51 protein-coding genes, 1 other RNA gene and 4 pseudogenes (1 of these 56 running past the window's edge) are annotated in these 57,671 nt (G+C 37.7%); 9 read left to right on the forward strand and 47 right to left on the reverse strand.

Annotated elements, in window-relative coordinates:
* Nucleotides 1-324 precede the first annotated feature (324 nt).
* The 3 genes from hpf to HBN42_RS09220 all read right to left on the reverse strand — a co-directional run bounded on the left by hpf (nt 325) and on the right by HBN42_RS09220 (nt 2,910).
* The gene (hpf, locus tag HBN42_RS09210; RefSeq protein ID WP_165994734.1) at nt 325-873 is read right to left on the reverse strand and encodes a ribosome hibernation-promoting factor, HPF/YfiA family; all 549 of its coding nucleotides are present in this window, start codon (nt 871-873) and stop codon (nt 325-327) included.
* 74 nt (nt 874-947) lie between these two features.
* Nucleotides 948-1,613: a ComF family protein gene (locus HBN42_RS09215; protein ID WP_165994735.1), complete on the reverse strand. Its 666-nt coding sequence runs from the start codon at nt 1,611-1,613 to the stop codon at nt 948-950.
* Nucleotides 1,594-2,910: an ATP-dependent helicase ComFA gene (locus tag HBN42_RS09220; RefSeq protein ID WP_165994736.1), complete on the reverse strand. Its 1,317-nt coding sequence runs from the start codon at nt 2,908-2,910 to the stop codon at nt 1,594-1,596. The genes HBN42_RS09215 and HBN42_RS09220 overlap by 20 nt, the downstream gene beginning before the upstream one ends.
* 55 nt (nt 2,911-2,965) lie before the next feature.
* On the opposite strand from HBN42_RS09220, the gene HBN42_RS09225 reads away from it, so the two are divergent.
* The 3 genes from HBN42_RS09225 (at nt 2,966) to HBN42_RS09235 (ending at nt 5,801) form a co-directional block, all read left to right on the forward strand.
* The gene (locus HBN42_RS09225; protein WP_165994737.1) at nt 2,966-3,598 is read left to right on the forward strand and encodes a YigZ family protein; all 633 of its coding nucleotides are present in this window, start codon (nt 2,966-2,968) and stop codon (nt 3,596-3,598) included.
* A 125-nt stretch (nt 3,599-3,723) separates the two neighbouring features.
* The gene (gene cysK, locus HBN42_RS09230) at nt 3,724-4,647 is read left to right on the forward strand and encodes a cysteine synthase A (RefSeq protein WP_165994738.1); all 924 of its coding nucleotides are present in this window, start codon (nt 3,724-3,726) and stop codon (nt 4,645-4,647) included.
* A gap of 482 nt (nt 4,648-5,129) precedes the next feature.
* Nucleotides 5,130-5,801, forward strand: coding sequence for a helix-turn-helix transcriptional regulator (locus HBN42_RS09235; RefSeq protein ID WP_165994739.1), 672 nt, complete (start codon nt 5,130-5,132; stop codon nt 5,799-5,801).
* Nucleotides 5,802-5,907: 106 nt separating this feature from the next.
* Here the strand turns inward: HBN42_RS09235 and HBN42_RS09240 are convergent.
* From HBN42_RS09240 to HBN42_RS09310, 15 genes and pseudogenes are all read right to left on the reverse strand, one after another.
* Nucleotides 5,908-6,144 (reverse strand): annotated as a pseudogene (locus tag HBN42_RS09240) (IS3 family transposase); the annotation flags it as partial.
* 386 nt (nt 6,145-6,530) lie between these two features.
* Nucleotides 6,531-6,884, reverse strand: a complete 354-nt coding sequence (locus HBN42_RS09245) for a S1 RNA-binding domain-containing protein (RefSeq protein WP_165994740.1) — start codon at nt 6,882-6,884, stop codon at nt 6,531-6,533.
* A complete protein-coding gene (locus HBN42_RS09250; RefSeq protein WP_165994741.1) occupies nt 6,884-8,284 on the reverse strand; it encodes a bifunctional Cof-type HAD-IIB family hydrolase/peptidylprolyl isomerase in 1,401 nt (466 codons plus the stop codon). Before HBN42_RS09250 ends, HBN42_RS09245 begins: the two co-directional genes overlap by 1 nt.
* A gap of 32 nt (nt 8,285-8,316) precedes the next feature.
* Nucleotides 8,317-8,958 (reverse strand): response regulator transcription factor, encoded by a 642-nt coding sequence (locus tag HBN42_RS09255; RefSeq protein WP_165994742.1) that lies wholly within the window; start codon nt 8,956-8,958, stop codon nt 8,317-8,319.
* On the reverse strand, nt 8,951-9,955 hold the full coding sequence (locus HBN42_RS09260; protein WP_165994743.1) for an envelope stress sensor histidine kinase LiaS: 1,005 nt from the start codon (nt 9,953-9,955) through the stop codon (nt 8,951-8,953). Before HBN42_RS09260 ends, HBN42_RS09255 begins: the two co-directional genes overlap by 8 nt.
* A complete protein-coding gene (gene liaF / locus HBN42_RS09265) occupies nt 9,952-10,647 on the reverse strand; it encodes a cell wall-active antibiotics response protein LiaF (RefSeq protein ID WP_165994744.1) in 696 nt (231 codons plus the stop codon). Before liaF ends, HBN42_RS09260 begins: the two co-directional genes overlap by 4 nt.
* 93 nt (nt 10,648-10,740) lie before the next feature.
* Nucleotides 10,741-12,627 (reverse strand): Stk1 family PASTA domain-containing Ser/Thr kinase, encoded by a 1,887-nt coding sequence (gene pknB, locus HBN42_RS09270; RefSeq protein WP_165994745.1) that lies wholly within the window; start codon nt 12,625-12,627, stop codon nt 10,741-10,743.
* The gene (locus HBN42_RS09275) at nt 12,624-13,364 is read right to left on the reverse strand and encodes a Stp1/IreP family PP2C-type Ser/Thr phosphatase (protein ID WP_165994746.1); all 741 of its coding nucleotides are present in this window, start codon (nt 13,362-13,364) and stop codon (nt 12,624-12,626) included. The genes pknB and HBN42_RS09275 overlap by 4 nt, the downstream gene beginning before the upstream one ends.
* A 36-nt stretch (nt 13,365-13,400) precedes the next feature.
* On the reverse strand, nt 13,401-14,723 hold the full coding sequence (gene rsmB, locus HBN42_RS09280) for a 16S rRNA (cytosine(967)-C(5))-methyltransferase RsmB (protein ID WP_165994747.1): 1,323 nt from the start codon (nt 14,721-14,723) through the stop codon (nt 13,401-13,403).
* Nucleotides 14,713-15,648 carry a methionyl-tRNA formyltransferase gene (fmt, locus tag HBN42_RS09285; RefSeq protein WP_165994748.1) on the reverse strand — a complete coding sequence of 312 codons (936 nt, stop codon included), beginning with the start codon at nt 15,646-15,648 and terminating at the stop codon, nt 14,713-14,715. Before fmt ends, rsmB begins: the two co-directional genes overlap by 11 nt.
* Before the next feature lie 67 nt (nt 15,649-15,715).
* Nucleotides 15,716-18,106, reverse strand: coding sequence for a primosomal protein N' (locus HBN42_RS09290; RefSeq protein ID WP_165994749.1), 2,391 nt, complete (start codon nt 18,104-18,106; stop codon nt 15,716-15,718).
* Nucleotides 18,107-18,157: 51 nt separating this feature from the next.
* Nucleotides 18,158-18,475: a DNA-directed RNA polymerase subunit omega gene (gene rpoZ / locus HBN42_RS09295; protein ID WP_165994750.1), complete on the reverse strand. Its 318-nt coding sequence runs from the start codon at nt 18,473-18,475 to the stop codon at nt 18,158-18,160.
* A gap of 22 nt (nt 18,476-18,497) precedes the next feature.
* Complete coding sequence (gene gmk, locus HBN42_RS09300) at nt 18,498-19,124, reverse strand: guanylate kinase (RefSeq protein WP_165994751.1); 627 nt, start codon at nt 19,122-19,124, stop codon at nt 18,498-18,500.
* 112 nt (nt 19,125-19,236) lie between these two features.
* Complete coding sequence (locus tag HBN42_RS09305; protein WP_165994752.1) at nt 19,237-20,844, reverse strand: ribonuclease Y; 1,608 nt, start codon at nt 20,842-20,844, stop codon at nt 19,237-19,239.
* A gap of 133 nt (nt 20,845-20,977) precedes the next feature.
* Nucleotides 20,978-21,872: pseudogene (locus tag HBN42_RS09310) on the reverse strand (LysR family transcriptional regulator).
* A gap of 205 nt (nt 21,873-22,077) precedes the next feature.
* Here HBN42_RS09310 and HBN42_RS09315 point away from each other — a divergent pair.
* The 4 genes and pseudogenes from HBN42_RS09315 to HBN42_RS09330 all read left to right on the forward strand — a co-directional run bounded on the left by HBN42_RS09315 (nt 22,078) and on the right by HBN42_RS09330 (nt 24,768).
* Nucleotides 22,078-23,265, forward strand: a complete 1,188-nt coding sequence (locus HBN42_RS09315) for an acetyl-CoA C-acetyltransferase (protein ID WP_165994753.1) — start codon at nt 22,078-22,080, stop codon at nt 23,263-23,265.
* A 27-nt stretch (nt 23,266-23,292) separates the two neighbouring features.
* Nucleotides 23,293-23,579, forward strand: a pseudogene (locus HBN42_RS09320) (CoA-transferase); the annotation flags it as partial.
* A pseudogene (locus HBN42_RS09325) lies at nt 23,573-24,166 on the forward strand (GntP family permease); the annotation flags it as partial. The pseudogenes HBN42_RS09320 and HBN42_RS09325, both read left to right, overlap by 7 nt.
* A 119-nt stretch (nt 24,167-24,285) precedes the next feature.
* Nucleotides 24,286-24,768 (forward strand): S-ribosylhomocysteine lyase, encoded by a 483-nt coding sequence (locus tag HBN42_RS09330; protein WP_165994754.1) that lies wholly within the window; start codon nt 24,286-24,288, stop codon nt 24,766-24,768.
* A gap of 147 nt (nt 24,769-24,915) precedes the next feature.
* On the opposite strand, the gene HBN42_RS09335 is transcribed toward HBN42_RS09330, so the two are convergent.
* The 6 genes from HBN42_RS09335 to HBN42_RS09360 all read right to left on the reverse strand — a co-directional run bounded on the left by HBN42_RS09335 (nt 24,916) and on the right by HBN42_RS09360 (nt 29,475).
* Complete coding sequence (locus HBN42_RS09335) at nt 24,916-25,128, reverse strand: cysteine peptidase family C39 domain-containing protein (RefSeq protein ID WP_165994755.1); 213 nt, start codon at nt 25,126-25,128, stop codon at nt 24,916-24,918.
* Between the two features lie 274 nt (nt 25,129-25,402).
* A complete protein-coding gene (locus HBN42_RS09340; RefSeq protein WP_328804296.1) occupies nt 25,403-26,896 on the reverse strand; it encodes a cell division site-positioning protein MapZ family protein in 1,494 nt (497 codons plus the stop codon).
* A 6-nt stretch (nt 26,897-26,902) separates the two neighbouring features.
* Nucleotides 26,903-28,063: a THUMP domain-containing class I SAM-dependent RNA methyltransferase gene (locus HBN42_RS09345; protein WP_165994756.1), complete on the reverse strand. Its 1,161-nt coding sequence runs from the start codon at nt 28,061-28,063 to the stop codon at nt 26,903-26,905.
* Nucleotides 28,064-28,127: 64 nt separating this feature from the next.
* An RNA gene (gene rnpB / locus HBN42_RS09350) (RNase P RNA component class B) lies at nt 28,128-28,501 on the reverse strand.
* Between the two features lie 13 nt (nt 28,502-28,514).
* Complete coding sequence (gpsB, locus tag HBN42_RS09355) at nt 28,515-28,838, reverse strand: cell division regulator GpsB (protein WP_165994757.1); 324 nt, start codon at nt 28,836-28,838, stop codon at nt 28,515-28,517.
* 118 nt (nt 28,839-28,956) lie between these two features.
* Entirely contained in the window at nt 28,957-29,475 is a 519-nt protein-coding gene (locus tag HBN42_RS09360) for an SLOG family protein (protein ID WP_165994758.1), read from the reverse strand.
* A 79-nt stretch (nt 29,476-29,554) separates the two neighbouring features.
* Between HBN42_RS09360 and recU the strand changes: the two genes are divergently transcribed.
* A complete protein-coding gene (recU, locus tag HBN42_RS09365; protein ID WP_165994759.1) occupies nt 29,555-30,148 on the forward strand; it encodes a Holliday junction resolvase RecU in 594 nt (197 codons plus the stop codon).
* Between the two features lie 3 nt (nt 30,149-30,151).
* On the forward strand, nt 30,152-32,368 hold the full coding sequence (pbp1a, locus tag HBN42_RS09370) for a penicillin-binding protein PBP1A (RefSeq protein ID WP_165994760.1): 2,217 nt from the start codon (nt 30,152-30,154) through the stop codon (nt 32,366-32,368).
* Between the two features lie 29 nt (nt 32,369-32,397).
* On the opposite strand, the gene pepC is transcribed toward pbp1a, so the two are convergent.
* The 23 genes from pepC to glpO form a co-directional block, all read right to left on the reverse strand.
* Nucleotides 32,398-33,732 (reverse strand): aminopeptidase C, encoded by a 1,335-nt coding sequence (gene pepC / locus HBN42_RS09375; protein WP_165994761.1) that lies wholly within the window; start codon nt 33,730-33,732, stop codon nt 32,398-32,400.
* Between the two features lie 86 nt (nt 33,733-33,818).
* The gene (gene nadE, locus HBN42_RS09380) at nt 33,819-34,643 is read right to left on the reverse strand and encodes an ammonia-dependent NAD(+) synthetase (protein WP_165994762.1); all 825 of its coding nucleotides are present in this window, start codon (nt 34,641-34,643) and stop codon (nt 33,819-33,821) included.
* A complete protein-coding gene (locus tag HBN42_RS09385) occupies nt 34,640-36,100 on the reverse strand; it encodes a nicotinate phosphoribosyltransferase (RefSeq protein WP_165994763.1) in 1,461 nt (486 codons plus the stop codon). Before HBN42_RS09385 ends, nadE begins: the two co-directional genes overlap by 4 nt.
* Nucleotides 36,101-36,216: 116 nt before the next feature.
* Entirely contained in the window at nt 36,217-37,599 is a 1,383-nt protein-coding gene (locus HBN42_RS09390) for an amino acid permease (RefSeq protein ID WP_165994764.1), read from the reverse strand.
* A 122-nt stretch (nt 37,600-37,721) separates the two neighbouring features.
* Nucleotides 37,722-38,636: a thioredoxin-disulfide reductase gene (gene trxB, locus HBN42_RS09395; RefSeq protein WP_165994765.1), complete on the reverse strand. Its 915-nt coding sequence runs from the start codon at nt 38,634-38,636 to the stop codon at nt 37,722-37,724.
* A gap of 61 nt (nt 38,637-38,697) precedes the next feature.
* Nucleotides 38,698-38,922 (reverse strand): DUF4059 family protein, encoded by a 225-nt coding sequence (locus HBN42_RS09400; protein WP_165994766.1) that lies wholly within the window; start codon nt 38,920-38,922, stop codon nt 38,698-38,700.
* A 110-nt stretch (nt 38,923-39,032) separates the two neighbouring features.
* Nucleotides 39,033-39,776 (reverse strand): amino acid ABC transporter ATP-binding protein, encoded by a 744-nt coding sequence (locus HBN42_RS09405; RefSeq protein WP_165994767.1) that lies wholly within the window; start codon nt 39,774-39,776, stop codon nt 39,033-39,035.
* Complete coding sequence (locus tag HBN42_RS09410; protein ID WP_165994768.1) at nt 39,776-40,579, reverse strand: amino acid ABC transporter permease; 804 nt, start codon at nt 40,577-40,579, stop codon at nt 39,776-39,778. The genes HBN42_RS09405 and HBN42_RS09410 overlap by 1 nt, the downstream gene beginning before the upstream one ends.
* 166 nt (nt 40,580-40,745) lie before the next feature.
* Complete coding sequence (locus tag HBN42_RS09415) at nt 40,746-41,573, reverse strand: transporter substrate-binding domain-containing protein (protein WP_165994769.1); 828 nt, start codon at nt 41,571-41,573, stop codon at nt 40,746-40,748.
* A 189-nt stretch (nt 41,574-41,762) separates the two neighbouring features.
* The gene (locus HBN42_RS09420) at nt 41,763-43,106 is read right to left on the reverse strand and encodes a DEAD/DEAH box helicase (RefSeq protein ID WP_165994770.1); all 1,344 of its coding nucleotides are present in this window, start codon (nt 43,104-43,106) and stop codon (nt 41,763-41,765) included.
* An 82-nt stretch (nt 43,107-43,188) separates the two neighbouring features.
* Nucleotides 43,189-44,196: a phospho-N-acetylmuramoyl-pentapeptide-transferase gene (gene mraY / locus HBN42_RS09425; RefSeq protein WP_165994771.1), complete on the reverse strand. Its 1,008-nt coding sequence runs from the start codon at nt 44,194-44,196 to the stop codon at nt 43,189-43,191.
* A gap of 1 nt (nt 44,197) precedes the next feature.
* Complete coding sequence (gene pbp2x, locus HBN42_RS09430) at nt 44,198-46,447, reverse strand: penicillin-binding protein PBP2X (protein ID WP_165994772.1); 2,250 nt, start codon at nt 46,445-46,447, stop codon at nt 44,198-44,200.
* A 3-nt stretch (nt 46,448-46,450) separates the two neighbouring features.
* Entirely contained in the window at nt 46,451-46,774 is a 324-nt protein-coding gene (ftsL, locus tag HBN42_RS09435; protein WP_165994773.1) for a cell division protein FtsL, read from the reverse strand.
* Nucleotides 46,775-46,779: 5 nt separating this feature from the next.
* Nucleotides 46,780-47,730 (reverse strand): 16S rRNA (cytosine(1402)-N(4))-methyltransferase RsmH, encoded by a 951-nt coding sequence (rsmH, locus tag HBN42_RS09440; RefSeq protein WP_165994774.1) that lies wholly within the window; start codon nt 47,728-47,730, stop codon nt 46,780-46,782.
* A 203-nt stretch (nt 47,731-47,933) separates the two neighbouring features.
* Nucleotides 47,934-49,580, reverse strand: a complete 1,647-nt coding sequence (locus HBN42_RS09445) for an ABC transporter permease (RefSeq protein ID WP_165994775.1) — start codon at nt 49,578-49,580, stop codon at nt 47,934-47,936.
* Nucleotides 49,581-49,582: 2 nt separating this feature from the next.
* On the reverse strand, nt 49,583-50,317 hold the full coding sequence (locus HBN42_RS09450) for an ABC transporter ATP-binding protein (protein ID WP_165994776.1): 735 nt from the start codon (nt 50,315-50,317) through the stop codon (nt 49,583-49,585).
* Nucleotides 50,318-50,340: 23 nt separating this feature from the next.
* A complete protein-coding gene (locus HBN42_RS09455; RefSeq protein WP_165994777.1) occupies nt 50,341-50,607 on the reverse strand; it encodes a bacteriocin immunity protein in 267 nt (88 codons plus the stop codon).
* A 264-nt stretch (nt 50,608-50,871) separates the two neighbouring features.
* A complete protein-coding gene (gene tkt / locus HBN42_RS09460; protein WP_165994778.1) occupies nt 50,872-52,857 on the reverse strand; it encodes a transketolase in 1,986 nt (661 codons plus the stop codon).
* Nucleotides 52,858-53,032: 175 nt separating this feature from the next.
* Complete coding sequence (gene fsa, locus HBN42_RS09465; RefSeq protein WP_165994779.1) at nt 53,033-53,677, reverse strand: fructose-6-phosphate aldolase; 645 nt, start codon at nt 53,675-53,677, stop codon at nt 53,033-53,035.
* A 140-nt stretch (nt 53,678-53,817) separates the two neighbouring features.
* Nucleotides 53,818-55,281, reverse strand: coding sequence for an AcpB/EbpR/MafR family transcriptional regulator (locus HBN42_RS09470; protein WP_235925371.1), 1,464 nt, complete (start codon nt 55,279-55,281; stop codon nt 53,818-53,820).
* Entirely contained in the window at nt 55,278-56,621 is a 1,344-nt protein-coding gene (locus tag HBN42_RS09475) for an NAD(P)/FAD-dependent oxidoreductase (RefSeq protein ID WP_165994780.1), read from the reverse strand. The genes HBN42_RS09470 and HBN42_RS09475 overlap by 4 nt, the downstream gene beginning before the upstream one ends.
* A gap of 95 nt (nt 56,622-56,716) precedes the next feature.
* Nucleotides 56,717-57,418: an MIP/aquaporin family protein gene (locus HBN42_RS09480; RefSeq protein ID WP_165994781.1), complete on the reverse strand. Its 702-nt coding sequence runs from the start codon at nt 57,416-57,418 to the stop codon at nt 56,717-56,719.
* On the reverse strand, nt 57,418-57,671 hold the 3' portion of the coding sequence (gene glpO, locus HBN42_RS09485; RefSeq protein ID WP_165994782.1) for a type 1 glycerol-3-phosphate oxidase. 1,588 nt of this gene lie beyond the right edge of the window; 254 of the gene's 1,842 nt are visible here — the last part of the coding sequence; its start codon lies off the right edge, out of view; it ends in the stop codon at nt 57,418-57,420. Before glpO ends, HBN42_RS09480 begins: the two co-directional genes overlap by 1 nt.

Genomic DNA, 57,671 nt, shown 5'->3' on the forward strand with positions numbered 1-57,671 from the left:
AGATTTTTTTCGTTTTTTTATTGACAGGTAATATGCATAATCATATCACCCTACACGTTTGGTTCGTCTTATTCAGTTCTCAAAGGTCTTGTTTCTCTTACGAGACAACTATTTTATTCTATCAGGTAGGATAATCACTGTCAACAACTTTTTGAAATTATTTTTTTATTTTCAGAAAAGCTTTCTTTTGACAACTTGAATAGTATATCCTATTACTTTATAGATTGTCAATACTTTTAACTTAAATAGTTCCAACTGTTATAAAAATCAAGAGCAGAAGCTGTTTAGCCTCTGCTCTTAAGACGCATTTTACTATGTTTTATCTTATTTTGCTTCAATTAAACCTAGGTCACCATCTTCACGACGATAGAGAATATTTGTAGCTCCGTCTTCTGCATCTGTGTAGATAAAGAAATCATGTCCTAATAATTCCATTTGTAGACGTGCTTCTTCTACATCCATTGGTTTTAAGGTGACATTTTTTGTACGTACTACTTTCACTTCTGGAATTTCTTCGACTTCTTCAGCTTCAAACTCACTGGTAAACATTTGTCCAGTTGGAATTTTTTCACGGTGTTTTTTTGCTATTTTAGTCTTGTTTTTCCGAATTTGACGTTCAATTTTATCTACAACTAGATCTATTGAACCATACATATCTTGTGAGACATCTTCTGCTCTAAGCGTCACTGATTCTAGTAATATAGTTACTTCAACTTTAGCAGTTTTTTCACGATATACTTTCAAGTTCACTCGAGTATCTATTTCATTTTCTTCAGCAAAATACTTTTCAATCTTAGCGAGTTTTGCTTCTACATAATCACGAATAGCTTCTGTTACTTCAATATTTTCTCCACGAATACTGAATTTAATCATAAGATACCTCTTTCCTTGCGCTCTAAGCGCTTTCTTTATTTATATTATACCGTTTTCATGAAAATTTGCAAGTGTTAGCGCGCAATGGAAAATGTTTTGATTTCTTCACATTTTGTTTCTTTAAAGAGCTTAACAATATGCCACAAAGTAGTTCCAGTGGTATAAATATCATCAATAATAAGAATCTTTTGAGGGATCTGACAATCTTTTTTTAGGCAAAAAGGATTCTGACTTCTTTCTCTCTCTTTTTTTCCCTTATGTGATTGTCTTTGTGATTCTTTCTTGACTATTATATCTTGATAGGGGATAGATTGACAGTCTAAGACTGCGGTGACTTGATTAAATCCTCTCTCTTCTTCTCGTTGATCACTTAAGGGCACAGGAATCACTGTATAATCTTTATAATCTTTTTTTATTAGCTTATTGATTTCTTCTGCAAAGACTTGTCTGAGGACATAATCACCCTGAAACTTATAGGAAGAAAAATAATCTCTCATCTTTTCATTATAGGAATAGAGTGCCCGATGTGACACAAAATGATCTTTTTTCTCCCAATTTTGACAATCCAAACAAATCCCTTCAGTATGAGCTTTATGGCATCTAGAACAGTTTGGTTGTTTGATTCTTTCAAAGGCTAGTTGACAATTATGACAGATAATATCCTTTGCTTTTACTAATAATATCAAGTCTAATAAGCTCTGCTTAACTTGAAAAATAGTATCACAGATTAGACAGTTCACAGTGGTAAGCCTCCTTATTCATTTCTTGAATTTCTTTTCTTGCTTTAATCATTGCTCTACTTATGCCATCATGAATGAATAATAGCTGACCACTTGGTCTGTCACTTGACCTTCCTACCCGACCAGATATTTGTACCAAGCTACTGCTATTATACAAACGATGGTTTGACAAGATAACAAAGACATCAATACAAGGAAAAGTCACGCCTCTTTCTAGTATAGTTGTTGTAATGAGGATAGTTTTTTCTTTATTTCTAAACTGTTCAATGCTTTCATTTCGCTTAATTGCTTGGCTAGACACAAAAGCTACTGATTCTTTTGGAAAATTTTTTATGATTAGCTCATAGAATTGTTTGCCCTGTTCAATAGTAGGAAAAAAGATAAGTAAGGGATAGGAGCTCTGCCTTTGCTTGCTGATTAAGTGGTAGAGGGTCTTGGGCAGGCGGCCCTGATTAATTTGTTCAGATAGTGACAAGATTAATTTAAAGTCAGGAACAACCAGAGGCTGATTATGAAATCTGCGTGCTAAGCTTATTTTTTCAATGCTGCCTTCTGTTACCTTCTTTTCGAGTTTTTCAGTGGAAGTAGCCGTTAGCAAAACTAATCTGCCATCTTTTTTGAGCGCATTTTTTCTAGCTTGATTTAAGAATGCATTATCAACATAGGGAAATGAGTCCACCTCATCAACTACCAGGAGATCAAAGGCCTGATAGAACTTCATTAATTGGTGGATCGTGGCAATAATCAATGGCCTCCTCTGATAAGCTTCTGCCTGACCATACATGAGTTGGATAGGGCAAGAAAAATCCTTAGCCATCCGTTTTTCCAGTTCAACACAGACATCTATCCTCGGGCTTGCAATACAGACCCATCCCCCCTGATCAAGTACTGTGGCAACTAGCTGATAGATCATTTCTGTCTTACCAGCACCTGTAACAGCATGTACCAGGGTTGTTTTCTTTTTCTTATAATTCTCAATAAGCTTTTCTGAAATTTTTTCCTGGAAGGAGGTTAATTGTCCCTGCCAAAGAAGGCTATTGAGCTTAGGAAATACTTTGCTTTCAAAGTGAAAGAGATAATCATTACTAGTAAGACGCCCAAAAACTAGGCATTTTCTACAATAATATTCACCTGTAGCTAGCTGGTTTTCCTGTCTAATCTGACTTTGACATCTAAAACACTTCAGTATAGTTCCAGTTTTAATCAGTGCTTTAAAAGTTTTTGCCGACCCCTTTAAGTGGTCGGGAACTTGCTTACTTGTTAAAAGTCTTCCATAATAATTATCGAGTGGGTCCATACTTAATTATTCGAAAGTTTTTGCTAAAAAAATAAATTTACTGTAAAATTTTGGTATGGAAACTTATAAAACTATTCAAGAACATAGTCAGTTTGAATTAACCATTAAAAAATCACGTTTTATTACTTCTATTTATAGGATAAAAAGTGAGGATGAGGCTAAGACTATTATTGCAGAAATAAAAAAAGAACATTTTAAAGCTAATCATTCCTGCTTTGCTATGATCCTTGGAGAAAAGAGTCAGTTAAAAAGATCCAGCGATGACGGGGAGCCTTCTGGAACAGCTGGCCTGCCCATTTTGACGGTCTTAGAGAAGCTAGAGCTGACAAATATCTTAGTGCTTGTGACACGTTATTTCGGAGGGATAAAATTAGGTACGGGCGGTCTGATAAGGGCTTATTCTTCTGCAACTTCTGAAGCCTTAAAATCGGCACAGCTGATTGAAGTCAAAGAGCAAGCTGGCTTTCGCATTAGCTTGAGCTACTCGCAATACCAACAGTTTTCACAGTTCTTGGAATTAGAAGGACTAGAGGAAAATGAAAGAGAGTTCACAGAGCAGATCCTAAGCTCCATCTATTTTGATCCTGACAGGGAAAAGGAAGTGGAGGATTCTCTAATTGATTTCTATAAGGGAAAAATCACTTTTACAAAACTTGATCCCAAGGTCATCGAAGTGCCTCTCAAATAATTTCTACTTAATATAAACGTAATAGTTCTTTGATATCAGTGTGATAGAAAAGAACTATTTTACATTTTCAGATTTTCTCATTATACTAGTGTCAGATAGGGTTTTTGAAAGGAGAGAGGCAGATCATGACAAAAATCTATGAGAACATTACTGAATTAGTAGGCCATACACCTATTATTAAATTAAATCGCATAAACCAAGAGGATGCTGCAGATATTTATGTAAAATTGGAATCTTTTAATCCTGGTTCCTCTGTTAAAGATCGTATTGCCTTAGCAATGATTGAAGCAGCAGAAAAAGAAGGAAGCCTAAAAGCTGGTGACACTATCATTGAACCAACCAGTGGTAATACGGGTATTGGTCTTGCTTGGGTTGGTGCTGCCAAAGGTTACCCTGTCATCATAGTGATGCCTGAAACAATGAGCCTGGAACGCCGACAAATCATCCAAGCCTACGGGGCAAAGCTTGTTTTAACACCTGGAGATCAAGGAATGAAAGGTGCTATTGCTAAGGCAGAAGAACTAGTTGCTAAAGGAAATGGTTGGATGCCAATGCAATTCAGTAACCTTGCTAATCCTCAAATCCATGAAAAGACCACAGGAAAAGAAATTGCAGATGCTTTTGAATCTATTGGCTTAGATGCCTTTGTTTCAGGGGTTGGTACTGGAGGAACAATAACAGGAGTTTCTCATAGTCTAAAGACTAAATGGCCTGATCTTAAAGTCTACGCCGTTGAAGCTGATGAATCAGCAGTTTTATCAGGTGATCAACCTGGCCCTCACAAAATACAAGGTATCTCTGCTGGTTTTATTCCTGAAATTTTAGACACTAAGTCTTACGATCAGATCATACGTGTCAGCTCAGAGGCTGCCTTAGCTACTGGTCGCTCCATCGGTAAAAAAGAAGGTTTCCTTGTTGGTATTTCAGCTGGAGCTGCTATCTACGCGGCCATGGGAATTGCCAAAAAACTAGGAAAAGGTAAGAAGGTTTTAGCAATCATACCAGACAATGGAGAACGTTATTTGTCCACCGATTTATATCAAAAATAAGGCAATTTTTGCTACCTTCCTTAAGTGCTGTCGGACAGGTTAAACAGTCAGGGGAGTGACTGTTTAAGAAAATCAAAGAACTCCATCCCTAACTTTCGAGCCTAAGGTCTCGAAAGTTCCGATTGTCTAAAATGTTAATATTAAAGATATTTTAGACACTTTTAGCACAGCGGAGGTAGCCTTAATAAGCTCGAATTTATTGATAGTCTGCAGAGCTTCTTAGCCTATCGGTCTAGGTAAATAGGGTTTGTCTACATTCCCATATAACCCAATTTTAGGGTTATATTTTTTTGTCTAGCATTTATAGTCACTTGTTAGGTCATATTCTAAAATCCAGTATTATTATTTGATAAACTTTTTTTATCATTATACTTTTTTATTAGCTAAGAATATTTTTATCATAAAAATAAAGATTTATTGTTTTTTATTTTGAAATATATTATCATATAGATAAATAATACAGACAGAAATGGAATGAATATATGAAAAAAGCCAGGTTAGAGTACTGGAAGACTGTCATTGCTTTTTTGAAAAGTGTACTGGGAGATCAGTACGAAATTGTTTTACATGTTATCAGTAAAGACGACATCTATATCGGCGAAATTGTTAACAGTCATATTAGTGGTCGAACTGAGAATTCTCCACTTACTGCCTTTGCCTTAGATTTGATTAATAAAAAAGTTTACCGAGTTAAAGACTATGTTACCAATTACAAGGCAATCGTCAATTCCCAACATAAAGAGGTTCGAGGCTCTACTTTTTTTATTAAAGATCAAGATGGCGAATTAGAAGGTATGCTTTGTATCAATATGGATATTTCTGCTTACCAAAAATTGGCAACGGATGTTTTAAAGTTAGGTAATCTGGGACTTGAGCAACTCAGTTCTGAAATCTTCAATATGGCTCCTAATAGTCAAAATCAAGAAGAAGCTGTTGAGGTGCTAACCTCAAACATTCAGGATATTATTAGTGAAATCATTGATCCTTCCCTTCTCAATCAAAATATCCAACTGAGTCAGGAAGTTAAGATTGAGATTGTCTCAAAGCTTCATGAAAAAGGAGTTTTCCAACTAAAGGGAGCTGTTTCAAAGGTTGCGGAAATACTGAATATTTCTGAACCAAGTGTCTATCGTTATTTAAAAAAGATCGACTAAAATAGATATCAAACACTTTTCTTACTACACTTATTGATATAGATCAATCATATTAAAAAGTCAACTCCTTAGACTGAACTGCACCCCAAAAGTTAGACACTATATTTTAAGTAAAGGATTTAATCCTGTCTTGTACAGGGCTAAGTCCTTTTAGTTTTACTTTGATACGTTTATTGTTGTAATAATCAATGTAATTTGTAATCGCTTGTTCTAAATCATCTAGTGATTTATAGTCACTCTCATAGCCATAGAACATTTCTGACTTTAATAGGCCAAAGAAAGATTCCATCATCCCATTGTCTGGGCTGTTTCCTTTTCGTGACATAGATGGACGAATACCTTTAGAGCTTCTTCCTTCAAAGGGAGTTCCCTCGACTTTTTTAAGTAAGCAAGCTCAGTTCTAAGCTATTCATTTTCTTCTCGAAGTTCTTCTAATTCAGTCATCTCTTCCCAAGTTTTCTTTGGTTTAGGTCCCATTTATGATGGTATCTCTTGTTTTTTCAACAATAGTATAACCGTTTTTTCTTATATTGTGCTATCCAATTTGATAGTTGAGACCAAGAAACACCTGATTTTTTTAACGATAAATTTCTAGTTTATTTTCATAGCTTAATTTCATACAAAAACCCCTTTCACTGGATAATCCAGTGAAAGGGGTACATATCATTTGTCTAACTTTTGAGGTGCAGTTCAAGAACCAGGGATTGATTTTTTAAATATTCTACAAGATTATTTACTGAAATGGGCGATGCCTTCTTCTATCCAAGTTGGCAATTTTTCTTTTAAGGGCTTAAATCCAATCTTGAGACGACTGTTTGAGAAACGATGACTATGGGAACTGAGATGTTTTTCTTCCTCTAAAGTTCTTAAGGAAAGACTTGCCTTTTGATTGAACTCGTCAAGATCAACAACCTGCACGATAACTTCTTGACCGACCTTTAGATCCTTACTAATATTATCAATAAAGCCAGTCTTAATCTCTGAAATATGGATCAATCCTGCTGTTCCATTTTCAAGAGCTACAAAGGCACCATATGGTTTAATTCCCGTAATGGTCCCACGCAGTTTGTCGCCGATTTTCATTAATCCATTACCTCTATAGTCTCGATGATCACATCTTCTTTTGGCTTATCTTGGGCTCCTGTTTCCACAGCAGCAATCTTATCTAAAACCTTGTAAGAATCTTCATCGATGAGTTGACCAAATACTGTATGACGTCTATCAAGGTGCGGTGTGCCCCCGTTCTTAGCATAAGAAGCTGCGATTTCTGCTGGCCAGCCTCCACGTTCTAATTCTTTTTGTGAATAGGGAATCTTGGAATTTTGAACAATAAAGAATTGGCTTCCATTTGTATTGGGACCAGCATTGGCCATTGAAAGAGCCCCACGTAAGTTATAGAGTTCTTCAGAAAACTCATCTTCAAAACTGTCGCCATAGATTGATTGGCCCCCCATTCCAGTGCCTGTTGGATCCCCACCTTGAATCATAAATTCTGGGATAATACGGTGGAAAATAATCCCATCGTAGTAGCCTTCTTTAGCTAGTCCCACTAAGTTAGCTACTGTTTTAGGGGCCTGCTCTGGAAATAGTTGGACAGACATATTTCCACGATTTGTTTTTATCAGGACTTTTGGCCCTTCTACTTCAGTTAATGTTAATTGCGGAAAGTGCAAGTCTTTTTCGATCAATCCTAGTTCCTCCAAGGCATACTGGATGCCATCTTCTTCAATTTTCTTGGTGATAAAATCAGCCTTTTCTTGTGTTTTTGGATGTGAAACACCCATGGCAACACTAATACCAGCATAGTCAAAGAGTTCAATGTCATTTAACTCATCACCAAAAACAAGTATATTTTCTGCCTTAAGCCCTAAATGCTCTGCGATTTTTGAAACGCCAAGTGCCTTTGAAGTATCCTTTAAAACAACATCAGAAGAATTATCATGCCATCTGACTAATCTTAGATGCTTAGCCAAGTCTTCTGGCAATTGTAAGTCGTCACCCTTATCTTCAAATGTCCACATTTGATAGACATCATGTTTTTCATTGTAATCTGGGCAAACTTCCAAATCAGCATAAACGTTATCAATGGCCTTACTAATCATGTCATTTCGCTCAGATAAAACTGCTTCATGACGACCAGCCATACCATAATGAATACCAACGGAGTCTGCCCACTCCTTATATCTGACAACAATGTCAGCAGGAATTGGAGCCTGGAAAATAATGTTCTTATCATCATCTTTGGCATAGGCACCGTTCAATTTGACACAGTAATCAGCATGTAGGTCTTGTATTTCTTTTGGTACTCCATAGCGAGCTCGTCCAGATGCAATCCCTACTAAGATCCCTTTTTCTTTCAGTTTCTTAAAAACTTTTGGGATAGAGTCTGGCATAAAACCTGTATCTTTGACACGCAATGTGTCATCGATATCAAAGAAGACCATCTTTATTTTTTTTGCTTTATATTTCAGTTTTGCTTCCATTTCATCCTCCAATAAGTACACTTATTATACCATTAATTCTCATCTTGTGGCACTAAGTGGTGTTGGAAGGCATATACAACGGCCTGGGTACGGTCGTCTACTTCAAGTTTTGATAAAATGTTTGACACATGGGTTTTGACAGTTTTAAGGGAAATGAATAATTCATCAGCAATTGTTTGATTATCATAGCCTTTGGCCAATAGAAAGAGGATATCATACTCACGCGCCGTTAATTCTTCATGCAAATTAGGACTTTTATCATGAGCCTTGATTTTCTTATCGACCTCAGTTTCGATGGCCAACTGTCCTCTGGCAACCTTTTTGATGGCATTTAAAATTTCTGCTGCACTGGAGGTCTTTAGCATGTAGCCCTTGGCACCAGCATCAATAACTGGATAGATCTTTTCATTATCCAAATAGGATGTTAACACTAAAATTTTAGCTTCTTTCCATTGTTTCAAAATTTCCAATGTAGCTTCTACACCATCTAGTTCGGGCATGACCAGGTCCATGACAACAACATCTGGTTTCAATTTTAGGGCTAAATCAATCCCTTCTCTGCCATTGGAAGCTTCTGCTATAACCTCTACTCCCGACTGCATATTTAGAAAACTTTTTAAACCTAAACGAACCATTTCATGATCATCTACTAATATGAGCTTTATATCATTCATTTTTTTCCTCCATCACTAACGGCAAGCGGATATCCATAGAGACACCTTTTCCTTTTTCACTAATCAGATTAATGGTTCCGGCTAAATCATCAACACGGTCATCAATATTTTTGAGTCCATAACTGAGATCTCTGACTTCATCCATATCAAAGCCCAGCCCATTATCAATCATCTTAAGCTGTACTTCATTTTTACCTTGGTTCAGATAGACTTCTAGGCGACTGGCTTTGGCGTGTTTTAAGGTGTTACTGATAAATTCTTGGGCTATTCTAAAGAGATTATCTTCCATAGTCTTAGGGAGTTTTTTAATATTTTCTTTATAAATAATTTCAATGTCACTCTTATCAGTTAGTTCTCGTAAAATCATATTGAAACCTTCTGTTAGCGTTCTATTAGCTAGCTCTGTCGGTCTCAAATGGAGAAGGAGAACCCTTAAATCTTTTTGGGCGTTTTGTAGGGTTGACTCTACAGTCTCAATCTGTGTTTTCAGTTGCTCCTTATCCATAGCATCCAAATTCATGGATACACCTGACAGAATCATGGAAGAGGCAAAGAGCTCTTGACTGACTGTATCATGCAAGTCTCTGGCAATACGTTTACGTTCACGATGGACAATATTTTGACTATCAAGAATATAGGCACTTTCTTTTTTCTGTAAACTGCTAGTCATATGTGACATCTTTTTAGAAAGCCTATTGAGGTTAATATTTGTTTCGGAAGTTTCATCCAACTTCACTTTTTGATTATTCAATATCCGCCTTAAATTTTGGTTAACTGACCGTTTGCTATTGTCATCAATGACTATCCATAAAAGGAGTAAAAGCAGGGTCACAGATACAATCAATAATAAAATGGAAAATAATAACTTCTCAGCACGCCAAACATTAATGGTCAGATAATCAAGATTCAGACCGAGATTATCTATCACAACAAATACGATGGCTAAAACGGTGACTGTCGAATATAGCCAAACTAAGAGATAATAATTTTTCTTCATCGACGTGCCACCTCAACATTTCCGGCGATCGTACTAATGATTATTTTGACCTTTTTCAGACTCTCTGCATGATGGGGACAGCTCAGTTTTATGGACTCGTTTCGAAGATCATATTCCTGACAATTAAAGAAACGAATACTTCCATATACGGAACTGACATCAAGGTTTACAGCTACGTCAATAGGAACCAAAACCTTTGTATGACCGTAGATCTTTCTTATGATAATGGCATTGTCTTTTCCGGTCACGATAACATTTGACAGGTCAATCGTATCATTGCCACTAACTCTGATAATATTAACATCTTCAAAAGAGTAATAGTCACTGTCATAAGTTGCTGATCCAACCCACTGGTGCTTGGTCTGCTTAACGCTCAGGTCCTCATCTTTAAAGCGAATCAAAGCATAACGATTTTTCTTTTTAACTTGTGAAAAATGGTTGATAACAATATAAATAATACCAAATAAGATTGCCATGATAATGTAGGGATTTAACATAAATATCAAAAACAAGAGTAACAAACTTATGGTTAACAAAAAATTATTACGGCTATCTTGGTTATAAAAGCGTAAAGCTAAGAGTATAATCACAAGTATAAAGACAAAACTAGTTACATTATTGGCTAGAATGGTCATGATTCCCATTGCCAGTAAGATACATTCAACTAGTAAAAAGAATTGAAATTTTTTCATCAGACTCCTTCCATCACCCTGTCATTTTATCAAAAATAACAAAAAAATACCATTCCTAAAGAAAGAGCTTCTCTAGTCAATGGTATTTTAGAATTAGGGTGCCGTAACAGATGAAACATCTGAAGCTCCATCACTTGATGAACTTGAACTTGATGAGCTGGATGTTGAACTTTCTTCTGATTTAGAGCTTGAACTTGATGAGCTGGATGTTGAACTTGTGCCAGTGCTTAGATTAGTATTTTCTGGTGGATACAAATATAGGCTGATATCACTAGTTTCTGACAGGGAAATGTTAGAGTAAGCATAAGGTGTTTGCTCTTTAACAATTAATGACTTCTTATCTCCTGAAGCTCCACTAGGGTTATAGGTTTTAATCCTTGAAACAGCAATACCTAGGGATGTCAGCTCATTTAGAGCTGTCTGATAGGTATAACCTGTTAGATCAGGCATTTGAACGGTACCGCTAGAGGCAACACTCAAGGTAATCTTTGATTTTCCTTTCGGATTAAATTTCTCACCCTGAGATGGTGATTGGCTGATTACGGTATCTGCCTCGTATTCATTGGTTATAATTCTTTCAATTTTTATCTTGGAAGCTGGAACATCGTAAGTATTTTTAAGATCATTTATAACATCTTGAACATGTTGTCCCTTATAGTCTTCCATGGTAAAGCCTTTTTTACCAATTGAGAGGTAGATATCAATTGTTGCACCTTCTCTTTTTGCTGTTCCTGCTGGTGGATCTGTCTTAACAACATTACCCTCCGCAACTTTGGAACTTTCAATTTCTTTGATATCACCTACTTCAAAGCCCAATGCCTTTAGCTCTGTTTTTGCAACCTTAAGGCTAGATCCATTGACATTTGGTACTTTTATATTTGAAGGCTTTGTTAGAATAAGAAAGGCAAAGAAGGCGACCCCTACTACAAAAATAGCAAAGAGTATCTTAAAGAGTGTCCCTAAAAGGCGACTTCTTTTTTTCTCTTTTTGAGGTTTAGCTAATGGTTCACCCTGATAATTATCTTCTTTAATGGGTACAGCTGAAACGGGGGGAACGGTGGTCTTTGGATTGGGAACTGGTGTTGGCGTTACCTTAGGTAAGGGCTTTGTGCTCTCAACATCATCAAAGACAAGCTTTTTTTCTCGGCTACGATTGTAGCTGAGAGCTGTCATTAAATCTCTACTCATTTCAAAGGTTGATGGGTAACGGTCTCCAAGTTTCTTGGCAGTCGCTCTAATAACAACATTTTCAAGAGCCTGAGGAACTTGGGGATTTTCATCAATAATTGAAGGTAGGGGTTTTTGGAAATGTTGCAGGGCAATGGTCACCGCACTATCCCCATCATAAGGAATGTGGCCAGTTAACATTTCAAAAAGCATGATTCCCATAGCGTAGATATCACTTTGGATGGTTGCTTTTGATCCCCGAGCCTGCTCTGGTGATAAATAATGAACACTACCCAACATGGAATTGGTCTGTGTTAAACTGGTTTCGGCAAAGGCCACTGCTATACCGAAGTCTGTGACTTTGACAACTCCTGTTTTAGTCAATAGGATGTTCTGGGGCTTCAAGTCCCTATGGACAATCCCTTTTTGATGGGCAAGAGTCATTGCAGACAGGACTTCTTCCATTATTCTAACAACTTGATTGTTAGATAGTGGAGCATTGTCTTGAATGTATTTTTTTAAGTCCGACCCATTCACATATTCCATTACTAAGAATTGCTGTCCGTCTTCTTCACCTATATCTCTTATAGCAACGATGTTGGGGTGGTTCAATTCAGCCATGGCTCGCGCTTCTCTTTGGAAACGCGCAACTGCCACTTGATCCGTCTGATAGTTGGTCCGCAATACTTTGATTGCGACATCTTCATTGTCTAATATCAGATCATTTGCTAAATAGACATCCGCCATTCCTCCGCGGCCAATAGATTTTAAGATGCGATAACGACCAGCAAATAATTTGCCAATCTGTATCATTCCACATCCTCACTTTCGTAATGTACCAAAGCGATTGTGATATTATCTAAACCACCTCTGAGGTTTGCAAGATTAACTAATTCTTGGTTTTTCTCGTCAAGAGTCAATTCCCTAGATAGAATTTCTGCAATCTCAGCATTGGATACCATGTTTGTCAATCCATCAGAATTGATAATCAAGTAATCATCTTTTTCAAGAACTTTTATACCCAAATCTGTCTCCAAGGGTGCTGACTGGCCGATAGATTGAGTGATGATATTTTTTTGAGGATGACCACTTGCTTCTTCCTCAGTAATTTGACCTGCTTTTACTAATTCATTAACAAGAGAGTGGTCACTGGTTAATAATTGATATTGACCATTTTGGACCAAGCCAATTCGTGAATCTCCAACATGGGCGTAGATGGCGCTATTATCAACTAATACAACCGCTTCAACAGTGGTTCCCATGCCTTTATAATCTTCACTTTGCCCCATGTCATAAACACGTTTGTTTTCAACTTCAATTGTCTCTAACAACCAATCTCTGATTTGGCTCAATTCAGTCAATTCTGTTTGGATCCACTCTTTTCCAAGGTCTGTTACTGTCATTTCACTAGCAATATTGCCAGCTCTGTGACCTCCCATTCCATCTGCTAGGACTATGAGTGTAATCCCTTTTTTATTATCAAATTTATTGATAAAATCTTGATTATTTGAACGTTTTTGCCCAATATCCGTAATTAATGAAATTTTCATATGTTCTTTCTGACTACGTCAGTCTCCTCCTAAATACTACAAGACTCGTTTGATTTGACCGATAAAAAAGCCATCTGTCTGATACTGTTCTGGTGTTATGAGTAAACAGCCGTCTTTAACAATATCTGCTTGTGTATGATTAAGTTTTACTTGTTCAAAATTAGAATGACTTTCCAAAAATTTTTCTATAACTTGAAAATTCTCTTCATCAAAAATAGTGCAAGTGCTATAGGTTATTATACCACCTTTTCGTACTGTTTGACAAACACTAGCTAATATCTCTAGTTGAATAATTTGTAACTGCTCTAAGTCTTGAATCTCTTTATTGTACTTGATATCTGGTTTTCGTCTGATTAAGCCAATTCCAGAACAAGGAGCGTCCACCAATATCTTATCAAAGCTGTCAGCAGGAAAGTTTTGATGAACTAATCTTGCATCTAAGACCCTTGTTTCTATCTTATCAGCAAGTCCCATTCTCTGCGCATTTTCTTTGACCAAGTCTAATTTATGTTGATAGATATCTAGGGCTGTCACCTTGCCAGTCTTTAAATAAGAGGCCATATGGACAGTCTTTCCACCTGGAGCACTGCAAGCATCTAGGATGTGCTCATCACCCTTAATATCTAGAGTTGGAGCAACCAGTTGACTGGTCTCATCTTGAATAGTAATCTCACCCATTTTAAACCATTCATTTGAAGCAAGATGGCCCCTCGGTTTTGTCAATCCAAGAGGAGAAAGGGCGGACTCTTGAGCATCCAAAGCTAACTTGATTTCTTCAAACTTGTCTGGATCATTGACTCGAATGCTTGATTTACTGGAAGTCTCTAAACTTTCCATAATCTTAATGGCACGTTCTTCTCCGAACTGATCCATAAGTTTTTTCACCAACCAGGTTGGAAGAGAGTAGGTCACCGATAGTCTTTTATTTTTTCTTTTAATGCTCGCAATATCTGGTAAGTCCCCACTTGAAAGCTGCCGCAAAAGGGCATTGACAAACTTTTCTGCCCCTCTTTTATTGCCACGATTTTTAGCAATATTAACAGCATCATTAACAATGGCATGATGAGGTACTTTATCCAGATATAATAGCTGGTAGAGGCTAATCATCAATAAGTAATAGACCCACTTATCGAGTTTATCACGGTCTGCAATGAACTGGGATAGGTACCATTCTAGTCTGATCTTGTGAGAAACGGTTCCATAAACAATTTCTGTGATCAGTCCCTTATCTTTTTCTGTAACCAACTTGTTATTGAGCTGATTGTTGAGAGCAATATTTGAATAAGCAGAGCGATCAAAAATATCTTCAATAACTAGTAAGGCCTTGCCGCGAGCTAATTGTTTCCAATTATTTGCCAAAATAGTCACCCACTTTTAGTTCTCTTCCTAGTCCATTTAAAAAATCTTTGATCTGCATCTTAGGCTTGCCAGCAGGTTGAACAACTTTTAAGGAGATTGCCCCTTCAGAGCTTGCTACTACTAGCTTATCTTTATTTTTTTCAATAATCTGTCCAGCCTGTCCTTGGCCATCAACCATATCAACTTCATAGATCTTAAAGCGTTGGCCAGCTAAGAAGGTATGGGCTACTGGCCAAGGGTTCATTCCACGCACCTGGTTAAAGATTTGGCGATTGCTTTTAGTCCAATCTAAATTTTCTTGCTCAGAGCTAATATTAGGAGCAAAGCTGGCCTTACTGTGATCCTGTTTTTGGGGCTTCAATTGGCCAGACAGATACGCTGGAAGGCTTTCAAGCAATAAATCACGGCCAAGAACGGCTAGTTTTTCAAACATGGTGCCCACATTATCAGTATCCAGTATGGGAATACTAGCCTTAGAAACCATATCACCAGCATCCATTTCTTTGACCATTTCCATAATGGTCACACCTGCTTCTCTTTCACCATTGATAATGGCGTAGTGAATAGGTGCTCCACCTCGATACTTAGGTAGCAGTGAGGCATGGACATTGACTGCAAAATTCACGGAATTAAGAAGTTTGCTTGGTAGGAATTGTCCATAGGCTGCTGTTACAATGCCATCTGCTCCTAAAGCCATAATTTCTTCTAATTCTTTGGAGCCTGATAATTTTTCAGGTTGGTAGATGCTAAGCTTGTTTTCTAGAGCGACTTCTTTTACAGGAGTCATCTTGATTTCTTTTTTTCTCCCTACAGCTCGGTCTGGTTGGGTCAGAACGGCTAAAATTTCATAGTTTGAATCTTCTAATAAACCTTTTAAAACAGTGGCTGAAAATTGGGGAGTCCCCATAAATACTAATTTTGTCATTTTTCCCTCTTCATTACTTTTTTACATTATATCATAATACCATGGCTCAAAAGGAAGGCAAAGATCCTTACATAAAGTTCTGAGGCTCTTGGTCGATCGTTATTTTCAACTGTCGATTCTCATTTTCTTGGCTCCAATCCAAAATCTTATTCAAAGTATCCTCTAGCTTATCCTCAAAACGATACTTGATGATAATTTGGTAGTGGTAAAGATTATGAGTACGTGCTATGGGTTTTGGAGTTGGTCCCAGAAGACGACTATTTGGTGATAGATTTTCCTTTAACAGGGACAAAACCTGATAAGACTTTTTGGCCACTTCTTCCTCTTTTTGGTGCGATAGGGTCAACCCTACTGTAAAATAATAGGGAGGATAGGCCATTTTCTGTCTGATCTTCATCTCATACTCATAAAAGGCCTCATAATTTTGATCTTTTGCTAATTGTATAGCATAATGATCGGGATTATAAGTTTGAATGAGAACTTCACCAGCTTTTTCTGCCCGACCAGCTCGTCCGGCCACCTGTGTTAGCAGTTGGAAAGTTTTTTCTGATGATCGAAAATCTGGCAAATTCAAGGACGTATCAGCATTTAAGACTCCTACTAGGGTCACATTAGGAAAGTCTAAGCCTTTGGCAATCATCTGGGTTCCCAGTAAAATGTCGGCTTGATAATTTCCAAACTGATCTAGCAATTTTTCATGACTGCCCTTTTGACGTGTGGTATCGACATCCATCCTTAGTATTCTCGCCTCAGGAAGGACTTCTTTTAATTCATCATAGGCTTTTTGCGTGCCTGTTCCATAATAACGAATACTTCTACTCTGACAATTAGGACAGGTTCTTGGAATGGCCTTTTGAAAACCACAGTAGTGACAATTCATGCTCTTACTATCCATGTGCAAGGTCAAGGAGATATCACAATTAGGGCATTGATCCACATAACCACAATCTCGACACATGACAAAGCTTGAATAGCCTCTTCGGTTTAACATTAAGACGACCTGTTCTTTTTTCTCTAGGCGTTCTTTAATTTTGTCAATGAGGTAGGGAGTGTAATTGCTAACTTCTTGCTGCCCAATATAATCTCGAAAATCTACGATTTCAACCTTAGGGATTTGAGCCAAGGGGTTGGCTCTTTCAGTCAGTTGCAAGAAATGATAGACCTTCTTACTAGCTCTAGCACGGCTTTCAATACTTGGAGTTGCTGAACCTAAGACCAGGGCTGCCTTATGATACTTGGCTCGTAAGAGTGCCACATCACGAGCATGATATCTTGGATTGGACTCTTGTTTATAGGTTGACTCATGTTCTTCGTCAATAATAATAGCGCCAATATTTTCTAAGGGGGAGAAAATAGCTGAGCGGGCACCGACAACTACTTTGGCCTGACCATTTTTTATCTTCTGCCACTCGTCAAATTTTTCACCATCAGAAAGTCCTGAGTGCATAATGGCAACTAATTTCCCAAAACGAGAAATAAAACGGTTGGTCATCTGTGGAGTCAATGATATTTCAGGAACGAGTACAATGGCTGTCTTTCCTTTTTTTAAAACATGATCAATGACCTGTAAGTAAACTTCCGTTTTTCCAGACCCTGTGATACCTTCAATGAGAAAGGGTTTTGACTCCTGTCCAACACTAGAACAAATAGCTTCAACAGCCCTGCTTTGTTCTGCATTGAGTTTTAAAAAGGAAGTGCTTTTGACTTTTTCAAAATAGGAATCACTGCGGTTGATCTGTACCTGATAGGTCTCTATTAGCTGATGTTCACTAAAGTAAGAGATAATCTCTCTTGAAAATTCTTTTTGGAGTTCAGAAAGGGCCGCTCTGCCAGTTGGATTTTGCAAGAGAAAGTCTTTCAGAGCCTGTTTTTTCTTGGCACGAGGTGAAATCAGATGATTTTCCAAGTTTTTTTCTTTAACCTGATAATAGGTCTTTGTTTTGATATTTTTTCTATCTTTGGCTATGTATTCTACTTGAATTTTTTTAGATTTTAGCAGGGTCATAGCTCTGACTTCTTGTTCCTTAGTCAGTTGAGAGACTAAGACCTGGTTGCCATCACCAAAGATAAACTCTTTATCAGAGCTAGACAAGTGATCAGCCATTTTAAGTTCCTTATCATAATTTGAATTTAAGAGATTTGGAATCATGGCTTTTAAAAGGGTGATCTTATAAGAAAAAACGGTTTTTCTGAGAGCACTTGCCAGTTGAAGCTGTTCCTGATTTAAGACAGGTTCAACATCTAAAAGAGAATAAATGGATTTTAAACGGGGATTTTTTTCTGCTTTTTCGATAGCGACTACAAAACCTTGAAGTAGCCTATCACCATTTCCGAAAGGAACATGAACCCTAGAGCCAACTGATAACACTTCTTGTAAATCTTCTGGGATCTTGTAAGAATAAGGTTTATCTGTTTGCATCAAGGGGATGTCAACAATAACTTTTGCTATGGCTTCCATTATCTATCCTTTCTAGTAACAATATGAAAAAAACCTAAGATTATCTCAACCTTAGATTTTTTCTCCTTCTTCTTCTTTTTCTTTGGCAATTTGTTCTTTGATCTTACGTTCTTCTTCTTCTTTGGCTAGGCGTTCAGCTTCGATTTTTGCTCTGACAGCCGCTCTTTTAGCTACAGGATCTGGATGAATAACAACATTACCAGACTCAATCTCTTCTAAGGCTTGTAAGGTTGATTTTACTGATTTGAAACTTTGAGTTGCCTTAGCACCAGATTCTAATTCATGTGCACGTTTAGCTTGTAGAATAACTAGTGAATATTTTGAAGGCACCTTATCCAATAAAGTGTCAATCGAAGGTTTTAACATCATGGTTTTATACTCTTTTCTATTTTCAGCGAATAGGTTTTGTGTTTTTTATCATTTTATCATAGCGGCCAATCACGCGTTCTACACGAAAATGCTCTGTTTCTATGATTCGTTTGACGCGTTCTGCGGCAAGTGGGACATGATCGTTAACCACTGCATAGTCATATTCACGCATGAGAGCGATCTCTTCTCTTGCACGCTCAATCCGTTGAACGATAACTTCTTGGCTATCTGTTCCACGACCAACTAGACGATCTTCTAATTCTTCTAAATCAGGCGGTGTCAGGAAAATAAAAACACCATCTGGTACTTTCGTTTTAACTTGTAGAGCACCTTGTACTTCTATCTCAAGAAAAACGTCGATGCCTTTATCCAAAGTTTCATTGACATATGAGAGTGGTGTGCCATAGTAATTGCCTACGTACTCAGCATACTCAAGCATTTGACCAGTTCTAATAAGTTCCTCAAATTCTTCACGTGTTCTAAAGAAATAGTCAACGCCGTCAACTTCTCCTGGTCTCTGGGCACGTGTTGTCATAGAAACTGAATATTCAAACTTATGATCGGGTGTTGAGAAAATCTCTTGTCTAACCGTACCTTTACCTACACCAGACGGTCCTGAAAAGACGATTAACAAACCACGTTCAGACATTCTGTTCTCCTTAATAATTGCTTTCTAATAGTTTATCAAAATCAGATTCTTTTTTCAAGGTTATTGTTAGCTTATCTGAATTGAACGTAAAAAAAGAGGATAAATCCTCTTTTTACTTAGCATAGTCAACTGCTCGCATTTCACGAATGACTGTTACTTTGATATTACCTGGATAGTCTAAATTGTTCTCAATTTTTTCACGAACCTTGTGGGACAAAATAACAACATCATCGTCTGACATTTTGTCTGGCTGAACCATGATCCTAATCTCACGACCTGCTTGGAGGGCGAAGCTATTTTGCACTCCATCAAAGCTTGTTGCGATATCTTCTAAATCGCGAAGACGTTTGATATAGTTTTCCATTGATTCATTTCTAGCTCCTGGACGAGCTGAACTCAAGGCATCTGCGGCAGCTACTAAAACAGCAATTACAGAGTTAGGTTCAACATCACCGTGGTGACTAGCAATGGTATTAACGACTACAGGATGTTCTTTATATTTACGAGCAAATTCCATTCCGATTTCGACATGACTACCTTCAACTTCTCGGTCAATGGCTTTACCCATATCATGTAGGAATCCTGCTCTTTTTGCTAGGGAGACATTTTCGCCAAGTTCACCTGCTAAGATCCCAGCAAGTTTACCAACCTCAACGGAATGGCGTAAAACATTTTGTCCAAAGGAGGTTCTAAATTGTAAACGTCCCATGATTTTAATAAGATCCGGGTGTAAGTTTGGAGCCCCAATTTCATAGGCTGCTGCTTCACCATATTCTCGGATGCGATTATCCATTTCCAGACGGTTTTTCTCAACTAGCTCCTCTATTCTGGCTGGATGAATACGACCATCTGCAATCAGTGATTCTAGGGTCATTCTAGCAATTTCGCGACGAATTGGATCAAAACCAGATAAGACAACGACTTCTGGGGTATCATCAATGATCACATCAATACCTGTAAGACTCTCAAGGGTACGAATATTACGACCTTCACGACCGATAATCCGACCTTTCATATTGTCATCTGGTAAGGGAACAGTTGTTATGGTTTGTTCTGTGACATATTCACCAGCCATTCTTTGCATGGCTTGGGCCAATAAATCTTTAGCTGTCTTGTCAGTGCGATCTTTGATGTCACGTTCTGCATCACGAATGCGGCTAGCAATTTCATGCGATAACTTGTTCTCGGTTTCCATCAAGATAACTTCTCGTGCTTCAGCAATGGTCATTGCTCCTACACGTTCAAGCTCTGCTCTTTTTTCCTCTTCAAGTTTCTCGACTTCCGTTTGACGCTCATCAATATGTTTAGATTTATCGGTTAGACTTTGTTCTTTACTATCAAGAACTTTTTCTTTACTTGACAGATTCTCATCTTTTCGGTCAAGAGAAAAGGCACGTTCTGTTAAACGCGTTTCTAATTGTTTAAGCTCTTGTCTTTCAGATTTAAATTCTTGTTCAATTTCTTCACGATATTTTCTTGCCTCTTCTTTTGCTTCCAAAAGCAATTCTTTACGATTAGCTTTGCTTTCACGTTCTGCTGATTTTCGGATATGATTAGCTTCTTCTTCGGCTTTTCCACGAATATTTACAGCATCTTGTTCGGCATTTAAAAGAGTCAAGTCCGCACTCTCTTTCGCTGCTTTAAGTTTGAGCGAAATGAGTACGTAACCTAGTATCAAACCAATGAGGGTACAAACAATTAATAAAATAATATTACCCATGTCTTTACCTCAATTTTTATTAGTTTCCGTTAATAGAAAGCTACAATTAGTTTATCATAAATTAAGCTTTAAGACAATTACTCTACTTAAAAGATTGGTTACTTTTTCATAGAGAGCGAACTGCCTCAAACCCCTATTTTAAAAAGGATTGAACCAAGGAATCCATGATATAAGATTCTAAATCAGAATAATTTTTCTTTCTCAAACGGGTCAAAACAACCCTCCAAGATATAGGATGTTCCATAAGGATACAGACAATATTTTTCAAAGGATAAAGATCGGTGATAGGTTTAGGGCAAATGGTTAGAATGGCATGATTGATCATGGTTGAATTAATCATAAAATCCCAAGATGCTGATGTAAGTACAATGTTTGGTCTGACTTGGTTGCGTTCGCAGGTTTCTAAGACTAAATAATGCACCATAAAGGAGGAATCAAAGAGGGCAATATTTTCACCATTTAAATCTTCCCAGGTAATGACCTTTTTCTTGGCAAGGCGATGACTAAGAGAAAGACAAACAAATAATTCTGATCTTTGGATCTCATAAGTTTCAATCAGGTTATCGGCAATTCCAGTTGAGGATAATAAAACTGCTATGTCAACATTACCTAGTAATAATTCATTTTTTAAGTTAAAGGCTCTGATTTCTTTAACGTTAAATTGTATTCCTGGATTGGCAAAAATCATTTTAGGCATTACTTCTGAGAAAACAACTGATAAAATAAGGGGAGGAATGCCAATGTTGATGCTGCCGGTCAATGTTTTGTAGGATTATGTAAATTCATAAACATTTGATCGTACTGCTCTAAAACCTTTTGAGCATCACGGCAGTAACTTTCTCCTAGATAGGTAAGCCCCGCAAACGACCTTTGGTCCGTTTAAAAAGTTTTACATTCTCTCTCTTTTCAAATTCATTAATCATCATACTCAAAGTTGACCGGGAGACATAAAGTAACTCGGCAGCCTGACTCAGATAAAAATGACTTTCAACGATTGCTAAAAAATATCTTATCTGTTTTATATCCATTTTGCCCCTTTTTATGATAATATTTTTATCAGCTTTCTATAACCTTTTCTTATTATTATGACACAAGATTTTTCTAAAAACTAGCCGCAAGGTCTCAAAAATTTTTATAGGAATATCAAATTTCCATATTTTCTTTCTTCCAAAAATCTTGTTATCGTAGTGATAAGAAAAACGCTTTCTAAAATAAAAAAAGGAAATTACAAATATGAAAAAAGTTGTCATAGTCGAAGCATTACGTACACCAATAGGTTCCTTTGGCGGTGCCTTTAAAGATATTTCTGCCATTGAATTAGGCACAACTGTTCTTAAAAAGATACTCGAAAAAACCAAGCTTCCAGCTGATATGGTCGATGAAGTCATCCTTGGAAATGTTCTCCATGCTGGCCTAGGACAAAACGTAGCTAGACAGGTTGCTATACACTCTGGAATTCCTAGCAATAAGACTGCTTTTACAATAGATATGGTCTGTGGTTCTGGCTTAAAAGCCATCCAAATGGCCGCACAAAGCATTCTTCTAGGGGATTCTGAAATCGTGATCGCTGGTGGTGTTGAGAACATGTCACAGGCCGCTTATGTCAGCAAAACAAACCGTTTTGGAAGCCGTCTAGGAAATAGCCAATTAATAGATACCCTTGTCAACGACGGTTTAACGGATGCCTTCAATAATTACCATATGGGGATTACAGCTGAAAATGTTGCCGAAAAGTATGATATCAGCCGTGAAGAACAAGACCAGTTCGCCCTTGAAAGCCAAGTAAAAGCGGCACGCGCCTTAGAAACAAAACGATTTGCTGAGGAAATTGTCCCTGTTTCAATTCCGCAAAGAAAAGCAGATCCTATCATGATGTCACAGGATGAATATCCTAAAACAAATGCTAATCTTGAAGGTCTCAAAAAATTACGCCCGGCATTCCTCCCAAATATTGGAACCGTTACTGCTGGTAATGCCTCAGGGATAAATGATGGAGCTGCCATGGTCATGTTAATGAGTGAAGAAAAGGCAAAAAGCTTAGGCCTAAAAATCCTTGTTTCTCTTGCTGCCTATGCCAGCGCCGGTGTTGAACCAGAATTAATGGGAACAGGACCAATCCCTGCCTCAGAAAAAGCTTTGGAAAAAGCTGGTTTGACTGTTGCTGACTTGGATTTAGTTGAATCAAATGAAGCCTTTGCAGCCCAATCTCTTGCTGTAATGAAAGAACTCAAACTAGATCCAGAACGTGTCAATGTCAACGGGGGAGCTATTGCTCTTGGTCACCCAATTGGAGCCAGCGGGGCTAGAATTTTAGTTACATTAATCCATGAAATGAAGAAAAGAAATGCCAATAATGGTCTAGCAACCTTGTGTATCGGTGGCGGACAAGGTACTGCCCTTATCGTCAAAAATGAAGCCTAGCCTAACTGCAAGAAAGAAGGAAGAAAAATGTGTAAAGAAATTACAATTACAGAAGCCCTCAATCATATTAAAGACGGCGACACTATTATGGTAGGGGGCTTCATGACCAATGGAACACCTAAAAAACTCATTGATGCTCTAGTTGAAAAGGCCTAAAAGATCTGACCTTGATTTGTAATGACGCTGGCTTTCCTGATAAGGGTGTTGGTAAGATTGTCGCTAAGAAACAGTTTACAACCATCATTGCCTCACATATTGGCTTAAACCGTGAAGCTGGCTGCCAAATGAATGAAGGTGAAACAACCATTTACCTTTCATTTCACTAGCTCTATCAGGTAGTATCTTCGGAGGAGAACTTCTAAAGAAAAACATTATTTATATTGCCTTACTAGCTGCCATCTTATTAGCTATCATTCTCTTTAAACCTTTTATTCCAAATAAAATGGCTATCTTTAACCTAGGAGCCAGCCGTTCTATCGCCCCCATATTTGCTACAGCTTCTGCTGTTGCTTTTGGAGCAGTCATTATGATCGCCCCTGGCTTTAAGGTCTTTTCAGATTTGATCTTAAATATCCCAGGCAATCCTTTGATTAGTTTGACCGTGCTAACCTCTTCTATGTCTGCTATCACTGGTTCTTCTTCCGGAGCTCTGGGGATCGTCATGCCTAATTTTGCCCAATTTTATTTGGACAAGGGTGCTGACCTAGAGATGATACACCGTGTGGCCACTATTGCAACCAACATTTTCACTATTGTCCCTCAGAGTGGTGTCTTTTTGACCTTCCTCGCCTTGACCGGATTAAATCATAAAAACGCCTTTAAAGAAACCTTTATCACTGTTTCTGTAGGTACCTTTATTGCTCAGATCTTAGTTATTGTTACTGGCACCATCTTTAAATAATAAGAGCCAAATATCTTTGATTCCTTATCTGATGTCGATAGGACAACAGCTGTAAATCGGATACCTATTTTCATTTCTTTTATGTTATGATAATGGAAGAAGAAAAAAGGAGGCAGTCTATGCCAAAAGATGTTGTCGTAGAAAGTTTTGAACTTGACCATACTATTGTTAAAGCACCTTATGTTCGTTTGATTTCTGAGGATGCTGGTCCTAAGGGTGATATCATTACCAACTTTGATATCAGACTTGTTCAACCTAATGAAAATTCAATTGAAACAGCTGGTTTACACACCATTGAGCACCTCTTAGCCAAATTAATCCGTCAACGCATTGATGGGATGATTGATTGCTCACCATTTGGTTGCAGAACTGGTTTCCACCTGATTATGTGGGGACAGCACAGTTCATCAGATATAGCCAAGGTGATAAAATCCTCCCTAGAAGAAATTGCTGAAGGCATCACTTGGGAGGATGTTCCCGGTACAACCATTGAATCCTGTGGAAACTACAAGGATCACAGCCTATTTTCAGCAAAAGAATGGGCAAAAGCCATACTAGCTCAAGGTATTTCTGCCGATGCCTTTGAGCGCAAGCCTATTTAAAAAAGAGCCTGGAGCTCTTTTTTAGTTTGTAGACAAAATCCTTTTATATTTTTCGGAAATATATATTTGTAATTCTGTTCCAATACTTAAATGTGTGAAATTATATTTAATAACCGTCTATCATGCGGTTATTAAAATTATTTTTATTTATGGATAAACAATTTCTTTGGTTTCAAATAAAGATATGTCTGATTTAATAGCTTTTGTTTGATAATTTAATTTTCTTATTGTTTCCACTAGTCCAAAAACTGTTGTTCCTTCTTTATTAATTTTGGCAAATTCTCTCAGAGTAGCTAAAGAATAATATGAGCTATAATAATTAAATATCATGGATTGATAATTCCTCTTTCTAAATCTCATACAGTCTTCTGATAAAAATAAGCTACCAATTTATCTATAAAAAAATGACTTGCCAATAGGATCAGGTCATTTCTTGTAGCCATTAGTTAAATATTATCGAAATTCTTATTTCCCAGTGACTCTGGGATAAGAGTCAAGCCATAAAAGCTAAAACGAACAAGATTAGATTTCTCATTATTGAAATACTAACCTTGTTCGTCTTTATATTTATTTTATCAGGAATGTGACTTGAACTATAGAATTTCTAAAATGAAATCTTTTAGTCCTAGGCTTTTTAATAGTCTAAGGCATCTGCACGGCCTTTGGCATTACCAACAAAGTAACCTGTCTTACAGTTAATTGAAAATAGATAAGTACCATCAGGTGTGAACATATTATAGTAACCATTGCCATTTACAATATTGACTGGCTCTAGGATATAATTATTTCCTGAAATATGACCTCTAGCTTGAGCAGTAGCCACGATACGTTCAAGTACTCCTGCATTAAAGGCCCAGGCAGTATTGCCACTATCAGAAATAGCTGAGCTATTATAAGGGACACGTGATTTATCACGCTCTAAAGCTACTCCATTTACTGCTATTCCTGCACTAGCAATAAGTGACCCTTGGGTAGAAGTATTAGGAGCTACACTAGCACCAGCATTGGCATTGTTTTCACTAGCTTGGGCTGCTTGAGTCGCTTGATCAGCCTTGGCTTGAGCCTCTTTATCGGCTCTCTCCTTATCAGCCTTAGCTTTATCACTGAGCTGTTTTCTACCATCTGAGATGACGGATTGAAGGAGTCCATCTAATTTAGCATCACCTGTTTTTAAGATTTCAGACTTGATATCATCAAAGTTAGTACCTGATTTCACAGTAGCTGCTTGCTTTTTACCATCTTGAATGGCTTCAGTTGAAAATTTTGCATTAACAGCTTGGATGGCATTGATTCGTTTTTTCAAGTCATCAAATTTTGTTTTAGCATCAGCATAGTAAGAAGTATCTTCTAACTTTTTCAAAGATTTTTCCAAGTTCCCGATTTCTGAGAATTGACTGTTCTTCAATGTTGTCATTTCCTTATCAGTGAAGAACTTCTTGTAAGCGTCATTGAAATCTTTAAAGTCAGCTTTGGCTGTCTTACTAAGTGATTTTTGAGTAGAAGATGCCAAATTTGACGTAGAAGTATTTGTTTTTGACTGTGAGGAATTAGCGTGTTTGAAAGCATTGAGACCAAAGATAAGGCTGAGTATTAAGATCAATAAGGCAATCAAAATCACAATCAGCTTTTTCTTCTTTTTAGGCTCTTGCTTATCTGAAGCTAAAAATTGGTCCTTTGGTTCATCCCAAGTCATCTGATCATAGCGAGTTGGAGCAATATGATTATCCTCTGGTCCAGCTACAATAAGAGCTTCTGCCTGAGGGGTCTCTGAAATCTTTTCTTCCTCTTTAGAATCTATTTCTTGAGAGCTCATCTTTTCTGAGCTGGCTGCTTCAGCAGAAATCAAACCTGAGCTAGCCAATTCTTCCCTTTGTTTTTTAATAAAGTTATCCAGAGCAGCAGTGTCCAAGTTATCCATGTCTGATAATTTGGTTTCAAACTTTTGAGAATCTACTTCTTCACGGTGCTGCTTGATATATTTATCTAAGATACCGTCATCTTCTTTAACACCTGCTTTGATTTCAGAGTCTTTACGAACTGCTTCTCCGACAGTCATGCCTTTGACTTCATCAATATCAAGTGTTTGTCCGTCATCATTTACATCAAAATTTTTGTTTTCTTCTGACACCTTTAATTACCCCTTTACCGCATTTCGTTTAACTCTTTGTCCATAAAATTGATAGAGATCAACCTTGAGGGTACCATTATAGAGCTTACGTTTTTTATCGGCCTGACGACCATATTTTTTTTCAAAATTTTCATCACTGGTCAAAATAAATTTACTCCATGTTTTTAAGGGAGCCAAGGTTTGACCCATTTCATTATACAAAATGTCAACTGCTTTGTCATCAAGTAGCCGTTCTCCATAAGGTGGATTTGAAATAATAACCCCATTAATTTTATCAGTTCTAAAATCTTGGAGACGCATTTGTTTAAAATGGATGACCCCAACTAGTCCTGCTTCTTCAGCATTCTTTTGGGCAATTTGAATCATTCTGCCATCAATATCAAAGCCACTAATATCTAGTTGAATGTCGTAGTTTGCAGCTGCTTCTGCCTCATCTCTAACTGCTTGTACTAGGCCTTTATCAACCCAATTCCATTCTTCAAAGGCAAAGGAACGATTGAAACCAGGGGCAATATTCATTCCCATTAGGGCTGCTTCAATACAAAATGTGCCTGAACCACATGTGGGATCAACCAAGGGCTTATCAGGAAACCAGTTGCTCAATTCTAAAATAGCCGCGGCCATATTTTCCTTAATAGGAGCTCCGCCTTTTTCAATGCGGTAGCCACGTTTAAAGAGGCTGGTACCACTGGTATCAATCATAAGGGTCGCTACATCTTTTAAGATGGACACTTCGATTTTAAATTCCGCACCAATCTCTTGCAAGGGCACGTTTTCTGGGCGATGAAAATGCTTTTGTAATTTTTTAACGATGGCTTTTTTAGTAATAGCCTGTACACTTGGTTCATTGTGCAGTTTGGATTTGACGCATTTTGCCTTGGCAATTGGAAATTTGGCACCTAAAGGCAGATAGCACTCCCAATCCAGTGCATAGACACCTTGGAAAAGTTCTTCAAAAGTCCTGGCTGGAAATTGTCCGACAATAATTTTTATTCTATCAGCAGCTCTTAACCATAGGTTTGTCTTAATAATGGCTTGAACATCACCTTCAAAATAAACTTTGCCATTTTCAACCTGGTATTCAAAACCTAAGGCTTTCATCTCTTTTCCTACTACTGATTCAAGTCCAGCAGCAACGGTGGCAACCAATTTAAACTGTTTTTTCATCTATCATTCTTTCTCTTTAATCAAATAAAAGCTAGCAATTGCTAGCTTAACCTATTATGCAATTTTCTATAAGCCATGTTTTGTTCCAGAAATGACTAGGTCTCATTTCTTTCGATAATCATCTGTCTACTGATTTTAAACAGTCAGAATAGCTTGTTCGTTTCCAATCTATCCCATGCCCCGACCAAAGTTTGGGTTGCTAGCTTGAGGGGTTTACCGCGTTCCACTTTTTACATTTCTGTAAAAACTACGTCACTGTGGCACTTTCAGAGCTATTTTGACATATCTAAGAGACTTAGCCATTTCACTCGCCGTAATATACTTTTTGTATATCCCTAGGCTTATTTTTTCGCCTAGCACAAACACTACCGGCATCACAGCCAGTGCTAGCATGGACTTTCCTCATAGTATTTAAATACTACGCGATTATCCAAAAATTGCAAGTTACATCCTATTCGGTAATTTGTTTACCAAAAACTTCTTTTTCTAAACGACTGATACGTTTCAAGATATCAAAATTAGTGGCAGTTTGTGTCACCCTTGTAGGTTGTACAGATGAATGACGGTCCTCATTAAAGGACTGCCTAGATTGATTCCCTTCTTTTCGTAAGCGTTCATTTTCAGCTTTCAATGCTTCAATTTGAGCGATGTAATTTTCATAATCTTTGATAACGTTGTCTAAAAATTCATCCACTTCTTTTTTGTCAAAACCACGCATACTAGTTTTAAATTCTTGCTCAAAAATGTCTTTTGGACTATAAATTATACTTGTCATTCTATACTCTCCGAACGGTCTATCTTTTTACATATCAATTCACTGATACTACTTTCAATGATACAGAAAAATAAGTCAAAAAGCAAGTGATAAACTAGGAGTAATTATTAAAATAGAATTACTCTTCTTCAATGATTTCATTTAATCGTTCGAATGTTAAAAATGTCAGCTGATAATCTTTCTTTTCTTTCATTTGCTTTAACAAATACTTAAGATTTGTTTCTTTTTCTTCATCGTAAAAGAGATAAGCCCCGTCGGTCTTGTCCAACAAAAAGGAATTATATAGCTGAAATTGCTTTGGACTTTCATAGCTTTTAAAGGAATATTTCACAAAATCTACTTCCTTAAAGGCCTGGAGTTTCTCCTGATTCTTTTCATTCCAATTTAAACCATGACTTTCAAAGTCAAAGAGGGTGGCTATTTTAAAGGGATAGTCTTTTTGCAATTCCTTGGCTACTTCTAAAACCCAAACTTCAAAGCCCAGATCCCCAGTGAAAACCAGCCACTCAAGCCCCTCTTCAAGTTGTGCCTTTAGCTGAGCTTTTATAGCCTTTTTGATAATTCTAATATGCTTGTCTTTACCGTTAAAAATCCCCAATTCAAAACTCTTGTAACCTCTTATTAGAATCGCAGTCATATGGTGTTGTCCTTTCAAAAAATATGATATAATAAAAGTGCTTAACTTTCTCATTAAGTAACTGACGTATAGGAGAACTATGGTTAACTACCCTCATCAACTTAAACGGAGAATTGCAAGCCCTGTTCACAAGTCTGTCAAAAAAACAAAAGTAGATTTTGCCAATCGCGGGATGTCCTTTGAAGCTGCAATCAATGCAACCAATGACTATTATTTATCTCGGAAAATAGCTGTTATTCATAAAAAACCAACACCTATTCAGATTGTCAAGGTTGACTACCCTAAAAGGAGCCGAGCAAAGATTGTAGAAGCTTACTTTAGACAGGCCTCTACAACAGACTACTCTGGTGTCTACAAAGGTTACTACATTGACTTTGAAGCAAAAGAAACCAGACAAAAGACTGCCATGCCAATGAAAAACTTTCATTCACACCAAATTGAGCATATGGCATCAGTCGTCGAACAAAAGGGAATTTGCTTTGTCCTTTTACATTTTAGCACATTAAAAGAAACCTATTATCTCCCAGCAGAAGCTCTAATTGAATTTTATCAGATAGACATGGGTAATAAGTCAATGCCACTTGATTATATCAGAAAAAACGGCTTTGAGATATTGATTGGAGCATATCCTCAGGTTCCTTATTTAGATATTATAGAAGAAAAATTTTTTTAGGCGGTGATTAAAATCAAAAATCCAACAGTTCAAAAAGTACTAAAATATGCCTTAGCTGCACTACTTAGTTTAATTATATTTATATTCGTAATAGGTGGTCTATTATTTATTTTTTACATTTCCAGTGCTCCAAAACTATCCGAGGCTCAATTAAAATCAACCAACTCTAGTCTCGTTTACGATGGCCACAATAGATTAATCGCCGACTTAGGTTCTGAAAAAAGAGAAAATGTCACAGCAGATAGTATTCCACTCAATCTTGTCAATGCTATTACTTCTATTGAAGACAAACGTTTCTTCAATCACCGAGGAGTGGATCTCTATCGTATTTTAGGGGCTGCTTGGCATAACTTAACCAGTAGCGGTACCCAAGGGGGATCTACCCTGGACCAGCAGCTGATTAAACTGGCCTACTTCTCAACAAATGAATCCGATCAGACACTAAAGCGTAAGGCTCAAGAAGTTTGGTTGGCTCTCCAAATGGAACGCAAGTATACCAAAAAAGAAATTTTAACCTTCTATATTAATAAAGTCTATATGGGAAATGGTAATTACGGTATGCTGACAGCTTCTAAGTCTTACTTTGGTAAAGATTTGAAGGATCTGTCACACGCACAGCTAGCCTTACTTGCTGGTATCCCTCAGGCGCCAACCCAGTATGACCCTTACACTCAACCAGAGTCAGCTACAAACCGTAGGAATGCCGTTCTTCAAAGAATGTATGCCGAAAAAAACATTACAAAGGCTGAATATGACAAAGCTGTTGCTACTCCAGTTAATGAGGGATTGAAACCCTTGAAAAAAACCTCAAGTTATCCAAAATATATGGATAATTACTTGAAACAGGTTATTCAACAAGTTAAAGCTGAAACTAATAAAGATATCTTTACAGCAGGTTTAAAAGTTTATACAAATATACTTCCTGAGGCTCAAAAACGTCTTTATGATATCTATAATACTAGCGATTATGTTTTATATCCAGACGATAAGTTCCAAGTAGCTTCAACTATTATTGATGTTACAAACGGACACGTTGTTGCACAGCTTGGCGGTCGCCACCAAAATGAAGACATTTCATTTGGAACCAACCAAGCCGTCCTAACAGACCGTGACTGGGGTTCTACCATGAAACCAATCACTGACTATGCTCCTGCTATTGAATCCGGTGCTTATAATTCTACAGCACAGTCAACAAACGACTCTGTTTACTATTGGCCTGGTACCGATACTCAACTTTATAACTGGGACCGCAGGTATAATGGTTGGATGACTATTCAGTCTGCCCTTATGCTATCTCGTAACGTCCCTGCTGTTCGAGCACTAGAAGCTGCTGGTTTGGATTATGCTAAAAAATTCCTCAGTGGTTTAGGCATTGAGTATCCTGAGATTCATTATTCTAATGCCATCTCTAGTAATACAAGTAGCCCAGAAAATAAATACGGTGCAAGTAGTGAAAAAATGGCTGCTGCCTACGCTGCTTTTGCTAATGGTGGAACCTACCATAAGCCACAGTATGTCAATAAAATTGAATTTAACGATGGGACGACTAAGGTCATTGATAGCAAAGGCAAGAATGCCATGAAAGAAACAACAGCTTATATGATGACTGATATGCTTAAAACAGTACTGACCTACGGTACTGGAGTTGACGCAGCTATTCCAGGAGTTATTCAAGCTGGTAAGACAGGTACTTCTAACTACACTGATGACGAACTTACCAAGATTGGTAATGAGTCTGGCCTTTATACAGATTATGTGGGTACAATGACCCCTGATGAAAACTTTGTTGGTTACACCAAGAAATATTCCATGGCCGTATGGACCGGCTATAAGAGCCGACTAACCCCTATCTACGGGGAAGGCTTACAGGTAGCTTCAAAAGTTTATCGTAATATGATGACCTACCTAACAGATGGCTACAGCGAAGACTGGACAATGCCAAGTGGTTTATACCGTAGTGGTGGCATGCTTTACCTCAGTGGTGGAACTTACACAACCAACAGTGATAACAATTCATCTGTCTATAATAATATTTATAGTAGTTCTAGTTCTTCTTCAAGTAGGTCGGCAGCCGCTGAAGACTCTAAACAGTCAACACCTTCAGCTTCAAATGCTCCTAGCTCATCACAAAGTCCTTCAACAAATACTGGCCCAGCAGACAGCCACAATAACCCGCCTGCTCCAAATAATGGAAATGCTAATAATGGCAATCATAACTAAAAAAATTCGGAAAAAATTCCGAATTTTTTTTAATTTGCTAAAGCTCCCATTGGATCCCAAGGATCAAGTTTGATTGCTTCTGCCTGATAAGCCGCAAGTTCTTTAGCAGTAAGGTATTCTTTACGGATAACAATCTGGTAAGTGTATTCATCCATCCAAGCATCTGAAGCTACAAAGTAGCCCTTTTCACCAACCTTATCTCCCCAGGAATTTTCAACCTTCCACTTCAAAGGTTGACCTTTTTCATCTAAGTCTACTCCTGTTAAGACCATGGCGTGAGTCATCAAGCTTTCACTATAATCCAGCCGCCCCGCCTTATTCTGACTTAGAGATAGATCCATAGCAGAAAGGAAATCATAAGTATTGGTAGCCATGATCCCCTTTTTACTAGTTGAAAACTGGCCTACATCTGAACCAAACCATACAGATTCCCCAGCTCTGAGCTGTTTAATCGCCAGTTCTTTAAAACGTTTCATATCCACATTGAGATAACGCACAGCTCTGCTACCAACTACATTTCCCAACATGTCAACAGTATAGGACTTACCATAGGGTTTATCCTTTGTTGGAGCATTGATAATAGAAACATAATCTGAAAGGTTAATATTGACATATTTTTTATAAAAATCTTGAGGACTTATAGCCTTTTCGCAATAGTAATTATTATCCTTATCCCTATAAGCAAAGTCGAAACTGCGTGGAGGTAAACCTAGATTCATGGCTAAGAAATTGAAGATCTCTTGAAGTAGGTCTTCTTTTTTAGCTTGCACTTCTTTTGAACTAGCTCCTTTGGCTAGGATTTCCCTTAAAATTTGAGCATCCTGACGAAGCAATTTGTTCAGGTATTGATTTAATTCTCGGCTATTACTAGAAGAAACAGACTCCGGATATTGTGATTTTGGAACAACACCATATTTCTCAAATAAGGAAACCACCATATCCCATTGGCCACCATCTTGTTGGGGAAGATCCAATAAGAATTTAACCTTACGACTGCTTAATTCTTCCTTTGCTGTAGCAATGACTTGCTCCATAAACCAATTTGATTTTTCATATTTATCCCAGAAGAAAGTATGAGCCTGAGACAGTTCAAAATTTTCTAGTTTAAACTCTGAGATGAGTTTATGACGAAATGTGTTCAATGCTGCAAACATCCAGCAGCGCCCTGAAGCTTTTTGGTTTGAAACCTTGTCCTTAGTCAAATCAATTGAAAAAACATGATTGTTTTCAATCTCACTTTGTCTGGTTTCTAAGGATTTCAAAAGCCCATTATGGGTAATAGCATTTTCAATAGCCGAAAACTTAGGGTTCTTTTCATAATTTTTGAAGAGTTGTTCTGTAAACGTTTCTTTTATTTCTGACATAATGTCCTCCATTTTATTACTATCTACTATTATAACTCTTCTTTATATTTCTTCAAGAAAAAAGTTAGGTATGCCTAACTTTTTATTTATTTCCAAAAATCATCAAATAAGGTTATGGGTAAATGCCTCTTGTGTTCTCCCTTGTACCACCATGATTCTAATTTTGCTTGTGCCTGTTCAGAGATTTTTTTGCCTTCAAGGTAATCATCAATCTCTTCATAGCTTAGACCCAGTGCCAATTCATCCGCAAGGCCAGGTTTATTCTCTTCTAAATCGGCAGTAGGAATCTTTTCATATAAGGCTGGGTCAGCATCTAAAGCCTTGAGCAAGGCCTTACCTTGACGCTTGTTGAGCCGATAAAGAGGCAGAATATCTGCGCCGCCATCACCAAACTTAGTGAAGAAGGCCGTAACATTTTCAGCAGCATGATCAGTTCCAATGACTGCTCCATTCATTTGCCCTGCAACAGCATATTGACTAACCATCCTCTGTCTTGCTTTAATATTTCCCTTGTTGAAATCTGATATTTCAAGGCCGGCTTCTTTTAGAGCAGAAACCTGGCTATCAACAGCTTCTTTAATGTTAATGGTTAAAACACGATCAGCCTTAATAAAATCAAGTGCCTTTTGAGCATCATCTTCATCTGCTTGAATACCATAGGGGAGGCGAATAGCTAAGAATTGATAAGATTGGTCATTAGTTTCCCTTCGTAATTCTTCAATAGCTAATTGGGCTAATCTTCCTGCTAAACTTGAATCTTGACCACCAGAAATACCTAAGACATAGGTCTTTAAAAAAGGGTGTTTTAGTAAATAGGCCTTTAGAAAATCAATTGACTTTCTAATTTCTTCTTGGGGATCTATTAGAGGAAGAACACCAAGCTCTTTGATAATATCGTTTTGCAAACTCATTCTAGTTCACCTTCACTTAAAGTTATATGTCTAATCTTTTCGATCAGATTCATCTTATTTTGCCAAACATCTCTGGCCAAATCGACAGGATAATCCTGGGGATTTAAAATGCGTTTATATTCATCCCATAGATTATCAAATGCCCTACGGGCATATTCTTGTATATCTTTTAATTCAGGCAAGTGATAAACCAAACGCCCCTTGTCAAAGATATCAACTAGCAGTGGCACAGCATCAAAATTTTTGACGGTTTTGTTAATGTAGGTGTAGGTTGGATGGAACATTTCAATTTCTTCAAAGTCACTGATATCAGTATCTGCAAAGGTGATATAGTCTCCTTCTGATTTACCCTTTGCTCGGCTTGTCACGCGCCAAACTTGTTTTTTACCAGGTGTGGATACTTTTTCAGCATTATTTGATAATTTGATGGTATCTCGCATCTGTCCATTTTCGTCTTCTATAGACACTATCTTATAAACGGCTCCTAAAGCAGGCTGATCATAGGCAGTGATCAGTTTTGTTCCCACGCCCCAGACATCAATCTTAGCCTTTTGCATTTTCAAACTTAAGATTGTCGATTCGTCCAAATCATTAGAAGCATAGATCTTTGCTTCTGTAAAGCCAGCTTCATCTAGTTGCTGACGCACCTTTTTGGACAGATAAGCCAGGTCTCCTGAGTCCAAACGAACCCCCAAGAAATTAATCTTATCACCCAATTCTTTGGCAACTTTAATAGCATTTGGAACACCTACACGTAAGGTGTCATAAGTATCCACTAAGAACACGCAATCTCTGTGAGTAGATGCATAGGCCTTAAAAGCATCATAATCATTGCCATAGGCCTGAACCAGGGCATGAGCATGCGTACCTGAAACTGGTATGCCAAATTTTTTCCCAGCTCTCACATTGCTAGTCGCATTGGCTCCTCCAATCACGGCTGCTCGGGTTCCCCATACAGCAGCATCCAATTCTTGGGCCCGACGTGTACCAAACTCTAACAGGGGCTCATCTTCAATGACAGAACGAATTCTTGCAGCCTTGGTAGCAATTAGGGTCTGGAAGTTAACAATATTTAATAAAGCTGTTTCAATCAATTGACATTGGCCTAAGGGACCCTCCACCTGAACAATAGGTTCATTAGCAAAAACAAGATCCCCCTCTTTAGCTGAACGAACACTTAAGGAAAGCCTTAAATCCTTTAGATAAGTTAAAAAATCATCTTTATAACCTAATTCTTTTAAGTAAGCCAGATCCGTTTCTGAAAAGCGTAAGTCTTTTAGATATTCTACAATCCTCTGCAAGCCAGCAAAAACGGCATAACCATTATTAAATGGCTCTTTTCGAAAATAAACTTCAAAAACTGCATTTTTAAGATGTATCCCTTGTTCAAAGTAAACCTGCATCATATTGAGCTGATACAAATCTGTATGGAGTGTTAAGCTGTCATCTTTATACATTTAGGTGACTCCTTTAAATTATTGTTAATATTATAGCACAAATTTAAGGATCAGAGATTGACAGCGTTTGAAATTTTAAAGGCAAAAAAAGACTGTGATCCTTGATCACAGTTCTCTTAATTTTTAAATTTGAAATTGCAATATAAGCCGAAAACTAAAATCCAAATTGTTGCTCCAATAGCTCCGATGTAAGTTGATTCCTGTAAAAAGAGGGAAAGATATACAAAGGCAAAGAAGGCCAAGGTAATAGGAGTTGTCAACTTATACTTAGGCATTAGGAAGCCATCAGCCATAAAATCACTTGACTTACGGTACTTCCAATGTGCAAACATGGTTAAAGCATAGATAGCAATATAAACACCAGATGATGAGGCTGCTATAAGTGAGAAGGCATCCGATACACCAGGCAATACACTAATAATAGCAGACAAACCAATAACTACAGATGAAAAGATAATAGCCTTACTTGGCACACCTTGTCTTGATAGGGTGTTTAATTTCAACTTATCTGTCAGACCATTGGTATTTTCATTTGCCAATTGATATAAATGACGTCCTGTTGAGTAGAGCACTGAGTTTAAAGCCGATGCAGATGAGGTTAAAACCACAAAGTTAATCAAGGCTGCAGCCCATTTGATTCCTAGGAGACGAAAGACCATAACAAATGGTGACTTGTCAACTGGTAGATCATGCCAAGGAACAATGGCCATGATTGAAATAAGTGAACCAACGTAGAAAATGATAATACGAACAGGAATATCATTTATAGCCTTTGGTAAAACTTTTCTTGGGTTAGCTGTTTCAGAAGTTGTGATCCCCACAAATTCTATAGCCTGATAGGCAAAGAAAACCATTTGAAAGCCCATGAAGAAATTCAATTTCCCATTTGGAAAGAAAGAAAAGTGACTAGTCACATTTGCTAGTGAGGCATGGCCTTCAGGTGTTTTAAAGCCTGTCGCTACCATAAAAATGGCAGTAAGGATAAGTGCCACGATGGCAACAATCTTAATCATGGCAAACCAAAACTCAGTCTCTCCAAAGAGCCTTACAGCAATTAAGTTAACAGCCGTCAAAATCACCAGAGCTATCAACTGTATCAGCCAGGAATGCCAGCTAGGAAACCAATACTGAACATATGACCCTAGGGCTGTAATATCTGCCATCCCTATAAAAATTAAAGATAGCCAATATGAAAGGCCTGAAAAGTAACCCCAACCCGGACCGATATACTTGGTAATGAAGTTGATAAAGGTATGCTGATCAGGATCCTGATACAACATTTCTCCGATAGCACGCATCATAAGGAACATAAAGCCACCGGTTAAAATATAGACTAAAACAATTGAGGGACCTGTCAAAGAAATGGCACGACCAGCACCCAAAAATAGTCCAGTACCAATTGTACCTGCAATCGCAATTAGCTGTACATGTCGGTTCTGTAATCCACGAACCATTCCATTCTCAAGTTCACTTGTTTCTTCGATATTCTGTTTTGACATTCTTATCTCCGTTCATAAAATAATGTTATTATACCTTTTTTTCAGAATATTTTCAAGATTGCCAATATCATTGAAATTATCAAAAAAGCTGATTACAATGCCTGTAAGCAGCCTCAAAAATTTTATTTTAAATTTTCAATATAATGGTAGACACCCTGACCAGCTATGGCACCTTCTCCCACCGCAGTTGTAATCTGGCGAAGATCTTTTTGCCGGACATCACCAATGGCAAAAATACCAGGTATTTTTGTAGACATGTGATCATCTGTTAGAATCCAACCTTCAGGATCACAAATGCCCAAGTCAGCTACCATGCTTGTTACTGGAATCATCCCTACGTAGATGAAAATTCCCCCAAATACATGATCACTTACCTGACCTGTCTTAAGGTTTTTGATAAGGACATTTGAAACCTTAATGTCATTACCTTGAATTTCTTCAACAACGGAATCCCAGATAAAGTGGACTTTCTCATTGGCAAAGGCACGATCTTGTAATATTTTCTGCGCTCTTAGTTGGTCTCGTCTATGGACAACTGTAACAGACTTTGCAAACTGGGTTAAATAAATAGCCTCTTCAACAGCAGAATCACCACCACCTACTACCAGAAGGTCTTGATTGCGGAAAAAAGCTCCATCACAAACTGCACAGTAAGAAACACCACGACTTGTAAATTCTTCTTCCCCTTTGACATTTAAGAGCCTGTACTTAGCTCCAGTTGCTATAATGACTGTTTTAGCATCATAAGTATTATCCTCTGTAATGACGCTTTTATAGCTGCCCTTATCTTCTACCTTTTGAACAATACCATATATATTTTCCACCTGGAATTTCTCAAGAGGTTCATACATTTTCATTGATAGTTCAGGACCTGAGATATGATCATAACCTGGATAATTCTCAATTTCAGACGTATTATTCATTTGCCCACCAGGAGCTCCTTGTTCAATAATACCAACCTTTAGATTACTACGTGCTGCATAAAGAGCTGCGGTCATCCCAGCAGGTCCAGAGCCCACGATTAAAGTGTCATACATGTTTTTCTCCTTTGTTAATCACTCTTTCAATTGTAACAATGTCATACTTTTTACGCAATTTTTATGATTTTAATACCAGCAAAATACTCATAAATGCAAAAGATAATATGGGAATCAGTAAGATTGAAATCATAATCATTTCATAGAGAAAAGCTTGTCTTTCTAGAACTGTTTTATCTTTCTTTCTTTTTGCTCGGCAAAATATCCAAACAAGACTGGCCACAAGAACAGTAATGGCTGATAAAAGAAGGCCCTGTAAGTAAAGGCTAAATAATTCAACTAACATTTCGTCACCTATTCGTTTCAATCTCTTCTTGTCATAAGTTTTTTGTCAGTTTACCACAAGAAAAATCTAGGCTAAGCCTAGACATTTCTTATTATATCAAAAGTAACTTATTAAATATATGATTTTGAATACTTGTTGAAAAATTCTTTGGTTCTTTGCTGGTCTGGATGGTTGAAAAGTTTTTCAGGACTGCCAGATTCTAAGATTTTCCCCTGATCAAGAAAGAGCACCTTATCCGCCACTTCTTTGACAAAACTCATATCATGACTGACAAGAACCATGGTCTGTCCTGACTTCGCAGCATTAGCAATAGCTTTTTCGACTTCTCCCACCAATTCAGGATCTAAAGCCGATGTCGGCTCATCCAATAAAAGAACATCTGGCTTCATGGCTAGAGCTCTTGCCAGGGCAACCCTCTGCTTTTGCCCACCAGACAAATGGCGTGGGTAATGATTTTCCCTATCACCTAAGCCCACTTTCCCAAGTTCTTCTTTGGCAATGGCTGTCGCTTCTTGATCTGACATATTTTTAACCACAATTAAGCCTTCTTTAACATTTTCTAAGGCAGTGCGGCGCTCAAATAAATTAAACTGCTGAAAAACCATGGCCAGCTTTCTTCTAAGTGTTAGGATCTCATCCTTGGTTACATTTTCAAAATCAACTGTGAAATCATCAATTTGAATGCTGCCCTTGTCAGGCTTTTCAAGGTAATTTAAGCTTCTCAAAAAGGTGGACTTGCCTGCTCCAGAAGCACCAACTAAGGCAATGACTTGACCTTTTTCAATTTCTAAATTTAAATCTTCAAGCACAGCCTGACCAGAAAAGTATTTTGTCAAATGTGAAATGGTAATCATTAACGCATATCTCCTATTTTTTCAGCTCTTACATGTTCAGGAATGGGAATTTCCATAGCATTTTCAATCAATCGGCCAGCTTGCTCAATCAAAATACTAATCATCCAGTAAACCAAAGCTACAGAAATATAACGCTCAAAGTAACGGTAATCTGCTCCGCCTAGTATCTGAGCCTGAGCAAACATTTCCACAATACCAGCGTTAAAGGCCAGAGAGGTTCCCTTTGTAAGACCAATAAGTCCGTTAATTAAAGTAGGTGTGGCCACAACAGCAGCATTTGGAATAATCACGCGCTTATAAACCTGCGAAGAGGTCATTCCCAAGCTACGAGCCGCTTCAATTTCTCCCTTATCAACTGACAAAATGGCCGCTCTTATGGTTTCACTGGTGTAGGCTGCCTCATTAAAGGCAAAAGCCGTTATAGCAAAGACCGAGGCCGGAATAGCATTGATATTCCAATCTAGACCGAATTTCAAATTGATAAACTTCAATAAAAGTGGAATCCCGTAATAGGTTAACATCAACTGAACCAAAATAGGAGTTCCCCTTAAGAAGCTAACAAAAACAGCTTGGATGGGATATAAAACCTTTACCTTATTAATTTTAACAATAGCAAAAAGCAATGCAAGCATTAGTCCTATGATAGCCCCAATGACTGTCAAGATCAAAGTAATGGGTAAACGTTCAATAATATCTGGAATCGCATCAAATACAGCTCTCCAACTAAATAATTTCCCTTGGGGGACCTTGGCTACCAGCTTGTCAAACCAGGCCCAACCACTTGCCATTACAAATATTGCCATCTTTACTCCTCACATTATCTTATTTTACCAGAATAGCATTCCTAGCTCACTCTGTAAAATATATTGTTTTTATTAGACTTATAGTTAAAAACTATCACGAAAAACACCCCAGAACCCCGCTTTTTACTAGCTAGTTCATAGGGTGTCATTCACATTAATCATTTTTCTAGTCTTTGAGTCCTGAAACAAAGTCATCCCCAAAATATTTTTTGCTCAGTTTTACTAGTTTTCCAGATTTTTTAAGTTTCGTCAGCCTTTTATTGACATAGGTTTGTAATTCCTTGCCTTTTTTATCATCTGAGAAGAGATAATACTCATAACCATCCTTGTCATCTCCAATTTGCTCTTTTAAGGTGGTGATTTCAAGGTCAAAACCTTGATCCTTAATAGCTGTCTTTAAAGAAATGGCATCATAAAACAAGAAATCAAGTTGACCATTTTCAAGCATTTGTAGCCTCTGAGTAAAGGGAGTAGAGCCAGAGGCATAGGTCAGATTAATAGGCTTTTTCTTTGGATGATCCTTATTCCACTTTTCCAAGATCTGCATATAATTAGCACCAGACATCCCTTGTGTTTTCTTGCCTGATAAATCAGCTAATTTTTTATAGCCTTTTTTCCCTTTTGTTGCTAAAGCATAATGGGATTTTGAGATTGGCTTAGAAAGTAAGTACTTGTCAGCTCTTTCCTTGCTATAGCCAAAGTCATTGGCAGCAATTTGATAGCGACCAGCGTCAATACCAGACAAGATAGAAGGGAAAGCCACTGTAACAATCTTTAACTTATATTTTTTTGAGCCCTTAAAGGCTGCTTTTAACAGCTCAATATCATAGCCAGTGTCTTTATTACCTTCTTTATAGGTAAAAGGCTTTGTTGCTGAATCTGTAGCCACGGTAATCACTTCTTTTTCCCTGGCAGAAACAGCTTGAGTAAAGCTCAAGCTAGATAAGCTTACTAGGCTTAAAAAGAGCAATTTTTTAAACATATCTTTCTTCATCAGACTTCTCCTTGATCGTGATACTACAAAGTTTAACAAAATATCCTGACTTTGAATAATAGCATTTCTTTATCAGCTCAATAGGATAAAACTATTAAAAAAACACCAAGCCTTGTCTACCAAGCTCAGAAGTTAGTTTTTACTCTAACCTTAGAGGCGTGGTAGCACACTTGATGTTCTCTTATAGGATTAAAAGCTTTGCTTTCTTGCTTTACGCTCAGCTCTTCCCTTAGCCTTGGCAGCTGCTCGGCGTTCTTTTCTGCGTTTTTCATCAACAACCCATTGAATCTTTTTCTTATAGGCTGGTTTTACTTTTTTCTTTTTCTTTTTAACCAGACCTATCATTTCTGTGTCTAGCTTTTTGTAGGTTTTTTCCCGATTTTCTCTTCGGTCACGGTCATAGGTATCCTGAAATTCCCCATTTTTAAGAACCTTAGGAACAAAGGTGATGCCCATTTTTTCAAGCTCTTTAATGTCAGAATCATCACTAGGCTGATAGAGGGTTATAGCAGTGCCTGAAAGGCTATTTCTACCTGTCCGACCAACCCTATGGACAAAGAATGACAAGTCCTGAGGTATGGCATCATTAATAACATGGCTGACACCTTCAATATCAATGCCACGAGCAGCAAGGTCTGTAGCCACAATATACTCATAATCAAGTTTTTTGACTTGATTCATAATCCGCTTACGTTCTCTTGGTGGGACACCGCCATGGATTTTAGCAACCTTGAGACCATTTGATAGGAGATACTGATGTAGTTCATCAGCTCTTTCCTTGGTATTGACAAAAATCATTGCCATATAAGGGTTCATAGCCTTTAAGATGGAAAAGATTTGACTATTTTTATCTCTACCTTTGGTCGATACTAGCCAATTATCAATAGTATCTGCAATAACTGTGCTGGTTTTAATCTGTTCTATCAGTGGATTTGTTAGATACTTTTTCAGGAATGGCTGCAGCTTCTTAGGTATGGTTGCTGAAAAGACCATGATTTGAACAGCCTTTGGTAGGGCTGAAGCGATCTTATCAACTGTGTCTAAAAATCCCATGTCTAGAGTCATATCGGCTTCATCAACTACAAAACTTGTAGCCTTATGGATGCTTAAATCACCACTTTTAACCAAGTCATAAATACGACCAGGTGTACCAATGACAATCTGAGGCTGTGAAACTTTTAGTTTTTCAACCTGACGCAGCTTGTCAGTCCCCCCCACATAGTTAGCTAGTTTAATTTCTTTCTTCGAATGACTAGCAATTTGTTTCGCTGCTGCAAAAATTTGGCTGGCCAACTCTCTGCTGGGAGCCGTGATTACAACTTGGACTTCTTCTTTGTCTTCATCCAATTTTTGAAAAATAGGTAATAAAAAGGTATGGGTCTTCCCAGAACCTGTTTTGGACTCTCCTACTAAATCACGTCCGGAATTGACGATTGGTATCAACTTTTTTTGAACCACTGTGGGTTCAGTAAAGTTAATCGCATCCAATGCTTCTTGGATGTATTCTTTAAAATTATAATCTTTAAATGACATATTTACCTCTTCTTCTCTCCATCATTATACCATTAAAGCATTTGACAAGCAAAATGCAGTGCATCTGCACTGCAAACTGAATTTATAGATATAAAATTGCTAAAATGATTAAACTTGCAACTGCACTGACTGTCCATAAAAAGGCATCAACCTGCCATTCAGTCCATCGCTTAGATTTTCCAGATAGGCCACCTAATTCTAGATGGTGGTGGAATGGAGTCATTCTAAAGATACGACGTCCTTCCCCATACTTCTTTTTTGTATATTTAAAATAGGAAACCTGTAACATGACTGAACTGGTTTCAAAAACATAAACAATGCCAATGATTAACAAGGTCCATTCCTGCCTTAAGGCAATAGAAATAGCTGCTAACATGGCACCTAGGGCCAGACTACCAACATCTCCCATGAAAATTTTAGCAGGCTTTTTATTAAAGATAAAAAATCCAAGCAAGGCCCCAATCATCACACCAATCAAAAGTAAGACATCAAATTGTTTCTGTTGAAAAGCAATGACCCCATAGGTGGCTAAGGAAATGACCACAGAAATAGAAGCCAAACCATCAATACCATCAGTAAGATTAACGGCATTTGAGAAGCCAACAACCCAAAACAAGACAAAGAAAATATAGAAGATGCCTAAGTGTAATGAGAAACCAAAGATGTTAATGGCATTGATGCCATTTGGTCCAACATGCAAGAAATAAAAGATCAAGCCACCTACAATCTGTAGCGTTAACTTTTGGGCTGCTGTTAAGCCCTCGTTCATTTGTTTAAAAATTTTCAAGAAATCATCAAGAAAACCAATAAATCCATAGATCACAACAATGGCTAGAATTCCTGATATCAGGCCTAGACTATGTCCCTGCCTAAAATTCACTAAACTAAATAAGAGGGAAACAAAAGTTGCCACTAAAAGAAAAACTGTTCCTCCCATGGTGGGAGTTCCGGCTTTAGCTAGATGTTGTTTAACGTCCTCATGCATCTGTTGACCCCCAATTTTTTTATATTGGTAGTATCTTATAAAGTATGGCATGGCTAAAGCAGTCAATATCAAAGATATCACCCCTGCTACTGTGGTTAAAAACATGTTAATCTCCTAGTGTTACGGTTAATTTTTTAATATCCTTCAGTGACTTACCAGTATCATGGTTCTGTTCAATCACTTTTCCTTTTTTCGAACCTTTATATTGTACCTCAATACCTGTCCATTTTGCAAACTTTTTAACATTTGCTTGAGTCCATCCATACATATCAGGAAGGGTATCGAAATGGTTTGTTAATATCAATATTTGTTGATTCTCCGTCAACTGGCTTCCTTTTTTCTTAGACACATTAACGATCTTATCACCTGTTCCTAAGATAACAGGATGTACAAGGTTACGACGAAGCTCATCAGCTGTATTTCCTGATTTTTTACCAATAAGATCAGGTAACTCGTATTTTGTTGACTGACCAGAATTGCCTTTACTTTCCTTTAAAAGCGTATCTTGCATGAGATAGGCTTCTTCTAAGACTGGGTTGACAACATCTTCCCAGTACATACCACTCCAGTGCTCTGGTTGCTGAATGGTCACGTACATCATAAAATCTGGATTGTCAGCTGGCACCATTGCGACAACAGAAAAGACATAGTTGGTTTGGCCACCTTCTAAATACCCACTACCATCATTTGCAGCAATTTGGGCTGTCCCTGATTTAACAGCGACAGGTAGATTACCTACTTTAATAATGGGGCCAGTTGCTTTAGAGTATAGGGTCCCATAGACAGGATCTGTCCCAACTGTTACCATATAATCTCTGGTTTCACTTGCAGCTTTTTTAGAGACTGGTTTACCAATAACTTCCTTGGAAGCATACCTAAAGCTAGCACTATTAGGATCATAAATATGACTAATAAATTGAGGTTCCAACATGACACCATTGTTTGAAATAGCTGTGAAGGCCCTTAACATTTGTGCTTCAGTAACACTGATCCCTTGTCCAAAGGCACTCATGGCCTTAGTAACAACGTTATTTGAAGGGAAAATCCCTGATTCTTCCGAACCTAGGCCAAAACGGGTCGGTAAACCGAACTTGAACTTGGCTAAATAATTCAGCCACTTGTCATCACCCATCTTTTGCTCTAGCTTTGTCATGCCCACGTTACTTGAATAAGCAAAACCTTGTGCATAAGTCATATACTGACCTGTGGAGATACCTTCGTTGATTGACCAGTCTTGAATGGTCGCATCAGCAATGGTAAGACCATTTGCATTGGAGTAGACTTCATTAGGTTTAAACACCTTCTCATCAATTGCTGAGGCTAAAGTCATCACCTTCATGGTAGAACCTGGTTCAAAGTTGGTTTGGTATAGGGCACTCTTCCAGTTGTAGTTTTTTGAGATACCTTCTAGGGTATCAGCATTAAAACTAGGTCTTTGAGAAGTAGCTAAAATTTCCCCTGTCTTGGCATTGACCAGAGTCGCACTGGCTAAAACACCCTTAGCCTTACTTTGAAAGGCATCCATCTTTGTTTCAAGGAAAGTTTGGATGGGTTCTGATAGGGTTGTATAAACATCCTTACCGTCTACCGCTTTTTTAACTGTTTTACCAGTACCTAAGAGTGTATTGCCATTTTTATCTTTTTCATAGGTAATGGTTCCATCTTTTCCAGATAAAATATTATCCAAGGCCGACTCTAAGCCCGTTTTACCTACTAGGCTTTTACTGCCATCCTTATTTTCATGGAGGGAGGCTAGGCCTACAAATTCTGATGCGAAAGTACCGTTAGGATACATTCTGCCAGGACTAGTTGAGAAAGCAACCCCTTTGATACCAGCTTTTTCCATATCTTTACGGATAGTGGTCATCTTACTATAGGAAATCCCAGACCCCGACGTTCCAAAGGATACTTGGAAGAGCCTCTTTTGTTTCAGTTGTTTAAGGACATCTTTTTTCTTCATACCCAATTGGTCTTTTAAGATTTGAGCAACGGTATCATACTGAGAAGGCTGAACATAAAGCTTCTCTCCAGTAGCAGAAACAAAGGACTTATCTAGGACAGCATAAATACTATATGTTGTTGAGTCAACGGCGATAGCCACACCATTTCTATCATAGATCGTTCCGCGTTTTGCCTGAACAGTTACAGTTTCTTGATAAACTTTTTTGGCACCTTCAGAAAGGTTGACCCCAAACTTATGGTCTGTCCCAATAATGATAACAAAATTAATGATAAAAATAAAAAACATGAAAATACTTAATATCATCATGTTCTGTCCAACATGGATACGGTTATTAACTGGTGTTTTCCGATCACGAACAGCGTAATCTAAAAAATATTTCTGAAGTTTTTTCATAGATTACTCTACTTTCTTAATGTTATCATTTCTGTTGCTAAGTCCAGCTTTTCCAGCGATATCAATAATGCGGTCACGTCTTGATAACTCATTAACCTCTTGCTTAGCATTATTAAGTTCTGTTTTTTTATCATCAATTTGACTGTTTAAGGTCGTAATATTCTGTTGTAATTGTAGCTTACTACTTTGCAAATAGATAATACTCATAGCCATGATAATAGCTGTAATAATCATGGAACCATAAAAAGCCTTCTCGATACGAGAGAAAGTTCGTATGCGTTTTTGTAAGGCAGAGGTTAGAGCTTGACTTCTTTTTTCATTATTCATAATTATTAAATCCGAATTTTTTTAGCGACACGTAATTTTGCTGAATGGGCACGGTTGTTTGCACTGAGTTCCTCAGGACTTGGTAAAATAGGTTTTCTAGAGACCAATTCAAACTTTGGCTGCATATCATCAGGAATAAAAGGTAGACCTTTTGGAATATCCACCGTGCTTGCCTCCTTGAAAAGTTGCTTTGTTAGACGATCTTCTAAAGAATGAAAGGTTATCACTGAAATCCGACCATCAAGGGCTAGTAAAGACAGTGCTTGTTGAATGGATTCATCGGCTGCCCCTAATTCGTCATTGACCTCAATGCGAATGGCTTGAAAAATCTGCTTGGCCGGATGTCCCTTTTTCTTTAGTTCTTTTGCAGATTTGGCTGACTTAATAATATCGGCCAGTTCTGTAGTTGTTTCAATAGGTTTGATTGCTCGAGCTTGCTCAATCTTACGGGCTATCTGCTTAGAAAATTTATCTTCCCCGTACTTAAAGAAAATCCTTACTAAATCATTAAAAGAATAAGTATTAACAACCTGGTAGGCTGTCAAAGGAGCTTCTCTATCCATCCTCATGTCCAGTGGAGCATCTTGACGGTAGGAAAAGCCACGCTCTCTTTCATCCAGTTGCGGGCTTGAAACTCCTAAATCATACAGAATCCCATCAATTTTCTCTACGCCAAGGGCCTGAAGACGTGATTTTAAATTCCTAAAGTTATCCTTGATAAAAGTCACTTGGCCTTTTTCAATATAGGGTTTCAATAAGATTTGTGCATTGTCTATAGCTTTTTGATCTTGGTCAAAACAGTAGAGATGTCCCTTATCACCCAAGTGAGATAATAAATAAGAAGAATGTCCCCCACCACCAAGCGTAGCATCTACATAGACCCCGTCAGCTTTGACATTCAATAAATCCACCGTCTCTTTTAAAAGTACGGTTACATGATGAAATTCTTTTGTCATACCTTTAATTCTAACATATTTTAGATATTAATAAAACAAAAAGAAAGACTGGAAGCGCTAGCTCTCACAATCTTCTTTTAATTAACTTTCTAGCAGCCTTACCCTCTGCTTGCTTTAATGATCTTCCATGAAAAAATAGAAAAAGCCCTTAGTTGATACAAGCTTCTAAGGACTTTCTACACTAGGGGAGGAAAAATGCAGTGCTATGATTGAACTTCTACTAAGAAATCATAAATTTTTTTCCAAAAGTTTCTGATAAGAAAATATTGTGCTACAGCTAAAGACACTAGGAGAATAAAGACTAGGAATCCGTTTACGAGCAAGACTTCCTTGAGCACTATGGCAGAAAATATAGTGATTCCTACAAGTATGAGCCCAGCGATAAGAGTTCCAAAAATTAAGCCCAGCGTATACCATTGACCACCACCTCTAGTAAATAGCTGAGTCATATCCTGCCAACGCAGATTCAAATACTTGAGGTCACGCCTAAACATGAATTGTCCTTGAACCAAAGACATCAGTATATAACCTATTAGAAAGCTTAGGGTTGGTATCAGAGCCAGCTTCAAAACAAATATAAGGAGCAGACTGTATAAGAGAGCGGGTCCTATTGTTTGCAGGGCTATGAACAAAAGGAATTTTTCCTTAAGGAAACGCTCCATTGAGAAAGGTAAACTTTTTAAGTAGATGAAGTTTTCTTTTTCAAGTGAGGTAGCAACCCCAACAAATGTTGACGGACTCATGCTTATAGAAGCTAGTAAAATACCTACCAGGAAAGTCAGTCCAAAATATTCATTGCCCACAAAATCTGCAATCGCCTGTCCCTTGCTGATAGCGGGTGCCATAAAACTAAAGATGTAAATCAAAGGCATCAGATAGGTTTGTGTTAATAGGGTGGCATTTTGCAAGGTTGAAAGATGATGTCTGACCATAACCTTATCAAGGGATTGTTCTGAATAGGTTCTGACCTTTTTCTTAGTAGGTTTAGCTGAACTTGTTTTAGCACTGGTATAGAGTGCTTCTTCAAAGTACTTGGGCATCATTAACTTAACAATCCCAAATAGCAATAGGATTACTACAAGTAGTGGAAGCCAAAAATGCAAAAGACTTTCGGCAGAAAAAGGTTCGTGAACAACATCGTAATAGCCTCTAAAGTAAGGAAGCGGTGAACGATCAATCAAGGTATGCTCCTCGTTCATCCGTGACTGATTATTGAAGTTTAAAAGTAAGACTAAAGCGATGGCTCCAAAAGTAGAGATAAACATCAAAATCGTTGATATGAGCTTCCTTCTTGGAGAGCGTACAATGATCTTGCCAATCCAAGAATTCAAATAAAGTGCCAATACATAGGAACTGACTAAGACTAGCAAGAACAACAGTAAGGCTAGGGGGATGGCTAAGGGATTTCCCATTATCTGCCAGTAGGCGAGGATAAACAATGATACCAAAGGCATCAGAAAGACTGAACCCATACCCAAGGAAGAAAAGACCTTGGCAAGGTACAATTCACCAGACTTTATGGGCAGGTGAACGTACAAGGCTAAGTCGTTACTGTCATAAAAAATCGTGTATAGGGAAGAAAAGGCAGTCAATGTTGACATCACAAAGAACAAGGCAATATAAAATGAGAAATAACCTGGGTATTTACTGAAATCTATCCCTATGAACATAAAGAGGTAGATAAACAAAAATAGGATAGAGGTTGTAATCTGCTGTTTTATAATAGATTTATAGGCTTTAAAGTTTTTTGAAGGTCTTTTTTCCTGTTTCTTTTTTAAGGCAGTTAGAGCTTGTGGATTTGAGTAGAGGATGTTGATTTTAATAAGTTCCCAAATACTTGTCCAATTCATCCCTATACCTCCTCTTTGGCATTTCGTCCTGCTAATTCCAAGTAGATGCTTTCAAGATCTTTTTCAGGATAATTGGCTTTCAATTCAGAGATTGTCCCTAAAAAGATTAACTTCCCTTTTTTTAGAATCCCAATCCGATCACACAGTTGTTCAGCAACAGAGAGGACATGGGTTGAAAACAAGACAATATTGCCAGAATTGGCATGTTCTCTCATCATTTCTTTCAAATCATAGGAAGCTTGAGGATCTAAACCAGTCAAGGGTTCATCCAAAACCCAGATAGCAGGATTAGAGACTAAGGCACCGATAACAATTGTTTTTTGCCTCATCCCATGTGAAAAACTGTCAATGGTATTATTTTCTTCTGAACCCATATCAAATAGCTGACTCAATTGGGAAATGCGATTTTCCGTTTCTTCTGAGCTAACCCCATAAATCTTAGCCAAAAAGTGCCAATATTCATTAGCTGTTAGATTCAAAAAAAGATCGGGTGAATCTGGAACATAACCAATTAATTTTTTAACGGCATCCCTATTCTCACTTAAAAGCCGGCCGTTTACAAAGACTTCACCATAGCTAGCTTCAATGATCGACGTTAAAATACTAATGGTGGTGGTTTTTCCAGCTCCGTTATGGCCGATCAGACCAAATATTTCACCATCATTAATGGTTAGGTTAAGATCTCCCAAAGCTTCTTTTTGTCCATATATTTTTGAAACATGTTTAAATTCTATCATCATAACTCCTTTTTTATATCAGATCAAGACACTTCGCTCTCACTACATAGATATTTACCTAAGGTTTCCTTTAAAGCATAAAGTGATCTGGGCAAAGACATTTGATTTTTCCTTATATAAGCGTCCAAGTCCTTATTTAAATCTCTAGCAATGACAACAAGATTTTGATTGTTAATTAACTTATTTGAAGCTGATAGTAGATAGGCCGCAAAGAAAGCGTTTTCTCTGTTTTCTGGGTGATCGTATGCTTCCACAATCTGCTTGTAGAAATCTAGGCTTGCTTTTTCCATAACTTCTCCTTTTTGTATCTTTAACTTAATACAATCGATATCTACAGAATAAAGGATCTGGCTAATTTTGTCAACTGCTAAAGCTCATTTAATTAAAAATTCCTAAAAAAAGGAACCTTTCTCAACTCTTCCTTTTAGATTGAAAAAAAAACGGACAAGCTCCACCTCATGGTCATCAAAAGGTAAAAATTGTCTGTTTTTTTATTGTTAATATGAGATTAAAAGTTAGGTCTATGAAGCATTTCTAGATAGAAAAACTTTTTCTTATAAGTCTTTGTATAGGGAGATGGCATTTTCTTTAGTGAAGCCATACTCTTCAAAGATACGATTTCCTGGTGCAGAAGCTCCCCAGTTATCAATAGTTAGGGTCTTACCATGTAAGCCAACATATTTAGCCCAACCATAACTAGAAGCTGCTTCAATTGCCAAGCGTTTACTTACAGAAGCTGGTAGAATTTCTTCTTTATAGTCGTCTGATTGTTGGTCAAAGATATTTTGTGATGGCATTGAAACCACACGAACATGGATGCCTTCTTCTGCTAAGGCAGCTTGAGTATCCAGTGCTAATTTCACTTCTGAACCTGTCGCAATAATAATGCCGTCAAGTTGGCCTTTAGCTTCAGATAGGATATAGGCTCCCTTATTAAGACCTTCTTCTGCTAATTCTTTTGTTCCTTCAAGAACAGGCAGATTTTGACGCGTCAAGACTAACATTGTTGGTTTATCAGTTTCTGCTAAGGCACGTTTCCAGGCTGCATTTGTTTCATTTCCATCAGCAGGACGGATAACATTCAAATTAGGCATTGAACGAACACTAGCTAACTGTTCAATAGGTTCATGGGTTGGACCATCTTCACCAACTGCAATAGAATCATGGGTCATAACGTACATGGTTGGTAAGTTTTGAAGAGCTGCCATACGCACTGCTGGTAAGAGGTAATTAGAGAAAACAAAGAATGTTCCACCATAGACACGTGTTCCACCGTGGAGAGCAATCCCATTCATGGCTGCTGCCATGGCAAATTCACGTACACCAAACCAGATATTGCGTCCCTTATAGTTATCAGGCTGAAAATCAGTTTCTGCTTTAACCATGGTATTATTTGAGGCAGAAAGGTCGGCTGATCCTCCCCAAAATGAAGGAACTTGTTCTGAAATTTGTTGAATAGCTTCTTGGCTAGAAACACGGCTAGCCTTAGAACTTCCTAGTTCATGAGCTGCCAAATCAACTTCAACAGCTTCATTTGCAAAGGCCTGACGGTATTCTTTGGCTAGTTCAGGATATTCTTTTTCATAAGCTGCAAATAGTTTATTCCATCTTTCTTCAGCCTTTTCTCCTCGAGCCTGTAAGCCTTGAGCGAAGCGGTCTTTAACCTCACTTGGTACTTCAAAATCAGCATGAGTCCACTTGTAGGCTTTTTTAGCAAAGACAATACCTTCTGCCCCTAAAGGAGCTCCGTGTACTGCAGATGTCCCTTGTTTTTCAGCACCAAAACCAATAATAGTTTTAACTTCTATAATAGTTGGTTTGTCAGTTTCTGCTTGTGCTTCTTTGATGGCTTCTGAGATGGCATTGAGGTCATTACCATTTTTAACTAGGATATGTTGCCAACCATAGGCTTCAAAACGTCCCTTAACACTTTCAGTAAAGGCTTTTGAAGTTGGTCCATCAAGAGAAATATCATTTGAATCATAGAGCATAATAAGCTTGCCTAATTTCAAATGTCCAGCTAAACTTGCTGCTTCTTGACTGACACCTTCCATCAAGTCTCCGTCACCATTTAAAGCATAGGTATAGTGATCCACAATCTTGAAGTCTGGCTTATTATATTTAGCTGCAAGATGCACTTCGGCCATAGCCATACCAACTGCATTGGCAATTCCTTGTCCTAGTGGTCCAGTGGTTGCTTCAACACCGTCAGTATGATTAACTTCAGGATGTCCTGGAGTCTTTGAACCCCATTGGCGGAAATTTTTCAAATCATCTATAGAAAGATCATATCCTGCTAGGTGTAATAAGCTATACAGCATAGCACTGCCATGACCTGCCGATAAAACGAAGCGATCTCTGTTAGTCCAATTACGGCTTGTTTTTGGATTAACATTCATAAAATGATTCCAAAGCACATAGGCCATGGGCGCTGCCCCCATCGGCAAGCCAGGATGTCCTGAATTAGCTGCTTGGATCGCATCCATTGAAAGCGTGCGGACAGTGTTTACTGCCAACTGGTCAGTTGCATCAAATGTCATAAGTAAAACCTTTCTATTTACTAGCTCAAAGTTTAAGTGTTTTCCGTTCTCTATTGTAACATATTTTAAGCACTATATTGATGAAATACCCATAAAACATAGGATTAAAGTGTTCTATTACACAGAGCAATAATCATGGTCAAGCCCAGCTGTCCTTAACAGCCAGGCTCTTTTTTTATTTTTTAAAGGCTTCCCAGTCTTTCATAAATTGGTCAATACCACTTGTTGTTAATGGGTGTAGGCTCATTTTTTCAAAAACACTGTCTGGAATAGTTGCTATATGAGAACCAAGTTTAGCTACAGCTTCAACATGTGCTGCATTTCTGATACTTGCAGAAATGATTTCTGTTTCAAAACCATATAGGTCAATAATTTCTCTTAAATCTTCAATCAATTGATAAGGATCTGAGCCAATGTCCTCTAGGCGTCCAATGAAGGGGCTAATATAGGTTGCACCGGCTTTCATAGCCATAAGTCCCTGAGATACTGTGAAAACGAGGGTCACATTTGTTTTAATACCTTCTTTTGATAGGATATTAGTTGCCTTTAAACCATCAGCTGTCATAGGAATTTTAACGACAATATTCTTATGCCATTTTGCAATACTGCGAGCTTGTTCAACCATTTCTTCTGCTCCTAGTGCTGTCACTTCAGCTGAGATAGGACCATCTACAATGTCACAAATTTCTTTAATAACTGTCTCAAAATCACGTCCTTCACGTGAAATGATTGTTGGGTTTGTGGTGACACCATCTACAAGGCCTAAGTTATTGATCGCCTTAATGGCTTCAACATTTGCTGTATCTAAGAAAAATTTCATTTTTTATCCTCCAATTTATCTTTAGTAATATCACATGTTTATAAAAGTATTTCTACCATTTATTATAGATTGCCTTAGGGTCTTAAAAAAGACCAAGTATCACACAAAAGTGTGTTCAAAAATAGACCAACGTTTTTTACTTACAAGCTATCCTCCTCCTTATTTTTAGATCCTAGTTCCTTCTTTAAAAATTGCTCCAAGGCCTCTAATTCCAAATTCCAAGTATAGGACTTAAGCTGATAATAGGGTAGGTTTCCTTGTCCATTAGAATTGCGATAAGAGATCAGGCAATCAAAGCTTTCTCCTTTTTGATAAGGAGCAAAAATAAAATTACCATTGTCTTCTAAATGTTTTCGAATGGTTAATTCCGCCATGGCATTTTCAACCACATCATGACCAAAATCAAGACCAACCTTCAAGACCTTGTGCTGCCTTTCAATTGAGAAAATAATCAATTCTAGAAGCTTATAAGACAAGTAAGAAGCCAAATCAGAATCTTGCAGCCTATGATCACCTGCTTGAATTAAGAGATGCCTTAAAATAACTTCAATTTTCTCTCTATCTTCAGTAGTTCTTAAGCTTAAAAGTTTTTCCTTTTTAAATTCTTGGTTGAGAATAGCCCCCTTAAAAAAGTAAGTTCTTGAAAAATAGAGGCCCAGATTATAAATAATTTCTTCTTTGGTGCGGTGGCCAATGATATGGGCTCTTCGCAAAAGCCAGAGGGACTCTGAAATCTTATCAGCTATGGGGCCACCAAAGCCCAAAATATATTCCATAGAAGGAACGGGCAAAACCGCATAGGATTGTAAAAAGATAAATAAACTTTTAGCCTCGAAAGTGTCATACTCAATGGCATAACGTCTTAAATAATGCAAAATGACCTTTTCAAGCCTTTTAAAGAAGACATGCTTTTCTATGAAATCAAGATCTTTCTGATCAGAAAAACTTTTTTCCCTATTAAAAGAAAGACGTCTTTGGGAAATAGCAAGCCATAAAGATAGTTTCTCTAATTGATTCTCAGTCATATCTAAACCTAGAAAACGCTGAGCTATCAAGCTTAAATTCTTTTGATCAACATTTCTATTGAAAGCTTGCATTTCCTGTTTTGAAAAGCTTAAGGTTAAGAGTTCAAAGAAAAAATAACGCCACTGCAACTCACTACCTATTTGTTTTCCCTGCCAAATAGCAATATCAAATTCCTCTAAATACTTGTTAATATGGGCTAAGCTTCGGTTAAAGGTCGCTTCGCTAACTAAGAAATCCTCAGATAAGCTAGTAATATTAAAATGCTCATGGCCAAGCAGATAAAGCAGAATGCGATAGGAAAGAGCATCCTTTAAGAGGACTGATAGTATGAATTCCCAGGTTATGTTTCCTTCTTCTTCGATTAACAAAAAATCATTGGCTAGAATCAACTGATAGGCCAAGTGAGACTCTTGAAATAAGGCATTGAGATTTTCAATGTATTTGATCAGTGTCACCTTAGAAATCTTCAAAAGAGTCATAACTTCTTTTAAGCTAAGCTTTTTATCAGATTGGTAAAGGGTCAGCAGAAGCTGATACTGGGCTCGCCTCTCCTTATCCATCAAGTATTCAATCTTCATAGACTTTGCCTCTTTTCAAAAAGCATCAAGGCTGCCTGATGAAGCTGATAGGCTAACTCACACTCTTTCCTTGCAAATATAAAATCTTCAAAGGCTAGGTCGCTGGCTTTCAACTTGTTCTGAATGGCCTGCGCCATATAATGGCTTAAAAGTAAGCTATTGTCTCTTGAAATAATCTGTGCCCCTATTAAAAGGCCGTCTTTTTCTGTAGCTATTAACTTTATCCAGATGGGAGATTCCTGTTTTTTACCTAAGTCAGACTTGTAAACAATACTGATGACATCTCTATAAATTGAAGCTTCTTCCTCAGTCATCCCCACACTAGAACGATAATAATCAAAATGAAAACTGCCAACTACTCGGGTAGTCTGTAGTTTCGGTGTCGGAAAACCAGCCAAGTGGTAGGCTAGAATTTGACCCGACTTGACAGCATGGTTGATCAAGGCTGTGTAGTAAGACTGTCCTAAGGGAGATAAACTTGAGGAGATTAAATCACCTATGGCATATATGTTATCCTTAGTCGTCTGCATAAAGGCATTGACCTTGACCGTTTTATCTATCAGACAATCTACCTGCCCCTGCAATAAATGGCTATTGGGTCTAAAGTTGACAGCTAAAACAACTAAATCAGCCCTGATCTCATCCTTTTGATCCGTTATAAGAAGCAGATCTTCTCCTTCTTCACGAATCTCCTTAACCCGTGAGCCGGTCTTTAAAAGGACAGAGGAGTCTTCTATTTCTTTTAAGAGTAATGGCAACATCTCTGGATCAGTTTGATGACTATCAAGATGATCAGCTGCCTCTATAAGGGTAATAGACTTCTTCTGGAGAGACAGGCTGTAAGCAAGGTCCAAGCCTATCAAACCAGCACCAATTATGGCAATATTCTCATTTTTTTCGATCAGTTCTAAGGCTTTCTGACTATCTCTAAAGTATTTAGTGGTGACAACCTTGGGATGATCCGCCCCCTTAATATAGTCTGATTCTGGCTTTGCCCCCATGGCACAAATAAGAGTTTGATAGGTTTCTTCTCTGATTTGTCCCTGCTCATTTTTCAAGAGCAAGCTATTATTCTGACTTGAGATGCTCACCACTTCCTCCACTAAGAAACGGACATTGTCATTATCTTTTAAAGTGGAAGATTCCCATGTAGATTGGGAAAGCTCAGAAATCTTCTGACGGTAGAGATGATTGAGACCATTAGGGATATAATGTGATTGCCTTTCTTTATCAATAAAAGTTATCTGTAAATCAGGCCTGAGTTGAATCAGCTTTTCAGCACAAGCCAAGCCAGCAAAAGAGGCGCCAATGATGTGTATTTTTTCCTTATTGCTTTTCATGATCTTATTATAGCAATTCTTTCAAATAATGAAAACGTTTTTACAAACAAAAGACTCAACCTTATCAGATTAAGTCTTTCATAGCAAGAGCTAGCTTAGCTTATTACCATAAATAATAGCACAGCCAAGATTGCCCCTAAAATTGGACCAAAAATAGGTATCCAAGCATAGGACCAGTCTGAATCACCCTTATTTTTCATTGGAAGCAACTGATGGAGAATCCGTGGCCCCAGATCCCTTGCAGGATTAATGGCATAGCCTGTTGTACCACCTAGAGAAAGGCCGATACCCACTACTAATAGACCGACACTTAAGGTGCCAATTCCAGCTGGCATCTGATAAAGACCAAAGGATAAGATAGCTAGGACCAGCACGAAAGTCCCAAAAATTTCACTAAGAAGATTAGCAAGAGTATCCTTAATAGCTGGACCCGTCGCAAAGGTTGCCAGTATATCTGCCGAATTGTCAGCCACTTGGTAATGTGGTTTAAACTTGAGATAAACAAGAAGAGAACCAACTATTCCTCCCAAGATCTGGACAATACTGTAGATAAGAGCCTTTGTCCAACTGATATCTCCTTTTAGGGCAAAGGCAAGACTTACAGCAGGATTTAGATGGGCAGGAGCTATCTTACCACTGATAAAGACGGCCATGGATACAGCTAGACCCCAACCCAAGGCTATGACAATCCAACCTGAAGCATGGTTCTTGGTTTTTGGCAGGACAACACCAGCAACAACACCATTACCAAGCAAAACTAATAAGCTGGTTCCTAAAAATTCTCCAAAAATATCCATTATGCTCTCCTATTTTCTTCTTTTAAAGCCTTTAAATCATTATCTTCAAGGTTTTTTCTCAAGTCTTCTTCTTGAGCTTTTCTTTCTTCTTCTGTCCATTTGAAATGTTTTGCCATTTCATCTAAAACAGGTTCAATCATTTCTTCTAGACGATCCCTCATAAATAAGATATGGTTGGTTCTTCTAAGAAGGAAATCTGTAGCCTTAAGGGCCATCTCATAATCCATAGCATAGTGTAAGGATAAGGTTTCTG

This window comes from Streptococcus catagoni, from assembly GCF_011421425.1.
GTDB lineage: Bacteria > Bacillota > Bacilli > Lactobacillales > Streptococcaceae > Streptococcus > Streptococcus catagoni.

Coding starts and splice junctions, on each gene's coding strand:
- hpf (WP_165994734.1), bottom strand. CDS start 873: ATGATTAAATTCAGTATTCGTGGAGAAAATATTGAAGTAACAGAAGCT.
- HBN42_RS09220 (WP_165994736.1), bottom strand. CDS start 2,910: ATGGACCCACTCGATAATTATTATGGAAGACTTTTAACAAGTAAGCAA.
- HBN42_RS09225 (WP_165994737.1), top strand. CDS start 2,966: ATGGAAACTTATAAAACTATTCAAGAACATAGTCAGTTTGAATTAACC.
- cysK (WP_165994738.1), top strand. CDS start 3,724: ATGACAAAAATCTATGAGAACATTACTGAATTAGTAGGCCATACACCT.
- HBN42_RS09235 (WP_165994739.1), top strand. CDS start 5,130: ATGAAAAAAGCCAGGTTAGAGTACTGGAAGACTGTCATTGCTTTTTTG.
- HBN42_RS09245 (WP_165994740.1), bottom strand. CDS start 6,884: ATGAAAATCGGCGACAAACTGCGTGGGACCATTACGGGAATTAAACCA.
- HBN42_RS09250 (WP_165994741.1), bottom strand. CDS start 8,284: ATGGAAGCAAAACTGAAATATAAAGCAAAAAAAATAAAGATGGTCTTC.
- HBN42_RS09255 (WP_165994742.1), bottom strand. CDS start 8,958: ATGAATGATATAAAGCTCATATTAGTAGATGATCATGAAATGGTTCGT.
- HBN42_RS09260 (WP_165994743.1), bottom strand. CDS start 9,955: ATGAAGAAAAATTATTATCTCTTAGTTTGGCTATATTCGACAGTCACC.
- liaF (WP_165994744.1), bottom strand. CDS start 10,647: ATGAAAAAATTTCAATTCTTTTTACTAGTTGAATGTATCTTACTGGCA.
- pknB (WP_165994745.1), bottom strand. CDS start 12,627: ATGATACAGATTGGCAAATTATTTGCTGGTCGTTATCGCATCTTAAAA.
- HBN42_RS09275 (WP_165994746.1), bottom strand. CDS start 13,364: ATGAAAATTTCATTAATTACGGATATTGGGCAAAAACGTTCAAATAAT.
- fmt (WP_165994748.1), bottom strand. CDS start 15,648: ATGACAAAATTAGTATTTATGGGGACTCCCCAATTTTCAGCCACTGTT.
- HBN42_RS09290 (WP_165994749.1), bottom strand. CDS start 18,106: ATGGAAGCCATAGCAAAAGTTATTGTTGACATCCCCTTGATGCAAACA.
- rpoZ (WP_165994750.1), bottom strand. CDS start 18,475: ATGATGTTAAAACCTTCGATTGACACTTTATTGGATAAGGTGCCTTCA.
- gmk (WP_165994751.1), bottom strand. CDS start 19,124: ATGTCTGAACGTGGTTTGTTAATCGTCTTTTCAGGACCGTCTGGTGTA.
- HBN42_RS09305 (WP_165994752.1), bottom strand. CDS start 20,844: ATGGGTAATATTATTTTATTAATTGTTTGTACCCTCATTGGTTTGATA.
- HBN42_RS09315 (WP_165994753.1), top strand. CDS start 22,078: ATGAAAAAAGTTGTCATAGTCGAAGCATTACGTACACCAATAGGTTCC.
- HBN42_RS09330 (WP_165994754.1), top strand. CDS start 24,286: ATGCCAAAAGATGTTGTCGTAGAAAGTTTTGAACTTGACCATACTATT.
- HBN42_RS09335 (WP_165994755.1), bottom strand. CDS start 25,128: ATGAGATTTAGAAAGAGGAATTATCAATCCATGATATTTAATTATTAT.
- HBN42_RS09345 (WP_165994756.1), bottom strand. CDS start 28,063: ATGAAAAAACAGTTTAAATTGGTTGCCACCGTTGCTGCTGGACTTGAA.
- gpsB (WP_165994757.1), bottom strand. CDS start 28,838: ATGACAAGTATAATTTATAGTCCAAAAGACATTTTTGAGCAAGAATTT.
- HBN42_RS09360 (WP_165994758.1), bottom strand. CDS start 29,475: ATGACTGCGATTCTAATAAGAGGTTACAAGAGTTTTGAATTGGGGATT.
- recU (WP_165994759.1), top strand. CDS start 29,555: ATGGTTAACTACCCTCATCAACTTAAACGGAGAATTGCAAGCCCTGTT.
- pepC (WP_165994761.1), bottom strand. CDS start 33,732: ATGTCAGAAATAAAAGAAACGTTTACAGAACAACTCTTCAAAAATTAT.
- nadE (WP_165994762.1), bottom strand. CDS start 34,643: ATGAGTTTGCAAAACGATATTATCAAAGAGCTTGGTGTTCTTCCTCTA.
- HBN42_RS09385 (WP_165994763.1), bottom strand. CDS start 36,100: ATGTATAAAGATGACAGCTTAACACTCCATACAGATTTGTATCAGCTC.
- HBN42_RS09390 (WP_165994764.1), bottom strand. CDS start 37,599: ATGTCAAAACAGAATATCGAAGAAACAAGTGAACTTGAGAATGGAATG.
- trxB (WP_165994765.1), bottom strand. CDS start 38,636: ATGTATGACACTTTAATCGTGGGCTCTGGACCTGCTGGGATGACCGCA.
- HBN42_RS09400 (WP_165994766.1), bottom strand. CDS start 38,922: ATGTTAGTTGAATTATTTAGCCTTTACTTACAGGGCCTTCTTTTATCA.
- HBN42_RS09405 (WP_165994767.1), bottom strand. CDS start 39,776: ATGATTACCATTTCACATTTGACAAAATACTTTTCTGGTCAGGCTGTG.
- HBN42_RS09410 (WP_165994768.1), bottom strand. CDS start 40,579: ATGGCAATATTTGTAATGGCAAGTGGTTGGGCCTGGTTTGACAAGCTG.
- HBN42_RS09415 (WP_165994769.1), bottom strand. CDS start 41,573: ATGAAGAAAGATATGTTTAAAAAATTGCTCTTTTTAAGCCTAGTAAGC.
- HBN42_RS09420 (WP_165994770.1), bottom strand. CDS start 43,106: ATGTCATTTAAAGATTATAATTTTAAAGAATACATCCAAGAAGCATTG.
- mraY (WP_165994771.1), bottom strand. CDS start 44,196: ATGTTTTTAACCACAGTAGCAGGGGTGATATCTTTGATATTGACTGCT.
- pbp2x (WP_165994772.1), bottom strand. CDS start 46,447: ATGAAAAAACTTCAGAAATATTTTTTAGATTACGCTGTTCGTGATCGG.
- ftsL (WP_165994773.1), bottom strand. CDS start 46,774: ATGAATAATGAAAAAAGAAGTCAAGCTCTAACCTCTGCCTTACAAAAA.
- rsmH (WP_165994774.1), bottom strand. CDS start 47,730: ATGACAAAAGAATTTCATCATGTAACCGTACTTTTAAAAGAGACGGTG.
- HBN42_RS09445 (WP_165994775.1), bottom strand. CDS start 49,580: ATGAATTGGACAAGTATTTGGGAACTTATTAAAATCAACATCCTCTAC.
- HBN42_RS09450 (WP_165994776.1), bottom strand. CDS start 50,317: ATGATAGAATTTAAACATGTTTCAAAAATATATGGACAAAAAGAAGCT.
- HBN42_RS09455 (WP_165994777.1), bottom strand. CDS start 50,607: ATGGAAAAAGCAAGCCTAGATTTCTACAAGCAGATTGTGGAAGCATAC.
- tkt (WP_165994778.1), bottom strand. CDS start 52,857: ATGACATTTGATGCAACTGACCAGTTGGCAGTAAACACTGTCCGCACG.
- fsa (WP_165994779.1), bottom strand. CDS start 53,677: ATGAAATTTTTCTTAGATACAGCAAATGTTGAAGCCATTAAGGCGATC.
- HBN42_RS09470 (WP_235925371.1), bottom strand. CDS start 55,281: ATGAAGATTGAATACTTGATGGATAAGGAGAGGCGAGCCCAGTATCAG.
- HBN42_RS09475 (WP_165994780.1), bottom strand. CDS start 56,621: ATGAAAAGCAATAAGGAAAAAATACACATCATTGGCGCCTCTTTTGCT.
- HBN42_RS09480 (WP_165994781.1), bottom strand. CDS start 57,418: ATGGATATTTTTGGAGAATTTTTAGGAACCAGCTTATTAGTTTTGCTT.